The sequence below is a fragment of the Vibrio sp. T20 genome (assembly GCF_007858795.1).
In the GTDB taxonomy this organism is placed as follows: domain Bacteria; phylum Pseudomonadota; class Gammaproteobacteria; order Enterobacterales; family Vibrionaceae; genus Vibrio; species Vibrio satsumensis.
In genome coordinates, this window is sequence record NZ_VFEB01000176.1 from 173,015 (window position 1) to 230,685 (window position 57,671).

Consider the following 57,671-nt stretch of genomic DNA (forward strand, 5'->3'; position numbering starts at 1 on the left):
CCATAACTTACACGTCCACCCTTACAGTATTGAGCTAGAAAAAAGCAAGCTCAAAGAGATCGCTCAATGGGCGTATTTGGTCACTTCTGACATGGCTTTACTACCACCGAATGGTTTGTTGATTAAAGCTTCTAATATGCTGTCACTTTACGATGGGCTAGATAACTACTGGCATGAGCTCAAAAGTCATTTAGAAACGCTCAATATCCAGTTCAGCTTCGCGACGGGTTACTCGCCACTTTCTGCGATCCTTTTGGGCAAGCAATCCATCAACCAAGTCACTAATAATGTTGAGCAAATGAAAGCATGGGTTAATCAACAAGCATTAAGTTCCAGCGAGCTGCCAACTAAGCAAGTGGAGCGTCTGAACCGCGTCGGCATTAACTTAGTGGATGACCTATTGAAACTGCCTTTGCAAGATGTCGCACGTCGCTTTGATATCGATTTGGTGAATTATGTTGGTCGCCTTAACGGACAGTTCAAGCACCCGATTGATTTCTATCATCCACCGGAGAATTTTCAGCAATATCTCGAGCTATTGTTTGATATTGAAAACATCCTATTTATCGAAAAGCCGCTGCTGAAATTGTTGAATCAACTGGAATGCTTTTTGAAGCTACGTGACCGAGTAGCGTTTGAATTAACGCTGATTCTGCATCTTAGGGATAAAGACGATCATCCTGTCTCTTTCTATTCGGCACAAGGTGATTACCTTGCTGAAAAATGGGCAAGCCTTACCCATCTAACTTTAGAGTCACTAAAGCTCACAGCACCGGTTCAAGGGCTGACTCTCTCTTTGATTCGTCATGGAGAACCGCAAGTCGCCTACCATGATCTTTTCGATGGCAATACAGGAACACTTGCCGCGTTAGATTTGATCTCATTACTGCAAGCTAAATTAGGGCAAGCCTGCATTCAAACACCGAAAATACAGCACGACCCAAGACCAGAGAAGGCCAACCAATATTTACTACCGACACTGGGGAATACGGTAAAAAAGGGACAAATTTCCCAAGATATCGCGCAACAAACTATGACAGCTTCCAACATCAACCAACAGCGACTCAGGCCCAGTATTTTACTACCAGAGCCCGAAGCCTTAACCGAAAGCGTCACCTTATCTCAGGGCCCTGAGCGTATTGTTTCTGGGTGGTGGGATGGCGAAAAAATCATTCGTGACTACTTTATTGCTCACAGTGAAAACGGTCGATGGCTATGGGTCTTTAGAACGCCAGATAAACAGTGGTTTTTGCACGGCTTATTTAGCTAGTCAGCAAGACAATTTAGTTAAGTCGCCCGTTCCACGTACTCTATTTCAACATCCCTTTTCAATCATGTTTACTCGCAATGATTAAGTGAGATTACGTTATGTCTCAGCAATACTCAGAGCTTTTCTGCCAAAGTAATTACTCCTTTCTTGAGGGAGCTTCACACGCGGAAGAGCTGGTTTTACAGGCCGACTTTTTACGTTACAAAGCACTCGCTGTTACTGATGAGTGCTCGGTCGCGGGCATCGTGAAAGTCCACTCTGCAATCAAGCAACATAAACTGTCGCTCAAGCAAATTGTCGGGAGCATGTTTTGGTTAAATGAAGAATGCCAAGTGGTTTTACTATGCCCAAATAGACAAGCCTATGCCGAGCTGTGCCGCATTATTACCAATGCGAGACGTCGTAGCAGCAAAGGGCATTATCAGCTCTCTGAGTGGGATATTATGTCGGCTAAGCACTGCTTCATCCTGTGGCTACCTCAGCAAAAAAATGAAGACGCGCATTGGGGACAATGGCTTTCTCAACATCATTCCGGTCGGTTGTGGATTGGCTTACAACGACACCTCAAACAGACCGACCAACAATACACGGATTACTGCATTGAGCTGTCACAGCATCACCACCTGCCGATTACAGCTTGTGGTGGCGTGTTAATGCACAATGCTAATCGCTTGCCCTTACAGCACTCACTCACCGCGATTAAATATCAAAAACCAGTGACCGAAGTTGGCAGTCACTTACTGGCGAATGCCGAGCGCTGTTTGCGAAGCATCAATAAGCTCTCTCATATCTTCAAAGCGGAGTGGCTAGAAGAGAGCAACCGAATTTCTGAACTGTGCGAATTTGACTTAGGTAGTCTACGTTACGAATACCCAAGTGAGTTGATTCCTCAGGGTGAGACGCCCATGAGCTATCTACGTATGTTGGTTGAAAAAGGAAAACAGGCTCGCTTTCCACAAGGTGTCCCTAATGACATTCAACAAATCATCGATAAAGAGCTGGGGCTGATTGGTGAGCTCGACTACCCTTTCTTTTTTCTCACCATCCACGACATCGTGATGTTTGCCAAAAGCCAAGGTATTCTTTACCAAGGTCGAGGTTCAGCGGCCAATTCCGTGGTCTGTTATTGCTTAGAAATCACCTCTGTCGACCCAAGACAAATCTCGGTACTGTTTGAGCGTTTTATCAGTAAAGAGCGCGATGAGCCGCCTGATATTGATGTCGATTTTGAGCATGAACGCCGAGAAGAGGTTATTCAATATATCTACCAAAAGTACGGTAGAGAACGTGCTGCACTGGCTGCAACGGTCATTTCTTATCGCTTTAAAAGTGCAGTAAGAGATGTCGGTAAAGCATTAGGGCTACAAGAAACTCAGCTCGATTACTTCATCAAAAACACCAATCGCAGAGACAAAAGCTTAGGTTGGCAGGCTCAGTTAACTCAATTAGGACTACAACCTGATTCTTTGAAGGGGCAACAATTTATCCATTTGGTCAATGAGATCATCGGCTTTCCACGCCACCTATCTCAACACGTCGGTGGCTTTGTCATATCCTCAGGACCTCTGTATGAACTGGTTCCCGTCGAGAATGCCGCGATGCACGACCGAACCATTATTCAATGGGATAAGGATGATCTAGAAACCTTAGGCTTGCTGAAAGTTGATGTGCTCGCGCTTGGTATGCTCTCTGCAATTCGTAAATGTTTCGACCTGATCAAACGTATTCATGGGCGATCACTGACAATTGCGGAGATCACTCGCCTTAAGGACGATCCTCAGGTTTATGGCATGATTCAGCGAGCAGACACGGTCGGGATATTCCAAATTGAGTCACGTGCACAAATGAGCATGCTACCAAGGCTTAGGCCAAAGGCTTATTACGACTTGGTGATTCAAATCGCTATCGTACGCCCTGGTCCTATTCAGGGCGATATGGTTCATCCGTTTCTCAAGCGTCGAGATGGCATTGAGCCAATCAGTTATCCATCTAAAGATGTGGAGTCGGTACTGTCGCGCACCTTAGGTGTTCCTATCTTCCAAGAGCAAGTGATCAAACTCGCGATGGTAGCTGCAGGATTTACTGGTGGTGAAGCAGATCAACTCAGACGAGCGATGGCCGCTTGGAAGAAAAATGGCAACGTATTTAAATTTAAGAACAAGCTTATCGAGGGAATGCAAAAGCGCGGTTATGAGACAGAGTTTGCTGAGCAGATCTTTAAACAGATATGCGGCTTTGGCGAGTACGGTTTTCCTGAAAGCCACTCGGCTTCATTTGCGGTATTAGCTTATTGCTCTGCTTGGTTGAAATGTTACCACCCAGAGTGTTTCTACGCTTCTTTGCTCAATAGCCAACCCATGGGCTTTTATAGCCCATCACAATTGGTACAAGACGCACAACGACATAATGTGGTGATACTTCCAGTCTGTGTGAACGCCTCACAAGACAATCATATAGTCGTTGAACATCAGAATGGTTTAGCGATTCGCTTAGGGCTGCGACAAATCAAAGGATTCAGCGAGCATGGAATTCAAAGCGTGCTCGCCAATCGCCCACAATCCGGTTATCGCCACCCTAGTCAGGTAAAACAGTTATCGATGAATAAGAAAGATATCGAGCTACTGGCATCGGCCAATGCGCTACATAACGTCTCGGGAGACCGTTTCCAGACGCGCTGGGCGATAATGGATTCCGCTTCTGACCTACCTCTGTTTAGCCAAGTCTATGACGAGACTAAGGATGGTCATGGCGAACACACACTGCACAAACCCAATGAGATGCAGGATTTACTTGAGGACTTTACCAGTGTCGGTATCTCATTAAATAAGCACCCTATAACCTTACTAGAAGAAGCGGGGCGATTAGGTCGATTCACACATATGAAAGATTTAATACAACAAAGACACAAATCTATGGTCACCGTTGTCGGATTAGTCACAGGCAAACAATCTCCCGGAACCGCGGCAGGTGTCACCTTTGTCACGCTGGAGGATAGTACTGGCAATATTAATGTCGTGGTATGGGGAGCAACCGCGCGCGCTCAACAGCAAGCTTATCTGACAGCCAAAGCGTTAAAGGTACAAGGGATATTAGAAAAAGAAGGAGAAGTCGTGCATGTTATTGCGGGGAAACTTATCGATATTACCGGTGAAATTGTTGGCTTGAAAACCAAATCTCGGGATTTTCATTAGCGAAGTACCAACTGTTCTCAATAGGTCACGGGCTAAGGAGGAACGAGAGAAAGAGCAACGAAAAAGGGAAGCATCCGCTTCCCTTCGATTCCAATTGTTGAGTTATGACTCAACTTCAGCTTCCGTACGTCTTTTCTTAAATTCCCTATACAGTAATAAGCTCAAAGTCATGACAACTTTAGACGTTAACCATATCATTAAGAGGAACTACCTTAGATTGTGTGTGAAAAGTTACGCTAGTAGTTGAGCATATTTCGTTAAGAAAAATATGCTGCGTGAATATTAGCAAACGTTTTCTATAAGGTCACTCAAAACAAACCGTACAACAGCATTAATTATAAAATCTGACGCATTCGCTCTTGAGTCACTTCAACCAAGAGATCCGGCTGGAACTTGGAAATAAAGCGGTTACACCCTACTTTCTCAACCATAGCTTCATTAAAACTTCCACTTAATGAAGTATTTAGCGTAATAAACAGGTCATGCATTCTAGGGTCAGTACGTACTTCGTGTGTCAGCTTATAGCCGTCCATTTCAGGCATTTCAGCATCGGTGATCATCAACAATATTTCTTGATTGATGTCTTTGCCTTCATCACACCAGCCCTTAAGTAAGGTCAGTGCTTCTAAGCCATCACAACACTCAATAATGTTCAAACCCAACTGCGACAAGGTACCTTTGATTTGGTTACGCGCTGTTGAAGAGTCATCAACGATAAGCACATTACGTCCTATCATCTCCTGAGCTAATTGTTCGTCTAAAACGCCTTCAGAGATCGAGACATCGTAATCAATGATCTCAGCCAACACTTTCTCAACATCGATGATCTCAACAATCTTGTGCTGCTCTTCTTCTTGAATATGCGTGATAGCGGTTAGGTAGTTTGCACGGCCTGTTGTCTTTGGCGGCGGTTGAATTTCTGTCCATGTCGTGTTCACGATATTACGAACTTGTCCAACCAAGAAACCTTGTACGGTTCGGTTGTATTCCGTAATAATTAGGTTGCTCTCTTGAGATTCCGCACGAGATGGCGGAAAGCCAATGGCACTTCGCAAATCAATAACAGGCACCGATTCACCACGTAAAGAAGCCACGCCCGTAATATGATGGTGAGAGCCAGGTAAGCGAGTGAGCACTGGCACTTTTAGGACTTCTTTCACTTTAAATACGTTAATCGCAAATAGTTGACGACTGTTTAAGCTGAATAATAAGAGTTCCAGACGATTTTCACCGACCAGTTTGGTTCTCTGATCAACCGAATTTAAAACGCCAGACATACAACACCTTAGTGACAAATAATAACTGTGGCTACAATAGCCTACTTCAATAGGTTAAAGCAAAGCGCCAATGCACAGAATGCTTAAACTAAGTACAACAAATGATGTTATACAAAGCTTAAGTACATGGAAAGGTTCAGGGTAAGGCTACAAGACGAGAAAAGGGGTTAACCTTCAATAACTTTCATTAACAGTTGGCCATCGTATAAGGCCTGCTTGATGAGCGCAGCACCTGGCATGGTTGCCTGCTTATAAAAACGAGATTCCACCAGCTCTAAGTCTTTATGGTAAACCGATAGACTCTGCTCTTCGATGCACTTTTGAATCGCCGGGTATAACACGCTCTTCGCCTGATTGATAACACCACCCACCAAGATTTTCTCTGGGTTGAATAGGTTAATCACAATCGCAATCGCAGAGCCTAGATAACGACCTAACTGTTCAATCACTTCGACAGCTAGCGGATCCCCATCAGCAGCGGCAGCGCAGATCTGTTCAATAGTGACGTCTTCAAACACCGTTAGCGTTGATTCTTCACCATTTGCCAGTCGCTCTTTGACTTGCTCTCGGATTGCCTGAGAACTCGCCACCGTTTCTAAACAGCCTCGATTACCACAATGACAAAGCTTGCCTTCTTTATCGATCTGAATATGACCCAACTCACCGATGTTACCGTGACGCCCTTGCAGAACGCGACCATCAAGAATGATCCCGGCACCTAAACCGTGGTGAATCGAGATAAGAACAGAGTTGTCGTTATCTTGTGAGTTACCAAACAGCTTCTCTGCTAATGCCCATGCTCGGGTATCATTGGCAATAAAAACTGGTAGGCCGGTTTCTTTGTAGATCTCCGGCCCCAACGCCAAGTTTTCAACGTTGTAGTGCGGCATCTGCAGCACAATACCTTGCTCTGAATTCACCAGACCTGGCAGCGTGATAGCGATACTCGTCACCCTGTCGAGTTGCTCAGCATAGGTTTGGAAGAACTCATCGATTTCATGGAGAAGACGCGCAAGCACATCATCTTGATCGCGTTCATGGATATCAATTTTGGTATCGATAAGCACGTCACCGCCCAATTCATGGAGCGCGATCGTCAAGTATCCGCGACCAAGACGCATCGACAGAAACTGCCAACCTTCGTTATTGGTTTGCAGACCGACAGCAGGACGCCCACGAGTCGTGGCTTCTTGAACCGTCGTTTCGTGAATCAGGTGAGCTTCAATGAGTTCACGGGTAATTTTAGTAATACTCGCCGGAGCCAACTCACTTTGCTTGGACAAATCGATACGAGAAATAGGACCTTTAAGGTCAATTAGTTTATATACACGACCAGCATTGACCTGTTTGATATGATCAATATGGCCCGGTTGAGCCATGTACATTTTACGCTCCAGAAATCATCAACGAGGTAATTTTTTTACTTTGCGAAGTAATTGTGAAGTCACTTGGTATATCGCCGTGACCAGTATCACGTATATACATGAATCTTTGTGTATCGAGTCAAATAGTTCGAGGAAAATTAACACCCACATCGATAATTTACGACTTAATTTTCAGAATAAAACATCGCGTTTGAGCCCTGAATTCAATAATTAGAGGCAAATCAAGAAATATCCCCCTAGCTCCCAATAAATTATCAATTAATGCATATACTTAATTCAGTCTTTTAAAAGATTACTTGGCCTCACTCTAGGAGTATTCATGACAGCCGAATTAAGAAAAACGAAAATCGTCACAACGCTAGGCCCTTCTACTGATAAAGGTAACGTGCTTGAAGAGATCATCAAAGCCGGTGCCAATATCGTCCGTATGAACTTCTCTCATGGCACCAGCGAAGACCATATCCAACGTGCAGAAAATGTCCGAGCGATAGCCAAAAGACTCGGCACTCAAATCGCCATTCTCGGGGACTTACAGGGTCCCAAGATTCGAGTGTCGACATTCAAAGAAGGTAAGATCCAACTTGCTGTCGGTGATCTATTTACTCTCGACAGTAGCTTAGGTTTAGGTGAAGGCAACCAACAAGCGGTTGGCCTTGATTATAAAGAGCTGCCTAACGACGTATCCTCCGGCGATATCCTGTTGCTTGACGATGGTCGTGTTCAACTGAAAGTAACCAAAGTGGAAGGCTGCCGTGTTCACACCGAAGTTATCATTGGTGGCCCACTCTCAAATAACAAAGGCATCAATAAAAAAGGCGGTGGCCTTTCAGCAGAAGCGCTAACAGAAAAAGACAAGCGCGACATCGTCACCGCAGCACAAATCAAAGTGGATTACCTCGCCGTATCTTTCCCTCGCAATGGCGAAGACATGCACTACGCTCGTCAGCTTGCACGAGAAGCTGGCTTAGAAGCTCACCTCGTCGCAAAAGTGGAACGAGCAGAGACAGTCGCCACTGTTGAGAATATGGATGACATCATAATGGCCTCAGATGTGGTCATGGTGGCTCGTGGTGACCTCGGAGTAGAAATTGGAGACCCAGAGTTGGTCGGTGTACAAAAACAGCTTATACGCCGTGCTAGAGCGCTTAACCGAACGGTGATCACCGCGACTCAAATGATGGAATCAATGATTTCTGCGCCAATGCCAACCCGTGCCGAAGTCATGGACGTTGCCAATGCGGTACTCGATGGCACCGACGCAGTGATGCTTTCAGGTGAAACCGCTGCGGGTGATTACCCAGTCGAAACCGTAAAATCAATGGCAGAAGTCTGTATTGGTGCTGAGAAGATGGCGGGGGTTAACCAATCTAATTACCGTATTGACCGCACCTTCGTTACCGCAGAAGAAACTGTTTCTATGGCGACCATCTACTCAGCAAACCATATGGAAGGCATTAAAGGAGTAGTCACTCTAACTGAATCAGGCCGTACTGCACTGATGATGTCTCGTCTAAGTGCTGACATGCCTATATACGCGCTGTCTCGTAACGAAGGAACACTTAATCGCTGCACCTTGTACCGAGGTGTGACACCTATCTACTTCGAGACAGAAGCCAAAGACAGTTTTGACATTGCCCTATCTACGCTCACCTGCCTAAAAGAGCAAGAGCATCTTAAGTTTGGCGATCTCGTTATCGTCACTCAAGGCGACATTATGGATGTGGCGGGATCAACCAACTGTATGAGAATCTTGCCTGTCACCTAATGTTTGCCCGTAAGGCAAAACGATTTGCCTAATCTCAAGGCAAAAAAGGGTTATTGAACCAAGTTCAATAACCCTTTTTCATTTCAGAACACTGAATCATTAACGATATAAGAGCTAACAGCATGCTAACTCATCAACTTCAAGAATTACTTGCCAGCAGCAATGGTTGCTAACTGTGGAATGTGTGAATTGCGAGCGTTTTCCGTTGATGTGTAGGTTTCTACAAATCGGTAACCGGCTTCTAAGCCCAATTCGTAATCGTGTAACAGATCCTCTTTATCACTCATTAGTGAACTCGATTTCAGCGGCTGACTTGGTGCTATCTGCACTACAAACGCATCATCCGGTGGAGAATTCAAAAAGTCTTGTGTCAGTGAGTAGGTTTGGTAATGCACCATCAGCATGTCAGCCAAGCCTGAATCAAACTTATCACCGATTAAATGACTTAAGCGATAGATATCATCCGCACCAAATAACCATCGGCCACCATTAAGCAGATCCAAATGCCCGCGGTCACGCTTTTGCTCTTTTGAGCGCATAATTTGTTGTTGGAAGAAAGAGGTCCAGTCGGTTTTCCACTGCTCCACTTTCTGTTGCCAGTGGCCTTGAACACTGTCGAAAGATTCACGAAACCATTCCAGCTCTTCGGCGGATATCGGTTTAGGTGCTTTTATTGAAGGTTTATTCACCTGAGAGCCCGCTAAATGTCCATCCCCTTCCTCTACCACGGGCTCAGTACGAATCACGACAATAGAACGAGCTTGTCTGCGCCATGCTTCTTGAACCGGTATACATGCTGATACACCACCGTCCACATAAGCACTGTCACCAATGAAAATTTCGTCATTGTACAAACGAGGAATGGCGCAGGTCGCAATCATCACTTTGTACCAGTCGTCGCCCAATAATGGGAAGTAGTGATCTCGTAAATCTTTAGAGTCCGTCACTGCCGCATAAAAATGGCGATCGCCTAACGTTTGTCGTCCCAAATCCAGATCGAGCTTATAGGGATAAGCCATAATTTGCTCTAAAGCCCATTCGAGGCCTAGATTCTTTCGGTGTCGTATATAAGAAAAAAGATTGAAGAATTCTGGTGAGGTAGTGAGGTCGAGAACAAAAGAACGCCCAAGGCCTTTATCACGGCACAGATAAGCGCATAAGTTGAGGGCACCTGCTGAGGTACCAAAAAATTCGTCGAAGGGGTCAAAATTAGAAAGAAGAAAGGCATCCAGCACTCCCGAAGTAAAAATACTTCTCTGTCCGCCACCTTGAGCGACCAGTGCTGTTTTTCCAGCAATAAACTTAGCGTAATAGTCCAAGTCTATTGCTGTATCAATATTGGTTATAATCCCACTATTCATTATTCCCTGAGCACAAAAACTCAGCCTCGCAATAAATGGTATTAGCTACCAATCGCAATAAAGCCAAATGAAAGAATGATTGTGTAGATAAACGCTGTTATTTGTAGAGCATTTTTCAGATTATGGTCCATAGACACCTCTGGCTTATTATTAATTTGTCGAGTCTCTATTTAAGTACTATCAGGTGTGTGAAGTATCTTCAAGAATCGTTGAAATTAGTCGCACAATATTGATGTAACCATCACAATTAGTAAGTGTATGGACAAGGATATACTCATGAATAACAAAGCAAATATAATGGCACTGGTTACGCTTCTTTCCATTTCAAGCGCGAATGCTTCGCCGGAGATCATCATTACTCCGATGGTGGGTTATACCGGCGGTGGCAGTGTCGAAGACCAGGATGGAAAAACTTATGACATGAAAGGCTCTGAAAACTACACTTTTGCAATTGAAACGCCACTTGAAAAAGGACGCATCGGCTTTTTCTATTCCAATCAGAGCTCTGAGTTAGAAACACTCAACTTAAGTTCCTCCATCCAATACCTGCACTTTCAAAGCAGTATCTACTACCCTGCTTCTCCTGTATTGTCCGGCTATCTAGGGCTAGGTCTTGGGGCGTCTTACGTTGATGTTGACTGGGCGAAAGACAAGTATGGATTCTCCACCTCTATCTTTGGTGGTTTAGAATACAAATTTAGTGACCGCTTAGCTTTAAATACTCAAATACGCTGGCTAGGTACGGTTGTCGATAACGACACATCCGGTGTTTGTAGCGTGCCAAGCACTGGGCAAGACTGCATTATCCGCTTTGATACCGATTGGATGAACCAATTCCAGGCCAATATCGGACTCAGTTTTACTTTCTAAGTCAACGCCTGTTCTCAAGCGAAATGAGTTAGAAGAAAATCTGGATGTCTGATTTAACGACAAAGCCAGCTAAATGCTGGCTTTGTCATTATAAAAACGTTTTTTGGTTCGAGTTAGAACTTGTATGTAATACCCAGAGCACCGCCTACTTGCAACTCAACCCCTTTGTACATGTCGAGCTCAGGGTGAACTTGCGCGTAAGCATTCCAACCTTCATAGAAGTTCACCTTCACACCTAACGGCAAGCGTAAACCAAAGTCATCATTCCATTCAGCCCAAGCACCAGCGCCGACGTACCAGCTCAACGGAGCTTCAGTCTCGAACTGACCGCGCTTCCAGATGTAGTCAAATGCAGCACCATCATTGCCAATCGTAGCACGGTATTTCTGATCAAATTCCACAACGACACTCAGGTCTTGGTCAATGGCGAGTCCAACTTCCAAAGCTGGAGCTTCAGAAGCGTGGGCAAAAGAGGCTCCACTGCAGCACATAAGGCCGATCAAGTAACGATGTTTCATAATATTCTCAGACTGTGTTTAAAAAACGGTAGTTTACTGGAATAACAGCTAAAGGTGTCATCGCTAGGTAAAAGATAAAAGATATGAAAAATTTGAGAACGAACATCAGCGCATCGAGCCGAACGGTAACTCTCTGAGTTAAAAAAGATTAAAGACAGGAAAGTCTTTCATAAAGCAGAAAACAAAAAAGGAGGCCTTTCGGCCTCCTTTCAATTTATTGAATCAGAGAATTAACCGTTGTTACGGATCCACTCATCCATGTCTGTCTTAAGGTTGTCAGACTTAGTACCGAAGATAGCTTGTACGCCACCAGCAACAACAACAACACCTGCAGCGCCTAGTTTCTTCAGTTTGTCTTGGTCAACAAGAGCTGTATCAGCTACAGCAACACGTAGACGAGTAATACAAGCGTCAAGACCAGTGATGTTCGCTTTGCCGCCGAATGCAGCAACTAGCTCACCAGCAAGTTCAGAACCAGTCGCAACTGACTCTTCTTCAGTCTCGTCTTCACGGCCTGGAGTTTTAAGGTCTAGAGCTTTAATCACAGTGCGGAATACGATGTAGTAAATTGCAGCGTAAGCAATACCACATACAACCATTAGGCCCATCTTAGACGCATTGCCAGATAGAACTAGGAAGTCGATTAGACCGTGTGAGAAAGATGTACCGTGTACAAAACCTAGAGTGTTCGCAAGAACGTATGCAGAACCAGCTAGTAGAGCGTGGATTGCGTACAGTACTGGAGCAACGAATAGGAAAGAGAATTCGATTGGTTCAGTGATACCCGTTAGGAATGAAGTCAACGCAGCAGAAGCCATGATGCCCATTACTTTAGCGCGGTTTTCAGGCTTAGCTGAGTGTGCAATCGCGATTGCAGCAGCAGGTAGGCCGAACATCTTGAACATGTAACCACCAGCTAGCTGACCGAAGCCATTGCCCGCTGCACGAGATGCGTCATCAGCAACTAGGTAACAAGTAAGAACACCATTTTGAGTTTCACCAGCAGCGTTTACACAAGTACCAGCTTCAAAGAAGAAAGGTACGTTCCAAACGTGGTGAAGACCAAATGGAATTAGAGAACGCTCAACGATACCGTAGATACCAAACGCCACTTGTGGGTTTTGGTGAGCAGCCCAATCAGAGAACGCAGAGATAGCGCCGCCAACTGGTGGCCATACTACAGATAGTAGGATTGCTAGACCAATCGCAGAGAAACCTGTGATAATTGGCACTGCACGCTTACCAGCGAAGAAGCCAAGGTACTCTGGTAGTTGAATACGGAAGAAACGGTTGAATGCCCAAGCAGCAACACCACCGACTAGGATACCACCTAGTACACCAGTATCGATTTTATCAACGCCCATTACACCAGCCATTACGCCAAGTGTAGCAGTCATGATGCCGTAACCAACGATAGCAGCTAGACCAGCCACACCATCGTTGTTAGTAAAGCCAAGTGCAACACCTACTGCGAACAGTAGTGCCATTTGACCGAATACTGAACCACCAGCTTGTTCCATTAGGTTTGAAACGATTTCTGGAATGAAAGGAAGATCTGCTGCACCGACACCTAGCAAAATACCCGCAACTGGTAAAACTGATACTGGAAGCATCAGAGACTTACCAACTTTCTGCAGGCTAGCAAAAAGGTTCTTAAACATGTTTATGCTCCTGATAAAGATAAAATAATTATATGGGTTCTAACGGCACACCCCCGTAGCCTATATGTTAGCACCCAGTGAAAATGTAACCATGTATTGCATTATATTTTCTGCCGCTAAATATATATTGATGGGGAACTAACTTTCTAGTCACTTACGAAATTTAGTTTCAAAACACGTCTTGGATCACATGTCAAATCTAGAAATGCAATGCTTTACAATTATTTAATTCATTGAAAATAAAGGGCATTTTCAATGAGACCTATTATTTTACTGGGTAAATAAAATAGGAGCTAATGTTATTTTTAGTAACAAAATTACAAATGTTATAAATAGCCATCTCAAGTTCAACATAATTAGTAAACATTAAAAAAAAAAGCATTTTTGGTGATCAAAAACACAAAAAGGGAGCTTTCGCTCCCTTTTATTTGTTTACTTCGTTTTTTATCGCAAAAAAAGTTTTTGATAATTTTTGGTTGTTTGTTCAGCAACCTCTTTCATTGACAAGCCTTTCAATTGTGCAATATAGGCTGCAACTTCTACAACATATGCAGGCTGATTCTGCTTACCACGATATGGAATTGGCGCCAAATATGGAGAATCTGTCTCGATCAATAGCCTATCGAGAGGAAGCTTCCTAACAACTTCTTTGAGTTCTGTTGCTTGTTTGAAGGTCACGATACCTGAAATTGAGATATAAAAACCTAGCTCCATTGCCGCTTCAGCGAACGCTTGATCTTCAGTAAAGCAGTGAATCACGCCACCACACTTCTCAGCTCCGCCATCACGTAAAATAGCCAATGTGTCTTCACGTGCGTTACGAGTATGGATGATCAAAGGTTTATTAAGCTCAACGGCCAATTCAACATGCTGCTTAAATCGTAGCTGTTGTAGCTCTGCAGTCTCTGGTTGGTAGTGATAATCTAAACCTGTCTCACCAATCGCTACAACCTTGGGATTGCTCGCGTACTCACGCATTGTCTCTAGGCAGAAATCACTTTCAACATCGAGAGGATGAACGCCACAGGAGGCTTTGACGTTATCAAACGGCGAGATCATCTCGAGCATGTTTTCAAACGAATCTAGTGTCACACCGACAGAAAGCAATTGGTCTACATTGGCAGCCTTCGCCTTGTTAACCACATCTTCTACGCTGGTGTGTAAATCTTGGTAATCCAGTTTGTCTAAGTGACAGTGGGAATCTACGAACATGTTTCCTCGCAAGTGGCTATTAGCCAATTCATTATGAGTAGCTCCGTATTGAGCCCAGGGTGTTGCTTTAACTGCTCAATCAATATCAGCAGTTTATTCGATGCTGCATAAGCACTTTGGTAAGACATCACCTCACACAGTGCTTTTGCACTCGGAGTGATAGCCTGATTCGCCAAACCAAAATGCAGCTTCTGTACATCCGACAATAAATGCCAAAGCCAGCCAAGTTGAATTAAAGGGTCTTTGCTAAGCTCTGTAGAGAACTTTAGCATGTCAGGTTGAGTGCCTTTTATCACATTCACAAAGCCATCGAGCGCTTTTGTTGATGCTTCAACGCCACCTTGCTCAAACATCGCTTTTGCTTTTAAAGGCGCGTTGTCATTGAGTGCTAAAATATACTGCGGTACCGCTTTGCCCACTTCCCCATCTAACCACGCCGAACCTGCCTCTAACTGCGGGCTAACCACGTTGAATTGCTGACAACGGCTGATAATAGTCGGCATTAAGCGATTACTGTTGCGAGTAGACAGAATGAAAATACACTTGCTTGATGGCTCTTCCAGAGTTTTCAGTAGTGCATTGGAAGCCGATTCGTTCATTGCTTCAGCAGGGTTAAGCAAGATAACGCGCAAACCACCTAACTGAGAAGACTCTTGAGCCCAGCGGTTGCTGGCACGCACTTGATCAACTGTGATCGACTTACCTTCTTTCTCTGGTGAGATCACATGAAAATCAGGATGACTGCCCGACTTCATTAATTCACAGCTGTGGCAAAACCCGCACGACTCGCTTTCATAATTCGTACACATCAATGCGTCGGTAAGTTGGTTAATCAACGCATCAACGCCGAGCCCTTGCGGCGCATTAACAATCACAGAGTTAGGAAAACGCTCCGCATCGAGACTTTTTTTCCACTCACTCCATACCGGTGTGAGCCAAGAATACACTTCAGCCATGACTACCTACTGTTTGTCGAGCCAAGCAGTTAGCGCAACTTTAATATCAGTGGCTACTTGCTCAATTTCTTGCTGCGCATTAATCACAAGTACAGAATCATCTTGTTCTGCAATTTCTAAATAGCGCTCACGCGTGCGGTCGAAAAATGAGATGTCCATTTTTTCAATTCTATCAAGCTCACCACGGCCTCTAGCACGCTCTAGCCCTACTCTAGGGTCTAGGTCCAAATATAGCGTTAGATCGGGCTTAAAGCCGCCTAGCGTGGTTGCTTTCAGTGATTCCATTGTCGTGCGTGCAATCTGACGACCACCACCTTGGTAAGCCTGTGAAGACATATCATGACGATCACCCAAGACCCATTTACCACTGTCGAGTGCGGGCTTGATGACGTTCTCTACTAATTGAACACGTGCTGCGTACATCAGCAGCAATTCAGTCATGTCTTGAAGCTTCTCGCCTTCGTGCTCTTCTTTAACCAATGAGCGCATCTTTTCAGCTAAGACTGTACCACCCGGCTCGCGAGTATTAACAATATCCTCGACACCCGACGCTTTTAATGTCTCAACGATGGCATTGATTGCTGTGCTTTTGCCAGCGCCTTCAAGGCCTTCAACCACGATAAATTTCGACTGATTCATAATTATTTCTTTATCTGTTTTTTCTTAATTGCTTTAAGTAAGCTCGCACTGCACGGTTATGCTCAGTCAAACTCTTTGAAAATACGTGACCACCTGTTCCACTCGCAACGAAATACAAGTAGTTGCTCTTCTCTGGATTCAACGCCGCGTTGATAGAAGCTTTGCCTGCCATAGCGATAGGTGTCGGTGGCAAGCCACTCATTGTATAGGTGTTGTATGGCGTTGGCGTACGTAAGTCTTTCTTACGGATATTGCCATCGTAGCTCTCACCCATTCCATAGATAACCGTAGGATCAGTTTGCAAACGCATACGCTTGTTCAGACGGTTAACGAACACAGAAGAGACACGCTCACGTTCTGACGCAACAGCGGTCTCTTTCTCAATGATAGATGCAAGAATTAACGCTTCGTATGGCGATTTAAGAGGCAGTTTATCCGCTCGATTTTCCCACTCTTCATTCACCACGTTCATTAGGTCTCGATGCGCCCGCTTCAACAAATCTAAATCAGTGGTGCCGTAGGTATAGTGATACGTTTCTGCTAAGAAAAGGCCTTCTAACTTTTCGTTTTCAATACCCAACTTTTCAGCAATCTCTTTTTCAGAAACACCATCCAACGTTTGTTGAATGAATTCGTTGTCCTTTAGCTGCACAAGCCATTCATCAAAGCGGCTGCCTTCAACAAAGGTAATAGTGAATTGATGCTCTTTGCCCTCAACAAGCACTTGTAATGCCTGCTCTAAGGTCAAACCCGGCTCTAGCAGAAATGTACCCGCCTTTACGTCAACAAGCTCAGGATGTAACTTACGGATTAATTTCTCGTAAGGAGAAGCCTCAAATAGCCCCTCATTTATCAACTGTGCCAGAACACGATTAAAACTGCTGCCTGAAGCAACGGTTACGACCTGTGGTTTTTCTAATTGGATGACTTGTTTCAGGTTATCTTGCGCTTGGTTGTAAACATAGAACCCAGCAGCACCAGCTGCGATTAGACACAAGATAAGAAAAATAAATAACTTTTTGATCACGAGTTTAGTTGTCCTTGAAGGCTACGAGTAACGGTTCCAATGTTAAATTGGGTTTCACTAATACGGGTAACTGGGGCAACCCCTAAAATGGAGTTGGTCATGAAAACCTCATCAGCTTGCATGAGTTGAGATAGGCAGTAGTCGCTAATTGTAACGGAAAGTTCAGCTTGATTCAGCGCGATTAACACTTGCTTACGCATAACCCCTGCGACGCCACTTTGCGTCAGTTGAGGTGTATAAATGATCTGCCCTTTTCGCCAAAACAAATTAGCCATGGTGGTTTCGATGACATTGCCTGAGATATCAAGCACCACACCATCGACTTCATTGACCTGATCCATTTCGTCTTTCATCAAGATTTGTTCAAGGCGATTATTGTGCTTATGCCCGGCAAGTAGTGGGATCAAACCTAAAGCTTGTTGGCAGACACCGAGTTCAACACCAGAATCTTGCCACGCTGAATAATGGCTTGGAAAATCAAACGTACTGATGGTGACCGTAGGTTTAGCGATATTCTTGGTGCTATAACCTCTGCCACCAGCACCGCGGCTAACGTGCAGCTTTATCCCTGCTTTTTCATCATGAGGCTTGTTTGTCTCATGGCGGTTCTCTGTTTCATGAAGCGCATTGTTTTGGATGTGTTGAAGTACGCTATCGAGCCAAACATTGACCACATCCCAATCAAGTTCAGAAATGCGTAACGCTTTCAGGCATTCATCGACACGACGCTGATGATCGTGAAAATGTTGAATCTGGCCACCTTGAACAAGCATGGTGGTAAAACAGCCGTCTCCGTATTGAAACGAACGGTCCAAGATATCGACAGTTTGCTGGCTTTCTCCATCAACCCAAAACATGTTTTTCCCCATAAAAAGAAACGGCTCAATGCTAAAGCATCAAGCCGTTTAAAAACAAGTCTAATTGTGACTATCTACGAGTGTTTACGTCTTTAATAAGATGATTAAATCTTTTTGAAGATCAAACAGCCGTTTGTACCACCGAAACCGAATGAGTTACATGCAGCATATTCCATGTTGCTAACTTCACGCGCAGTGTGAGGTACTAAGTCAATATCTAAGCCTTCTTCAGGATCATCTAGGTTGATTGTTGGTGGAACAATTTGGTCAACCAGAGACATTGCCGTGATGATAGCTTCAGCAGAACCTGCAGCACCTAGAAGGTGGCCTGTCATTGATTTCGTAGAAGAAACCAACACTTGCTTGCTGCCTGCTTCGCCAAGAGCACGCTTGATGCCCTTAACTTCCGCTACGTCACCAGCTGGAGTCGAAGTACCGTGTGCGTTCACATAACCGATTTGTTCACCAGTAATGCCAGCATCACGCATAGCCGCTTCCATCGCTAGTGCGCCACCTGAGCCATCTTCACTTGGAGATGTCATGTGGTAAGCGTCACCCGACATACCGAAGCCAACTAGCTCACAGTAAATCTTAGCGCCACGAGCTTTCGCATGTTCGTACTCTTCAAGAACCATCATGCCTGCACCGTCACCAAGAACGAAGCCATCACGGCCTTTGTCCCATGGACGAGAAGCTTTTTGAGGCTCATCGTTACGAGTAGATAGTGCTTTAGCCGCACCAAAACCGCCCATACCTAGTGGAGTTGATGCTTTTTCAGCACCGCCCGCTAGCATTGCGTCAGCATCGCCGTATGCAATCATACGAGCTGCGTGGCCAATGTTATGTAGACCAGTCGTACATGCAGTAGAAATCGCGATGTTTGGACCGCGTAGGCCGCGCATGATAGACATGTGACCAGCAATCATATTCACGATCGTCGACGGTACGAAGAACGGGCTGATCTTACGAGGGCCTTTTTCAGTTAGAGCTTGGTGACCTGCTTCGATCAAACCAAGACCACCAATACCAGAACCGATAGCAACACCCACACGTGGAGCGTTTTCTTCGGTAATAGTTAGGGCTGAGTCATCTAAAGCTTGAATACCTGCTGCGACGCCGTACTGGATGAACAAGTCCATCTTACGAGCATCTTTTTTAGTCATATACTCTTCGCAGTTAAAGTCTTTAACTAGACCTGCAAAACGAGTTGAGAAATTGGTTGCATCAAAATGATCGATATTAACGATACCACTTTGACCAGCTAGCAGGGCTTTCCAAGAAGATTCTACAGTGTTGCCTACCGGTGACAACATACCCATGCCAGTGACAACTACACGACGCTTGGACACGATTTTACACTCCGGGGATTGAGGTGATTTAAGATGAGGATAGATGAGTTAGATAAAACACAGGCGGTCGAGGTGACCGCCTGGGAGAGATTATTACTGAGCGCTAGTTACGTAATCGATAGCTGCTTGAACAGTAGTAATTTTCTCAGCTTCTTCATCTGGGATTTCAGTGTCGAATTCTTCTTCTAGAGCCATTACTAGCTCAACTGTGTCTAGAGAATCTGCACCTAGGTCATCAACGAAAGAAGCTTCGTTTTTAACTTCAGCTTCGTCTACACCTAGCTGTTCAACAATGATTTTCTTTACGCGTTCTTCGAGGTTGCTCATTTTTTCTTTTCCTTTACAGAGTTCGCTTTATGCGATGTTTTCCGTAGTTTATTCAATCTATTGAAAGTTGCAAGGTCAACTTTTCTGGTCAAACCACAATTTTCACGATTTTAACCGAAATTACGTATGATCTTGACTTAAATCATGCACAAATGTTGCACATAATTTACACCATGTACATACCGCCATTGACGTGAAGTGTTTCACCTGTGATATAAGCTGCCGCAGGTGACGCCAAAAATACCACAGCTTCAGCGATTTCGCGAGGGTCACCTAGTCGACCTGCTGGTACATTCGCCAAAGTTGCTGCACGTTGGTCATCATTTAGCGCTTTAGTCATGTCAGTTTCGATGAAACCAGGAGCTACAGTGTTCACTGTAACGCCACGAGATGCAACCTCACGAGCCATTGATTTAGTAAAACCAATTACGCCTGCTTTAGCCGCTGCGTAGTTAGCTTGACCAGCGTTACCCATAGTACCTACTACAGAACCAACGTTTACGATACGACCCTGACGCTTCTTCATCATGCCACGCAGTACAGCTTTAGACATGCGGAAAATCGGCGTTAGGTTAGTGTCGATGATGTCATTCCATTCGTCGTCTTTCATACGCATAAGAAGGTTATCACGAGTGATACCTGCGTTGTTAACTAGAATGTCAATCGCACCGAATTCATCGTTGATGGTTTTCAGTGTAGCAGCAATTGAGTCAGTATCAGTTACATTAAGAGCAAGACCTTTACCGTTCTCACCAAGGTACTCGCTGATTGCAGCAGCGCCGCCTTCAGATGTAGCAGTACCGATAACTTTAGCACCACGCTCAACTAAAAGTTCAGCGATTGCACGACCGATACCACGGCTTGCGCCTGTAACTAGTGCAACTTTGCCTTCTAAATTCATCATAACTTCTCTATTAAGTGGTTATTACTTAGCAGCTTCTAGTGATGCAGTGTCATTAACTGCAGCAGCTGTCATAGTTTTTACGATTCGTTTTGTTAGACCAGTAAGAACCTTACCAGGGCCTAATTCAAGTAGCTTCTCAACGCCTTGCTCATTCATCGCTTGTACACCTTCAGTCCAACGAACTGGGCTGTATAGCTGACGAACAAGTGCATCTTTGATTTTTGCAGGGTCTGTTTCAGCAATAACATCAACGTTATTGATAACAGGCAATGCTGGCGTGTTGAACTCTAGAGCTTCTAGAGCCACCGCTAGCTTGTCTGCTGCTGGCTTCATCAGTGCACAGTGAGACGGCACAGAAACAGGTAACGGAAGTGCACGCTTAGCGCCCGCTTCTTTACAAAGTGCACCAGCACGCTCTACTGCCGCTTTGTTACCCGCGATAACAACTTGGCCAGGAGAGTTAAAGTTAACTGGAGACACAACTTCGTCTTGCGCAGCTTCTTCACACGCCTTAGCAATCGCTTCATCGTCTAGACCGATGATTGCGTACATTGCACCAACACCTGCAGGAACCGCTTCTTGCATCAGTTGACCACGTAGTTCAACCAACTTGATCGCTTCTTTAAAGTCGATAACGCCTGCACATACTAGTGCAGAGTATTCGCCTAGGCTGTGACCTGCTAGATTTACAGGTTGCTCTAGGCCAAGTTCTTGCCATACACGCCAAATAGCAACAGACGCTGTTAATAGAGCCGGTTGAGTGCGGAAAGTTTCATTTAGATTTTCTACTGGACCATCTTGAACCAATGCCCATAGATCGTAACCAAGTGCTTCTGAAGCTTCAGCAAATGTCTGTTTAACAACATCATACTGTTCGCCTAGGTCAGCAAGCATACCGATAGCTTGAGAGCCTTGGCCTGGGAATACGATAGCAAACTTGCTCATTGTAATTATCCTTTAAGCAAAGCAAAAAATTGAATAAGGCACATAAGTTATGTGCCTTGTTTGTTGATTATCGCTTGAGGTTAGAATTTAACTAACGCAGAACCCCAAGTGAAGCCGCCACCAAAGGCTTCAAGAAGAAGCGTTTGACCACGTTTAATTCGCCCGTCGCGAACAGCCTCATCGAGTGCTGTTGGCACGGTAGCTGCTGACGTATTACCGTGCTTATCAAGAGTAATAACTACTTGATCAAGCGACATTGTCAGCTTTTTAGCCGTTGCCGAGATAATACGGTAGTTCGCTTGGTGTGGAACTAACCAATCAAGCTCTGACTTATCCATATTATTCGCAGCTAATGTGTCTTTAACTAGCTTAGAAAGCTGAGTTACCGCCACTTTGAATACTTCGTTGCCTGCCATGTGCAGCCATTTATCAGCATCACCGCCGCGCTCTGGTACTTCTAGGCTTAGAAGCTCACCGTATTTACCATCAGAGTAAATATGAGTAGACAAAATACCTGGCTCTTCGCTTGCGCCTACAACCACCGCGCCTGCTGCATCACCAAATAAGATGATAGTAGAGCGGTCAGTCGGATCACAGGTTTTTGACAGTGCATCAGCACCAATTACCAAAACGTTCTTACACATGCCAGTCTTGATGTGTTGATCAGCAACAGACAGTGCGTAAACAAAACCAGAACACGCTGCAGCCAAATCAAACGCAGGGCAGCCTTTAATTCCAAGCTTACCTTGTACCTGACATGCCGAAGACGGGAATGTGTGGCTACTGCTGGTTGTCGCAACGATGATTAAATCAATATCTTCTTTGTCGATACCTGCCATTTCAATGGCATTCTCAGCAGCGTAAAACGCCATATCAGCAACGGTTTCGTTTTCCGCTGAAATACGACGCTCTTTAATACCTGTTCTAGCAACAATCCACTCATCGCTAGTCTCTACCATTTTCTCTAAGTCTGCGTTTGTACGCACCTGAGATGGCAAGTAGCTGCCAGTACCTAAAATTTTGCTATACATGAAGACTAATAATGCCTCTCGAGTAAAACCGCTTCCAAACGATCGCTAATGCGGCTGGGGACTTGTCGTTTGACCTCGTGTACTGCCTCACCAATCGCGTTGACGACTGCAGACACATCAGCACTTCCATGACTTTTAATGACAATGCCGCGCAATCCTAACAAACTTGCGCCGTTATACTGGTCGGGGTTCAAGGTTTTTAATTCAGTAAATAGCTCAGAAAACAACATTCTGGCTATCCAACCCTTTATTGTTGAAGCCATCATGCGCGTTTTTAGCTTATCAATAAAGAGCTGAGCCGTACCTTCGCACGTTTTTAAGCAGACATTGCCCACAAAACCATCACATACGACGACATCAGCAGCATCTTGAAGTAATTGATTACCTTCAATATAGCCTATGAAATTCACAGACTGAGTATTCGACAACATTTCAGCGCATCGTTTTACAAGGTCATTGCCTTTAATTTCTTCTGCGCCGATATTCAAGATAGCGACACGTGGCGCGCGACCTAAATGTTGTTCGGCTAATGCACTGCCCATTACGGCAAACTGAAACAGTGAATCTGCGTCACTAGAAACGTTCGCCCCTAAATCAAGCATCCATGTACGGTTGCCAGAAGCAGTAGGCAAAGCGGAAACCAATGCAGGCCTATCAATGCCGGGAAGAAGTTTGAGTCTGAAACGAGATAGCGCCATCAGTGCGCCGGTGTTACCACCACTCACACAAGCATCAGCCTGTGATTCAGCAACCAAATCAATAGCAGCACGCATAGAGCTACCCTGACTGTTACGTAAGGCTAGTGACGGTTTTTCAGAATTGGATATAACTCGATCACAATGCTGGATACTCAAACGAGAATCAGGCATTCGACCTAATGAAGATAATTGAGATGTGATCGCGGCTCGATCACCTATGAGAATGACTTTTAGCTCTGGGAAATACGACAGTGCCTGCACGGCGGCAGGCACTGTTACACGAGGACCGAAGTCCCCGCCCATTGCATCAAGCGCAACGGTTAGATTTTGCAAAGGTCAACCTTACTTGTTGATAACCTTTTTGCCGCGGTAGAAACCTTCGGCAGTCACGTTGTGACGTAGGTGAGTTTCACCTGAAGTTGCGTCTACAGAAAGTGCAGCTGTAGTTAGTGCATCGTGTGAACGACGCATGCCACGCATTGAACGTGATTTCTTGCTCTTTTGTACGGCCATTGACCCTACTCCTATGTAAATTCTTAAAGAAGCAGTTACTTCTTTAAGCTTTTTAAAACATCAAATGGATTCGGCTTTTTATCTTCCTCAATTTCTTCAGGAAGTTCACCAAATACCAAATTATTTGAGTTAACGCTACAGTCCGCATCGTCGTGCATTGCTATTTGTGGCAATCCAAGGATGAACTCGTCTTCAACTAATTGAATCAGGTCTAACTCACCGTACTCGTTCAGATCTACCAAATCGTACTCTTCCGGTGCTTCCTCTTCACTTTTCTCACTGTAAACAGGAGTATAAGTAAATTGGACATCGCACTCATGTGCGAAAACCTCATTACAACGTTGACACTCTAAATCGACTTCGACGTTAGCTTTACCAGAGATAACGACTAATCGTTGTTCATCAAGCCCAAATGACATTGAGACTTGCGCGTCACGTTTTACGCCTTCAGTTGCTTCGGTTAAACGCTTTAAAAGACTGACCTGAATGATACCATTCACATCAAGTCGTTTTTGAGCCGTTCTTGCCGGATCAACTGTACGCGGTATTTTTTCCTTTTGCATAGGGCGCGAATCTTATCTTCCAAATCATGTTTAGTCAAAGGAAATGGCAAAAAAAATGTACTTTCCTACCTTTCCTGTTCAGAGCATTATGAATAGCAGGATAAGTTACGTTATCCTGAACTAAATGCTTACTCGAATTGTAAATTAAAATGAGAAATTACCAACTAGTTTTAGCTTCTACGTCTCCATTTAGGCAAGAGATCCTCAAAAAACTACAGTTAAACTTTGTCACAGCTAAGCCTGACTGCGATGAAACGCCGCTTCCCGAAGAGACACCTCAACAGTTGGTGATGCGCCTTGCTGAGACCAAAGCTAAGTCTTGTGCTGTGGAGCTGCCTAGCTTAGTCATTGGCTCTGATCAGGTTTGTGTGATTGACGGAGAGATCATAGGTAAGCCTCATACTCGAGAAAAAGCGATCGAGCAATTATCTCGCCAAAGCGGCAAGAGTATTACTTTTTATACCGGGCTTTCGGTTTGGAACAGTGAGGCTAACAAAGCTGACACGCGTCTCGACACCTTCGTAGTGCATTTCCGCGATTTAACAGAGCAACAGATCATTAGTTATGTTGAGAAAGAACAGCCTTATTACTGCGCCGGTAGTTTTATGTGTGAAGGGTTAGGCATCGCGTTGTTTAAACAGATGGAAGGCAAAGACCCAAATACTTTGATCGGTTTACCGCTGATCGATCTAGTCGATATGTTAGAAGCGCAAGGAATGAATGTGCTATAATGGATACTCTCTCTTTTGTTAGAGATTCCCTACTCTCTCCTTCGTCAGTCTAGGGAATCACTCAAATCGCTACATTATCCAATCAGCTAATTGATTAACTCGATAGCAACACGGACTGACTTTACTCAGGAAAAATCGTCATCCTCAAGAGCGAGGAGCGAGCGAGTTGAAGGAACTTCTCCAGCAGAAAACAAAAAAGGTTGACGATATTCGCCAACCTTTATGATTCTATGTACACACTCGATTTAAAAAGAATATCTTCTTTTCGTATCTCGTATCTCGTATCTCGTATCTCGTATCTTCTTAGATCTTACGTAATCCAGTGAGGGCTTTCTCTAACCTTCTTTCCATTGGCGCCGAGATATCCATCTTCTCTTCACTACCTGGGTGCGTAAACTTGATGTTCGCGGCATGTAAGAACAGACGATCAAGACCAACCTTGCCCGTGTAAGCGTCAAAACGACGATCACCGTAGCGATCATCCCAAGCAATTGGGTGACCAGTATACTGAGCGTGCACACGGATTTGGTGTGTACGGCCTGTAATTGGACTAGCTTGAATCAACGTCGCCTCTTGGAATTTCTCTAAAACCTTAAAGCGGGTTTCAGAAGCTTTGCCGTTTGGGTTCACGCGAACAATGCTGTTTACTTCATTTTTTAGCAATGGAGCATTTACAACCTTACAGCTGTTCTTCCACTCACCCATCACTAAAGCAAAGTAATACTTCTGTACGGTTTTTTCACGGAACTGTGCTTGAAGGTGTCTTAGCGCCGAGCGCTTCTTAGCAACAAGCAAAATGCCAGACGTATCTCTATCGATACGGTGCACTAATTCAAGAAAGCGAGCATCGGGACGAAGTGCTCTTAACGCTTCAATTGCGCCGAACTTAAGTCCACTACCACCATGAACCGCAGTACCTGATGGTTTATTCAAAATCAGCATGTGATCATCTTCATAGATGATGCACTGTTCCAATTCTGAAACCTTGTTGAGTTTCGTGCTTGGCACGTTCTCTTCAACTTTCTCTTCAATGGTAACTGGCGGAATACGAACTAAATCACCAGCTTTTAGTTTGTACTCAGCCTTGATGCGTTTTTTGTTTACGCGGACTTCGCCTTTACGCACGATTCGGTAAATCATGCTTTTCGGGATGTTTTTTAATTGGTTGCGTAAGAAGTTATCAATACGCTGACCAGCCATATCTTCGTCAATGTCGACGAATTGGACTTGGGTTCTAATTTCGCTCATTGGGCTATTGTATCACTGTCACTTTTGATAATTGAGATTTTCTTAGCTCTATTCCGAACTTATTTATCCTTAATCCCTGCCGATCTATCCTCAAATGCTCGTTGAAGTTCTATATTTCTTTGATTCTTCGAACAAAAAAGCACCAAGATTCCTGCAAATTAAAATATCAATTGATAAATTATTTATAGACAGTGAGTTAGAGCTATCAAAACCCAAACAAAAACTGTTTTTTTTACAGCATTCCGACAAAGCAGATTGCTGTGTTTACCGACCGCTGCTATAGTTCACAGCTGCTATCAGTGGTTTGACTATTATTTAAACAGCTAACCATTCATAAGCAAGTAAATGAGTAGATAACTCAGATTAGACAGTGCTGCAATCGGCGTAAGACACGGTCAACTGGGTTCCTTATCGCTCTACTCACGTACGCTCATGTTGAGTATTCACCGCCACATCGCGGATCATAGGCTAACTCCCTATGATGACTGACGTGCCCCAGAGCATCCCTCTCCAGCCGGGAGGCTGCACCGATAAAGCCATGGGATCTGGCACCATGAGAAACGAAATAAAGCGATAAGAACAATGATGAAAATAAGAAAAGACAATGAGAATTTCTAAATGAAAAGAATGTTAATTAACGCAACTCAAAAAGAAGAGTTGCGTGTCGCTTTGGTTGATGGCCAGCGACTGTTCGATCTAGATATCGAAAGTCCAGGTCACGAGTCAAAGAAAGCGAATATCTACAAAGGACGTATTACCCGTATTGAACCAAGCCTAGAAGCGGCATTCGTTGATTACGGCGCAGAACGTCACGGTTTCCTCCCTCTTAAAGAAATTGCCCGCGAATACTTCCCTGAAGGTTATACATACCAAGGCCGTCCTAGCATTAAAGAAGTGCTAAAAGAAGGCCAAGAAGTAATCGTACAAGTAGAGAAAGAAGAACGTGGTAGCAAAGGTGCTGCACTGACAACTTTCATCTCTTTGGCTGGTAGTTACTTAGTTCTTATGCCTAATAACCCTCGTGCAGGCGGTATTTCTCGTCGTATCGAAGGTGATGAACGCACTCAACTGAAAGCAGCATTAAGCACTCTTGAGCTTCCTCAAGGTATGGGCCTAATCGTGCGTACAGCGGGTGTTGGTAAAAGTGCAGAAGAGCTAGAGTGGGACCTAAACGTACTACTGAATCACTGGGGCGCTATCAAGCAAGCTTCTGATTCAAATGCAGCTCCTTTCTTAATTCACCAAGAGAGTAACGTTATCGTTCGTGCGATTCGTGACTACCTACGTCGTGATATTGGCGAGATTCTAATCGACAGCAATACTATTTTTGAACGTGCACAAGCGCACATTCAATTAATACGCCCAGATTTCATGAATCGCGTTAAGAAATACGATGGTGAAGTGCCACTATTCAGCCATTACCAGATTGAAAGCCAGATTGAATCTGCTTTCCAACGTGAAGTTCGTCTTCCATCTGGTGGTTCTATCGTAATCGACCCAACAGAAGCACTGACTTCTATCGATATCAACTCTGCTCGTGCAACAAAGGGCGGCGATATTGAAGAAACAGCACTTAACACTAACCTAGAAGCAGCTGATGAAATTGCCCGTCAATTACGTCTGCGTGACCTAGGTGGCCTTGTTGTAATCGACTTTATCGATATGACTCCGGTTCGTCACCAACGCGAAGTAGAAAGCCGTCTACGTGATGCCGTTCGTTTAGATCGCGCACGTGTTCAGATTGGTCGTATTTCTCGCTTTGGTCTTCTAGAGATGTCTCGTCAACGTTTGAGCCCATCACTAGCAGAAGCAAGCCACCACATTTGTCCTCGTTGTACAGGTACTGGTGTTGTTCGTGATAACGAATCTCTAGCACTTTCTGTTCTACGTTTGATTGAAGAAGAAGCTCTAAAAGACAACACAGCACAAGTACTTGCTGTTGTACCTGTTCCAATCGCTTCTTACCTTCTGAACGAAAAACGTCGCTCAGTAAACCACATCGAGAAGAACCAAGAAGTTAAGATCACTGTTGTTCCTAACTCAGACATGGAAACGCCGCACTTTGAGGTTATCCGTGTTCGTGAAGGTGAAGAGTTCGATCTACTCTCTTACTTGCTGCCTAACAAGCTAGAAGCTCTAAAAGAAGCGGAAAGCAAAGAGCCAGCTGAACAGACTATTCGTCCTAAGAAGATCGAAGAACCTGCTCTGAAAGGCTTTGCAGCTCCGGCTCAATCGGCACCAACTCCCGCTCCAGCACCTAAAGCTGTAGAAGAGAAAAAAGCTGAGCCATCAGCAACTCAAGAATCAGGTCTAATTGGTCGTTTCTTCAAAGCTATCGGTAGCTTCTTATTTGGCTCTTCAACTCAAGAAGAGAAGAAAGAAGAAGAGAAGCAAGAAGAAAAACCTAAAAACAATCGCAACAACGGCAACCGTCAACGCCGTGATCGTAACGATAACCGTCGTCGTAACCAACGTGGTGAGCGTGGTGACAATCGTAACGAAAACCGTGACAACAAACGTCGTCGTAAGCCTGCACGTGATGAGAAACCTGAAGAGCAGAAAGAGGCAGCTCCACAGCAAAATCGTCAGCCTCGTAAGCCTAAGCAAGACCGTCGCAATAAGCCACGTGATGAGCAGAAGCAACGCGAAGAGCAAGCACCATCTAAATTAGCAGAAGAAGGTCTACAGCTAGCGGCAGAAGCACAAGCTGGAAAACCGGAAGCGCCTAAGGCTAAGCCTGAAGCGAAAGCAGCTAAGATTAAAGAGCGTCGTCAGCGTCGTAAACTGAACAAGCAAGTTCGTGTTAAAGACCAGCAAGCTCAAGCTGAAGATAATGCTTCAAAAGAGCAAGTTGCTGCTAAAGAACTATCTGTTTCAAAAGAACAATCAGTAGCTCAAGAGCAAAAAGTTGCGGAACAAGTAGAAGCAACTCAAGCGAATGCAGAGCAAACTGAACAGGAAGAGCCGAAACAACGTCGTAACCGTCGTTCTCCACGTCACCTACGTGCAAGTGGTCAACGTCGTCGTCGCGGTCGTGATCGTCGCCCTAACCCATTCCGCCTACGTAAAGGTGGTGTAGCTTCTCCAGAGATGGCTATGGGTAAAGTGATGCCTCGCTTCATTCCAAAACCTCACCACAAGCAGACAAAACCTGAAGTGGCTGAAGTTCAAGTAGTAGCTGAAGCTCAAACATCTGTTCAAGAGCAGAGTGTTGCTCTAGAGACGGCACCACAAAGCAACGTAGCAATGGCTGGCGGCTTCGCATGTCCTGAACTAGCTATGGGCAAAGTGATTATCCGTCGCGAAGAAGCTGCTGTTGAAGCTCAAGTAGCTGAGACTCCTGCTGTAGTTGAAGCTCCTGCAGTCGTTGAAGAAGCACCAGTGGTCGTTGAAACTGCGAAAGTTGAAGCTCCAGTGATTGCAGAAGCGACGAAAGTTGAAGCGCCTGTTGTAGCAGAAGCAGCACCAGTTGTTGAAGCTGAAGCTGAAGCGCCTAAAGCTGAAAGTGCAAAAGTTGAAGAAGCACCTGTTGTAAAAACAGAAGCTCCTAAAGCGGCACCAAAGGCAGCAGTTGCTAAGAAACAAGCCGGTTCACCAATGACTAAAGCTCCTGGTCCTCAAGAGATCAAAGAGATTGAAGTGATTGCAGCTCCGTTCCGCACTGAACGTTTTGTATCGAAAGGTGCAGGCAGTCAGGCAGCGTCGAACAAAGCTGGCGCGGCGATGACAAAGCCAAACTACTAGTGATTACTGATAGATAATCGCAAGTAAATAGAATCAAAGGCTGCTTATTAAAGCAGCCTTTTTCATATCTACTAATCGAATAAAAATTAACAGATATATTACTCAAAGTTAGGTTCAACCTTGAACTTAATCACATTTTTGGGTAGCATTCGCGCACTTATCTTTTCGACACTTCGCTATTGCCGCTCTTTTCCATCACTGTTTGGCTACGCAATACACCCGTGTCGGTAAATCCATCTTAAGCATAGCTGAGCAAACATGTTCGAATTCCCACAATTTTCAAAGCACTCTGTAAAGAATGATGTGCTTTCAGGTCTTACAGTAGCCCTAGCTCTGGTACCTGAAGCCGTAGCATTCGCCTTTGTTGCAGGCGTTGACCCAATGGTTGGTCTATACGCAGCATTCATCGTAGGTTTAATTACTTCTGTCTTCGGCGGTCGTCCAGGTATGATTTCTGGTGCAACTGGCGCAATGGCTGTTGTAATGGTGAGCCTAGTGGCAACCCATGGCGTTCAATACCTATTTGCGGCAGTTATGCTAGCCGGCCTTCTGCAAATTGCAGCGGGTGTATTTAAGCTAGGTAAATTTATCCGTATCGTTCCACACCCAGTAATGATTGGTTTCGTGAACGGTTTGGCAATTGTTATCTTCCTAGCTCAGCTTGGTCAATTTAAAGCACCAGACGTAACAGGTGCACTAACTTGGTTACCAAGCGGTCAAATGACACTAATGCTGGGTCTAGTAGCCCTTACAATGGCTATCATCCACTTCCTACCTAAGCTAACAACAGCGGTACCATCTTCATTGGTTGCTATTGTTACAGTAACAGCTTTGGTTGTAGGTCTTGACCTTGAAACTCGAACTGTTGTCGACTTCCTACGTACGATGTCTGGTGACGAAGCTGCAACGCTAGCGGGTTCTCTACCAACGTTCTCTATTCCTGCTGTTCCGTTTTCTTTTGAGACACTACAGATCATCCTGCCTTACGCAATTATTCTTGCGGCTATCGGCCTGATCGAGTCTCTACTGACACTGACAGTACTAGATGAAATGACAAACACTCGTGGTCAATCTAACCGTGAATGTGTTGGTCAAGGTATGGCTAACGTAACGTGTTCAGTATTTGGCGCGATGGGTGGTTGTGCGATGATCGGTCAATCGATGATCAACGTAAACTCAGGCGGTCGTGGTCGCCTTTCAGGTATTGTAGCGGCAGTTGCACTACTCATGTTCATCCTGTTCGGTTCTGCACTGATTGAAATGATTCCTCTAGCAGCACTTGTGGGCGTAATGTTCATGGTTGTTATCGGTACATTTGAGTGGGCAACCTTCAAGCTTGCACGTCGCGTTCCTAAGCAAGACTTCTTCGTTATCGTTCTTGTTACCGTAGTAACAGTACTGACCGACCTTGCTGTCGCAGTAGGTGTGGGTGTTGTAGCTTCAGCGCTGATGTTTGCTTGGCAACATGCTAAACACATCTACGCAGACACGTCTGTAAACGCTGAAGGCTCTAAAGAGTACAAAGTTAACGGTCCAATCTTCTTTGGTTCAACGGCTAACTTCCTAGAGTTGTTTGACGCATATAACGATCCACAAGATGTAGTCGTTGATTTCGCAAACTCACGCGTTACTGACCACTCTGCAATTGAAGCGATCGATACGATTGCTGAACGTTACGCGGCATTAGGTAAAACACTTCACCTTCGCCACCTAAGCCAAGACTGTGTTGCTATGCTGCACAAAGCAGGTAGCTTAGTTGAGGCGAACGTTGCAGAAGACCCAATCTACAAAGTAATGTCTAAGTAATCTTAGCAGTAGCTTTAAGTTAGATTTAGAAAGGCCGGCATTCAATGTCGGCTTTTTTTTATATCTATGTCCCGTCCTAAAATGTGTTTACACATTGAGGACGAATTATGACTACTTCAAATACTACCTACGTTAAGCGTACTCAGCGTGATTACACACTACAATGAACGCAATATCGCTTCGCTAGACTCTTCGATTAAATCCAACACCAATTCAAAGCCATTTCCCTCACCATAATAGGGATCGGGGACCTCTTGATATTGTGACTCTCCAAAGCTTAAAAATAACGCAAGCTTGTATTGGAAGTGAGCTGGACACTGGCTCATTAAGTCGTCTAAATTGGCTCTATCTGCCGCGAGTATCAGGTCAAATTCTTCGAAGTCATTATCAACCACTTTACGAGAAATAATCCCCTTAAAGCTGTAGCCTCGCTTCTCTCCTGCAGATTTCGAACGCGAGTCTGGCGGGTTGCCTTGATGAAAACCAATCGTCCCTGCAGAGTCAACCACAACGTCAATATCCAGTTGTTGCGCTTTCTTCCTTAGTACCGCTTCACCTGTTGGCGAACGGCAAATATTCCCCATACAAACCACAAGTATCTTTTTCATCCCTAATCACCTGTTCTTCCGATGGTTTTTGCTATCGTTAAGTTAGGCTATGATAGGCGCAATCACAACTTAAAAGGATTTGTTATGTCGACTGAAGACAACAAAGAACAACGCCACAAAGCAAGACAACAGAAAGTAAAAGAACAAGTCGATGCTCGTGTCGCTGCAGCACAAGAAGTAAAAGGCCTATTGTTGGTTATTACTGGTAACGGTAAAGGTAAATCAACATCCGGTTTTGGTACGATTACACGTGCAGTCGGCCATGGTAAGAAGTGTGCCGTCGCTCAGTTTGTAAAAGGAACTTGGGATAACGGCGAAAAGAATGTCCTGCAAAAGCTCGATGTAGAGTTTCAAGTGATGGGTACTGGCTTTACTTGGGAAACTCAAAACAAGGCTCAAGATATCGAAGCCGCACAGCGCGTGTGGAAAGAGTGTAAACGCATGCTAGCCGATGAGTCGATTGATGTGATTCTGTTTGATGAACTGACTTACATGGTGAGTTACGGCTACATTGAACTGGATGAAGTGGTAGAAGCACTGAATAACCGTCCGAAAATGCAATCCGTGATCATTACTGGCCGTGGAGCACATCGCACTTTAACGGACATGGCCGATACCGTGTCTGAAGTTCGTAACGTAAAGCACGCTTTCGAGTCTGGAGTTAAAGCTCTGCAAGGCGTTGACTGGTAATCACATTAAACCAGAGATCCCCTTCTCGCTCATTCTTCCCTCTCGAGGATGACGCCCACTAGACTGTCACGCTCTTAACCACCTATCGTCATTCCCTAGAGCGAGTGACGCGTGTCATAGAGAATCTTTCGAAAGTATTATAAGCACCCAAACAAAAGCGCCATTCCTACCGTAGGAATGGCGCTTCTTTTATATACGAGTTAAAAACGTTTAGTTAAAGAAACCTTTCAATAAACCATCAACTGCTTCTTTAGTTTTCTCGTCTTTGATCTTGTCCGTTAGCTTGTTCACACCACGGTCAATTTCTTTCTGTGCTTTCTGCTTCAACACATCATCAAAAACAAGTGCGAATTTCGGGTCAGCCCACTGGCCAGTTACCTTAATTGGGATTGTCACATCTTTCAGATCGTCAATACTCTTACCGCCCTGACCTTCAAGTGAACCCACAATTGATGTACGCACCAGGAAATCGACCGTTTCATTGATGAAGTTTGCTTTACCTTGACCTGTCACGCGTAACAATGGCGACTGTGCTGATAAGTCGGTAGTTGAAACCCAACCTTTATCCACTTTCAGCGTCGCTTTCATTGCACTGAAGTCCGTTTTTTGAGCTTCATTTGTGCTTTCAACTTTCTCGCCCTTGATCTTAGCGTAGTTTTCTCGAATCAGTTGAGCTACGTTGATGCCGTTAACTGCACCATCTTCAAAGTTAATCGCGATAGTACCAACTAGGTTCTTCTTAATACCCGTCGGAGTCAGGCTCTTACCTTTCACATTAACATCGATATTGCCCGTACCTTCCAGCATATCGTTATCCGCAACATCAATCAGTAACGGTTGTACTTTCACGCCTTTGATTTTCTTCTTAGCCGTGTAAGTCGCCGGTGTTTTACGAGCGTCTAGCTTAGCCGTAGCTGAAATAGAACCTTGGTAAAGATTCGATGTGAATGAAGTCAATTCAGCCACACCGCGGTTAACTGAAAATGCCGTTTTAACATTCTGCATTTTCGCGTTGTTCGCCTTGAACTTATCAATCGTGATGTCACCTTTCACGTCTAACGTTTTCAGAGCCGACAGATCAGGTTCCACTTCTTTAGCTGGAGCTGAACTACCAGAGTTTGACGTTGAGCCACCAGCAGAACCAGAAGGAGCAGTGCTCGCTGTTTCTGTTGTATTGCCTAAGCCTAGGAACTCGTCCAAATCAATATTCGGGCTATGAAGAGAGAAACGAACCTTTGGTATTTCAGATAGGGTTACGTCTGCTTTACCATCTAATGCAATAGCGTTAGCTTGTAGCTTCTCTAACACAAAGCTCAGGTGGCTCTTGTTAAGATCGAAGCTTAAGTCAGACAGCATGTCGACTTTCATTGGAGACTGAGGAAGCGTGTCGCCTTTGAATGTTGAGTCTAACGTTAATTTGTTCAGCGTTACTTTTGAAATCGCGCTATCAACAGTAAGTTCACCGCCACCTTTAAGATCAAGGTCAAGGCCAGCCGCGTTACCGATTACAGCGTAAGTCAGTTGGTTTACCTTATCGAACTCAAACGTATTCAAGCCAATTTTTGCTGACTCAATCGACGTCGATGGATCATTGAACTTAGCGTTTAAGTCAATATTACGAAGTGCGTAACTTGCGAAGCCTTCAGCTAACTTGAATTCTGCACTGCCTTGTGCAGAGAATTTCTGTTGATTGTTTTCACCAGAAGCGGCGAAGGTTGCCGTTGTCCATGTATCCACAGCGAACTCAGATAAGTTCAAAGACACATCGTATAACTTAGTGAATGAACCCGCTTGCTTGTCGTCCATTTCAAACAGTGCGTTTGATACAGTGACACCTGCTAGGTTAATCGTCCAACCAGATGCTTCCGTTGCGCTTTGTTCTTGAGGTGCTGGAGCTGATTCAGTATTGGTATCTGCAGCTGGTTCAGACTCTTGAGGCGCTGACGCTTGTGTTAACGCATCAATGTTCTTGCGACCATCTTTAAGCGTTTCTAAATAAAATTCTGCACCGTCTAGAGTGATGTTGCCGATCTCTAGTTGGTTGCTAAATAGCGGAGTAACCGAAACATCAACGCCAACGGTATCAACCTTGAATAGATTTGGTTGAGTGAACCCTTCTGGGTTACGTAATTCAGTTTGACCAAGTTCAAAGCCAATAGATGGGAAGAATTGCCAGCTGATATCGCCCTCGATCACGAGCTCTAGGCCAGTGTGTTTTTGGGCTTGTTCGACAATTAATGGCTTAAATTGGTTGGGATTCACTAACAGCACTAGTGCCAGAATTGCTGCAATGACAACAGACACTGGTACAGCTATGAAAATGAGTAGTTTCTTCATCCGCATATTCCTTGCTTAGATTCCAAAAGAAAGTGGCACTATAAAAGTGCCACTGATTCGGTAAAAAATAAAGCTAAGTGAGTCACTTAGGCAAAATTTTATTCGATTAAGACTTCAACAACTTCGCAATGTGCGCTTTTAGCACATCAATCGCAATACGGTTTTTACCACCACGAGGAACGATGATGTCTGCATGTTGTTTTGAAGGCTCGATAAACTGCATGAACATTGGACGTACTGTTTGTTGGTATTGCTTAAGTACAGTGTCCATTGTACGACCACGCTCTTCTACATCACGCTTAACACGGCGTAGTAGACAGATGTCTAATGGTGTATCCATAAACACACTTGCGTGCATTAGTTTACGAAGACGCGGGTCTGTTAGAAGCAGAATACCCTCTAAAATGATCACTTTCTTAGGAGTAAGTGTAGTCGTTTCAGAAGTACGTGTGTGCTCTGTGTAGCTGTATTCAGGAACTTCTACGGAGTTGCCACTCATTAGCTGCTGTAGATGTTCACATAAAAGATCATGATCTAGTGCATTTGGGTGATCGTAGTTAGTTTTAACACGCTCTTCCATACTCAAGTGGCTTTGGTCGCTGTAATAGCAATCTTCCGTGATAACACCAATTTGATGGTCGCCTACTTTTTCGCGCAATTCATTATAAATTGTACTAGCAATCAGACTTTTTCCTGAAGCTGAAGCGCCAGCGATACCTACGATGACACATTGATTATTATCAGACATTAATTTTGCACCCGATATGGTTTGGTGGTGGGAAGAGATAAACCGCCTGATTATAGGGGCTAAAGCACATAGATTCTAGTCGCGATTTTAGCTAATTGCAGTCGAATTGATGATCTTAATACATTTACTTAAGACAATCGTTTGCTTTCAAATAACTTGCCTACAACTATTTGCACAACCCCAATGGCTATCAGCCTAAATCCAACCGCTGTTTATCTAATCCAACACGATTTACACGACATTAAGAGTGGCTAACTTTATTCAACCATCGAGAAGTTAATCGCTTCTGGTCTCGCCTTGCCGGTCCAGAACATCTTCGCAGCCACATTCTCAGCAAGCTCTAAGTAATGACGTGTATGTTCACTATCTGGACGACGAATCACCGTCGGACAACCTGCATCGATGTCTTCTCGCACATCAATATGAAGAGGGATCTGTGCCAAAATATCGAGGTAAAACTCTTCTGACATGGCTTCAGCACCACCAGCACCAAAGATATGCTCTTTCTCACCACAGTGACTACAAATATGATAGCTCATGTTTTCAACTAAGCCTGCGACTGGCACACTCACCTTATCAAACATCGCTACGCCTTTACGCGCATCCGCTAATGCCAAATCTTGAGGTGTAGTCACCACTACCGCGCCTGTCACTGGGATCTGTTGTGACAATGTCAGTTGAATATCACCCGTACCAGGTGGCATGTCGATAACAAGGTAATCCAACTCTGGCCATACGGTTTCATTAACAAGCTGCCCCAAAGCCTTAGCTGCCATTGGGCCTCGCCAGATTGCCGCATCGTCTTTCGACACAAGATAGCCAATAGAGTGAGTGAAAATGCCATGTGCTTCGATTGGCATCATCCATTTGTTGTTCTGTACTTCTGGTTTTGCGTCTAGCTGGCCGAGCATCATAGGCACTGATGGGCCGTAGATATCCGCATCCAACAAACCCACTTTTGAACCAGACTTAGATAACGCAAGCGCAAGGTTAACTGACGTCGTCGATTTACCCACCCCACCCTTTGCCGACGTCACGGCGATTATATTCTTAACCCCCTTCAATGGCGTCGCGACAGTGGTTTCCAGCGCAGACGGCTTCACTTTTACTTCAAACTGAAAAGCGCTAACAAGTTGTTGTTCAATCTGAGAGTGGATCCACTGTTCCAATTCAACCGCGAGCTGATTAGCAGCAAAAGGTAAGGTGATAACAAATGATCCACGCGGATCAACCGAGACAATATTTTGGTGTAGCGCCCACTCTGGGATGAGGATTGGTGACTCGAACTCATTCAACCATGAACAGAAATCTTGCTTAGAAGTAAAGTTACGCATTGGGGCTCCTTTTTTTATTTATGCTATCACCCACGAGATGAAGACTGAACCCCTAAAAAACTAAGGGAATCCTTTGTCTGATACCTTGGCGTATCACACGTTATAAAGTAGTATTACCTCTCAAATTTATACCTATCAAAAAAGCGAATTATTAAGTATGGCAACTGATCCAAGACAACTTTTGGTAACTTGTGCGCTTCCGTACGCTAACGGCTCTATTCACCTTGGCCATATGCTTGAGCATATCCAAGCTGATATCTGGGTTCGATACCAGCGTCTGCGTGGCAACACTGTAAACTTCATCTGTGCTGACGATGCTCACGGCACGCCAATTATGCTTAAAGCTCAACAGATGGGTATCACGCCAGAAGAGATGATCGCTGCTGTTAGTGAAGAGCACCAAAAAGACTTCGCTGGCTTTGATATCAGCTTTGATAACTACCACAGCACACACAGCGAAGAGAACCGTGAACTGGCTTCACACATCTACCTAGAACTTAAAAAGAACGGCTTCATTTCTAGCCGTACTATTTCTCAGCTTTTCGATCCTGAGAAAGAGATGTTCCTACCAGATCGCTTCGTAAAAGGTACTTGCCCTAAGTGTAAGTCAGAAGACCAGTATGGTGATAACTGTGATAACTGTGGTGAGACATACAGCCCAACTGAACTGATTAACCCTAAATCAGCGGTTTCTGGCGCAACTCCAGTAATGAAAGACTCTGAGCACTTCTTCTTCGACCTACCTCAATTCGAAAGCATGCTTAAAGAGTGGACTCGTTCTGGCTCTCTACAGAATGAAACTGCAAACAAAATGCAGGAATGGTTTGAGTCTGGTCTGCAACAATGGGATATCTCACGTGATGCACCTTACTTTGGCTTTGAAATCCCAGGCGAAAAAGACAAGTTCTTCTACGTATGGCTAGACGCACCTGTTGGCTACATGGCTTCTTTCAAGAACCTATGTGACAAGCGTGACGATCTAAACTTCGATGAATACTGGAAGAAAGACAGCACAACTGAGCTTTACCACTTCATCGGTAAAGACATCGTTTACTTCCACAGCCTATTCTGGCCAGCAATGCTAGACGGCGCAGGTTTCCGTAAACCAAACAACGTATTCGTACACGGCTACGTAACAGTAAACGGCGCGAAGATGTCTAAGTCGAAAGGCACATTCATCAAAGCGAGCACGTACCTAAACCACCTAGACCCTGAGTGTCTGCGTTACTACTACGCTGCGAAACTAAACAGCCGTATCGATGATTTAGACCTTAACCTTGAAGACTTCACTCAACGTGTAAACGCTGACGTAGTAAACAAGATTGTTAACCTAGCTTCTCGTAACGCAGGTTTCATCACTAAGCGCTTCGAAGGCAAGCTAGCTGCTGAATTTGCAGAACCAGAGCTTTACAACGAATTCGTTGCTGCCGCTGAGCGTATCGGTGAGCTATACGAATCTCGTGAATTCAGCCGTGCTATTCGTGAAATCACCGCACTAGCGGATAAAGCTAACCAGTACATCGATGAAAAAGCACCTTGGGTTCTTGCAAAAGAAGAAGGCAAAGAAGCTGAGCTTCAACAAGTGTCTTCTGTAGGTATTAACCTATTCCGCGTACTGATGGCTTACCTGAAACCAGTGATGCCAGAGCTTGCAGCTCGCACTGAAGCTTTCCTAAACGAAGAGCTCACGTGGGAAGCGATTGCGACTCCACTAACTGATCACGAGATCACTAAGTTCAAAGCACTATTCAACCGTATTGATCCTAAGAAAGTGGAAGCAATGGTTGAGTCTTCTAAAGAAGATGCAGCCGCTGAAGCAGCAGCGAAAGAAAAAGCAGAAGCTGAAAAAGAACAAGCAAGTCAAACTGAGCTAGACAAAGAACCAATCGCAGACGAGATTGAGTTCGATGCCTTTGCAGCAGTAGACATGCGTATCGCTCGTATCATCTCTTGTGAAGAAGTACCAAAAGCGAACAAACTACTGAAGTTCCAGCTGGACATCGGTGGTGAGACTCGCCAAGTATTCTCTGGCATCAAGTCAGCATACAAACCTGAAGAGCTAGAAGGCAAGCTAACCGTAATGGTAGCAAACCTAAAACCTCGTAAGATGAAGTTTGGTATGTCGGAAGGCATGATCCTAGCAGCGGGCCCTGGCGGCAGCGACCTATGGATCCTTGAGCCACACGAAGGTGCTCAACCTGGTATGCGTGTAATGTAATTCTGATTTCAGTCAGATAACTAGCACTCATAACTAAATCCCTAATGCACTTTTAACTTGAAAGAGTTAATAAGCATTGGGGATTTTTTATATCTACCGAAAATAAGCGTTCTCTGTTAGAGTCGCCGTCAACTATGCTATGTAGAGTAGAAATTGGTTTGTCGACGATAATGGACTAACCAACACCTCTTTACTCTAAAACCCTTTTTAGGAATCCCCAGTGACTAACAACGAAATCTTGCGTCGTATTCAACACGCACTAAACCTTAAAAATGCACAAATCATCAAAGCAATTGAACAAGCTGATGTAACCGTTGCTCATGACCAAGTGATTAACTGGCTAAAAGACGACAACGACAAGTCATGCTCTAAGATGAAAGATAAAGAGTTAGCAGTATTCCTAAATGGTTTCATCAACCTTAAGCGTGGTAAAAAAGAAGGCGAACAACCTAAACCTGAAGTTGCACTGACTAACAACATGATTTTCATGAAGCTTCGAATTGCATTAAACATGAAAGCGGAAGATGTTTTGGACGTACTAGAAGTGGTTGGCATTAGCTTGAGCAAGTACGAAATCGGTGCTTACTTCCGCAAACCAGAAAACAAAAACTACAAAGTGTGTGAAGACCAACTACTTTGCGATTTTCTAAACGGTGTGCAATTTACCAACCGCCCAGACTCAGAAGAGTTTGCGGGGTAAGTTGCTACTCATAGATAAGTTACTATTTATAGGTAAGTATCTGCCCCACTGGTAAGTTCTAGCAACTATCAATAAAAAGCGGCGAGATAATTGAATTATCTCGCCGCTTTTTCGTTTTCTTTACGCCACCGACTAAACAGGGACTACAATAGTAAACCTGTGACTTAGCTGTCGTCTTCTGTAAAATTCGTTGGCAATGTCGTTTTCATTTCATTCCAAATTTGCGCACTTGCGATACCGTAGTTACGAATCACTAATGGCAAAGTTTCGCGCTCGCCACTTTCGCAGATAATGAACAACTCTTTATAAAAGTCCATCGCTAAACGTCGTGCTTCTGGGTTAGAGAAGTAGTAGCTACCGATACGGTCATACAGTTTACGCACACCGTTAAAGATCAGGCCGTAAATCTGGTTGCCTGAGTGAAATGCCAAACGCTGGAAAAGCATGTAGTCATAGAAGTTGAAAGTCTTCGCGATTAAAATCGTCTGACGTTTCGCTTCATCTTTTTCCGAATCTTCTTTTACCGCTTGTTTGATCTTGTCAGCGTATGGCGATGATTCTAAGAACTCATCCCAAGTCGGTGCCGCAAGTAGCGCTTCACAAGATTCAATCACGTTACTGATCGTACGTTCTGAAGCTTCTTTATTTGCTTTAAATGCATAACGCATAAAGATCGGGCTGATATTCGTGCGCGCAGCAAGCAAGTCTTCTACCATTTTGCTTGCGTTATCAACGTCTAACGTCATTAACGTATCTAGGATATGAAGACCTGAGGTTTCCATAAACTGATTAACTTTAGTTGGCTTGCCGTGTTGGATTGTCAACCAACCGTCGCGAGCAAGACGTTGTAGTACTTCACGAAGCGTAGTACGTGTAACACCAATCAGCTCAGAAAGCTCACGCTCTGCGGGCAAGATAGAACCTGGAGGGAAACGGCCATTCCAAATACTTTCAATGATATACTTTTCTGCAAATCCTGCCGGGCTCTTCGCCTTAATGACCATCTACACTTCAATCCAATTTAATTATTCTGTTCTAATTTACTCATCATACCACTAGTTCACACCTAGCGGAAACACCCACAAAAATTTTACTCACTCAAAATAGCAGTAGAGTTAAAACTCTAAAGTTCAGCACACCTTTGCACCCTAGATTTAGAAAGCAAGCGACTACAAACTACCATTTCAACAAATCATTAACACAACAAATTTTCTTTTAAATCAACGAGATTGGTCATATTTTCAAAGTTATTAATTTGCAATATTAAGTTGTAATAATCATATATAAACCGTCGTTATTCTGTAAATTTCAATCATTTCGCTGAAATATTGATTCTAGTCGGTTTTTATCACATTTTAAGTGGTATGCTTGCGCTACTTTGATCGCGTTTCTCAACAAAAAAGAGGTATTTTTAGGGCTACAGGGCTTTTCCTGTTGACTAAATGTTATCTAAGAGTAGAGTTGCGCTCAAAAATAAGCAGTGCTTGAGTTTCTAAGGGAGTGACTTGGCAAGACCACAGAACATTACATGGAATGTAGTTTTTCTAAGTCACTGTTAGTTATAGTTTTTAACAATTTCTATAGCTCGATTCTCAAAATGTTGTATTGCTTGTCTATTCATAATCAACATAAAAGAGTATTAACATGCCGATGTCTCTCGGAAACGCTTTTATCAAGAACTTCCTTGGTAAAGCTCCTGATTGGTATAAACTTGCCATCATTTCCTTTTTAATCATCAACCCGTTTGTTTTCTTCCTAGTTGACCCATTTGTTGCGGGCTGGCTGTTGGTGGTTGAGTTTATTTTCACTCTAGCTATGGCTCTAAAGTGCTACCCTCTTCAGCCGGGTGGCTTATTGGCAATTCAAGCCGTCGCCATTGGCATGACCAAACCAGAAATGGTTTATCACGAGCTACAAGCAAACCTTCCAGTATTACTCTTACTTGTATTCATGGTTGCTGGTATCTACTTCATGAAAGAACTACTTCTGTTCATTTTCACGAAGATCCTGCTCGGCATCCAATCAAAAATCTTACTCTCTGTCGCTTTCTGTGTCGCTGCAGCGTTTTTGTCTGCCTTCCTAGATGCGCTGACAGTAATCGCTGTAGTTATTAGCGTTGCGGTAGGCTTCTACTCTATCTACCACAAAGTTGCATCGGGCAAAGGCACAACATCTGCGCACGATCATACTCATGATGAAGAGATCTCTGAGCTAACTCGTGAAGACCTAGAAAACTACCGTGCTTTCCTACGCTCACTACTTATGCACGCCGGTGTTGGTACTGCACTGGGTGGCGTAATGACCATGGTAGGTGAACCACAAAACTTAGTAATTGCTAAGCAAGCGGGTTGGGAGTTCGGTGAATTTATCATCCGTATGCTGCCAGTAACACTGCCTGTTTTCTTCTGCGGTATTCTAACTTGTGCACTTGTCGAGAAATTCAAAGTGTTTGGCTACGGTGCAGAACTGCCAAATAACGTTCGCCAAATCTTAGTTGAGTTTGACAACAAAGAACGTGCAAACCGTACAAAGCAAGACGTAGCAAAACTATGGGTTCAGAGTGCAATCGCAGTTTGGCTGATTGTTGGCCTTGCGCTTCACGTCGCTGAAGTAGGTTTGATTGGCCTTTCAGTGATCATCTTGGCAACGGCATTTACTGGCGTTATCGAAGAGCACTCAATGGGTAAAGCCTTTGAAGAAGCACTGCCATTTACCGCACTTCTTGCCGTCTTTTTCGCGGTTGTTGCTGTAATCATCGACCAAGCTCTATTTAAGCCAGTAATCGATGCTGTACTTCACGTTGAAGATAAAGGCGCACAGCTCGCACTCTTCTATGTTGCCAACGGTATCTTGTCGATGGTTTCAGATAACGTATTCGTAGGTACGGTTTACATCAACGAAGTGAAAACTGCACTGGTTGAAGGCATTATCACTCGTGACCAGTTTGACCTACTTGCTGTTGCTATCAACACTGGTACTAACCTACCTTCTGTTGCTACACCAAATGGCCAAGCTGCATTCCTATTCCTATTAACATCAGCACTTGCTCCGTTAATTCGATTGTCTTACGGTCGCATGGTTATCATGGCGCTGCCATACACCATCGTATTGGCACTGGTTGGCCTAGCAGGCATTGTGTTCTTCGTAGAGCCAATGACAGCATGGTTCTACGATGCTGGTTGGATCATTCAACGCACTGGTGAAGTCGTCGCTCCAGTTATCTCTGGTGGTCACTAAGCTAAACACTGTGTCGCAAACCACAATAACTATAACTAACTAATCAAAAATATTAGTTGATTAGGAAACTTATCCAAGATAAAAAGCTCTGAGTAATCAGGGCTTTTTTATTTTATAGACGGGATTAAATTCGTGAACTTTTTTGCAATGCTTAAAGACTTCTCTAAGGGACGTTTATCTTGGCTTTTACTGCTGGCTTTTATTGTCTTTTTTGAGGCATGCGCTCTCTTCTTCCAACACGTGATGATGCTTGGCCCTTGCGTAATGTGCATCTATGAGCGCGTTGCGATGCTTGCTATCGGTGTTGCTGCAATCATTGGTGCTATCGCCCCTCATAACCCAATATCACGTTGGTTAGGCCTTGCTGGCTGGGGGTTTGGCGCATACAAAGGTTTGACGCTGGCTTTAGAACATGTTGACTACCAGTTTAATCCGTCTCCTTTTGCGACTTGTGATCTGTTCGTGACTTTCCCAAGCTGGGCACCTTTAAACCAATGGGCTCCGTGGATGTTTGAGGCTTACGGCGACTGCAGCAAGGTTGTGTGGCAGTTCTTAGAACTTTCGATGCCACAATGGCTTGTGATTATCTTCGCGGGTAACTTAGTTGCTTTCGGTTTTGTAGTGATTTCTCAATTCGTTAAATCAAAGAATGACTAACAATTAGCTCATCATCTTCAAAAACAAAAAAGTCGACCCAAAGGTCGACTTTTTTATTACTTAAATTTTGGGCACTTAAAGAAAGTCTGTTATTCACTCAAGCTAAGTTACTCAACAATCCGAGGTTAGCTGTTTTTACCGCAGCATTGTTTAAACTTCTTACCACTCTCACAAGGGCACAGGTCGTTTCGACCAATATCTTTAAACGGGTTCACGCTCTGGGATTTATTGCCCAGCATCGCTTCATCCGCTGCCATAGCCACTTCTGAAATCATCAGATCGACTTGACCCACTAAATCGGCAAGCGATGGTGGGTTAGTAAGCCCTGCAGCGATCATTTGTTGTTGAGTTTGTTCTTCATCAATCGCCAACATCAACGTTGTTAGGAGCGCTTGCAACATTCGCAAAGTGCCATCCGCAACGGTCACGCTCTGCCACTGCTCTTCCACTGTTGGCCAAACCATCATGAAGCCTTCAGAAAAATCGGCGAACTGCTCGTTAAAGTCACCTTCAGCCAAGACGTCTGTCAGTAAATATTCATTACGCTGAATCAGGTTGTGCTGACGGTTAATCTGTTCTGTAACCGTTGTTACCAGCTCTTTACCCGCTTCGGGCGCTACGATAGCAATCCATTCTTCAGGATCGAGTGGCTTTGTCGCTAAGTTAGACGCAAGGATTGCACCTTCCATAAACTGCGGAGTAATATCTGTGATTGATTCTGGTAGGCTTAATAATTGATATGTCATGAAAGCTCTGGATATTGGGCATTTTCGATATTATAACGCCATACTCACCAAGATGTCGCCAACCACTTTCCTCTGTTTTCTCGCAAACAAACTTACGCAAACCATTGCTATTCAAATATCATCGACATTTTACTTATTTCGCTTTGATAATCAGAATATTGGGTGTAAAACGCCCACTGAAACATTCAGTTACATACAGGCGTATTCATCATGAAATCAAAGTCCCAAGGTTTTACATTACTCGAACTTATTGTGGTGGTCGTTATTTTGGGTGTATTAGCGATAACCGCTGCGCCTCGTTTTCTTGGTGTTCAGCGGGATGCTCATGAAGCATTGGCACAAGGTGCGTTTTCAGCATTTAGAAATAGTATCGATATGTATCACTCGCAATGGCTTGTCGATGGTGAGCCTACTTTTGATCAAGTGGTGAATTATGGTGAAGGTGATGTATATCCGTCAGCAACTGGGTTTCCAATCTCAGTTCTTGATACTCCGCCAGTTGAGACTCCACAAGTTAGCGGTGACCAATGTGTGGCACTTTGGAACTCTTTGATTGATTCTGATTTGGTCGCTCGTTCTCAATACGATACTGGCTTTATTTTGCCTTCTGATGAAGCCATTGTTAGTTGGTATACTGGAACACCCGAATGCTATTACTACTACACTCCAAGCTTTACAAGCTCTGAACGTTTACCCATTCTCTATTATTCACCAATTACCGGAGAAGTAAGAGTAACTCGAGAAATGGCGAACACCGCTCCTTAGTGACAATCTAACTAACACGCCGTACAATCACGCCTCGAATTTTTCGGTTCACTCAGTTTCCGGCCACTCATTTTAGGTAAAGCAACATGCGCGTAATACTTGGCCCTATGGAGGGCGTTCTAGACCATCTAATGCGTGAAATTCTCACAGAGATTAATGATTACGATCTCTGTGTAACAGAATTTGTGCGCGTCGTTGATCAACTTCTTCCTCCACATGTGTTCCACCGTATTTGCCCTGAGCTGCATCAAGGCTCTCAGACCATGGCAGGTGTACCAATCCACCTCCAGCTTCTAGGGCAACACCCAAACTGGATGGCCGAAAATGCCTTTCAAGCAGCCAATTTAGGTGCTAAAGGCATTGATCTTAATTTTGGTTGCCCAGCAAAGGCGGTCAACAAAAGTAATGGTGGAGCTTCACTGCTCAAAGAGCCAGAGCTTATCTATCAAGTGATCAAATCCTGCCGAGAAGCGGTACCCGCGCACATTCCTGTGTCCGCAAAGATTCGATTGGGTTGGGAGCATCCGGAAGAGTGCTTTGAAATTGTCGATGCCATCGAACAAGCTAAAGCTGACGAACTCACCGTGCACGCAAGAACCAAAGTTGGCGGCTATAAAGCCAGCGAAATTAAATGGGATTACATCAATCAAATAAGAAAGAAAACTTCTCTACCGCTGATTGCTAACGGGGAAATCTGGAACTATCAAGATGGTCAAGATTGCATAGAAGCTACAGGCGTCGATTCATTGATGGTCTGCCGTGGTGCTTTCAATATTCCAAACCTTGGTAACGTCGTTAAGCACAACCACCAGAAAATGCCGTGGGATAAAGTCATTGAACTTTTGCTGCGCTATTCAGAGTTTCAAATTAAAGGGGACAAAGGTATGTACTACCCCAATAGAGTGAAGCAGTGGTTTGTTTATTTAAGTAAAGGCTACCCTGAAGCGAACGAACTGTTTAAAGAAATTCGTACTTTCAAGAAAGCGCCACCGATTGTAGAGCGTCTTCAACGTTATCAAGAAGAACGCCGCCAACCTGTTTAAGATGAGGCGCTTAACGATTCAACAGTGTGGCTAAAATTCGAGACGGTCTTTACCCGCCGTCTTAGCCACGTACAGCTTTTCATCAGCGTACTTAAATATCTCATCGAAATTAAGTTTACTCTGCTTTGTTTCCACAATGCAGACGCCTCCAGAAATCGTAAAGCCATTTGGGACGATATCTGATGATTTATTGCAAACTGCAGCTTTCACGCGCTGTAACGTTCTAATCATCGTATCACGGTCATCACCTTTCAGGTAAACAACGAACTCTTCTCCGCCAAACCGTGCTGCAACATCACTGCTTCGTACACTGTTACTTATCTGACGTGACATATAACGAATCACATCATCACCCTTGTCGTGGCCGTAGGTGTCGTTAATTAACTTAAAATCATCGATATCAAATACAGTTAAGGCAAACAGTTGATCGTGCTCTACATTACGCCAGAATGCTTCTAACCCGCGGCGATTCAATAAACCTGTCATAGGGTCTTTGGCTGCGAGATCTTTGAAGTAACCACGTTCTATATTGGAATTGACGTAAAAGAAAATGGTTACAGAGAATAGATACACTATGATGGCAACAATAAGGCTGTCTTTCTCGTAGAGAAAAAAGTGCTCCACTTCTTTGGCAAAATCCAATTCGTAATACATGGCATGATGGGATGCGACACCTTCTAGGTTAATCTCATGGTAGAAAGCCGCACTATCAATCGGCGCAGAGCGAGTAGTATCGATAATATCTATCCGACCAGCCAGATGCCCATTAGAATTCTCAAGCAACCTGCCAGCATTAATATCTACCGACAGCATCCCTTGGTGAACCCCTTTATGGAATACAGGGATGGTCATACTGATCATGCGGTCAAGGGAATCAAAGCGATAACCAGGGCCAGAGAGCGTGAGCTGGTCAGGGTTGTTGGCAGTTTTCTGCCAGTAAGGACGACTCTTTATAGTCGAGAGCAGCTCTTTACTGAGTCCTTTGGCAAAATCTTCCGGCGAAGAGATCACATAGCCACTCGTATCAATAAAGTGCACGCCGTCGTGGTATTCATCAAGCTGAGATAAAAATGAAAGAATAGGAGCTAGAGCTATCTTTTCTGAGGCGCTCTTGTAGCTATCACTGGTTTCGGAACAAAGGGATTCTTGGCCGACCAGCATATAGTCGATATCGACAGAAGGAATGTCTGAAGTTTTACCGTCCGCGAGGAGTAGCACATCAATAGGCCAGATTTGGCAAAGCCCATCCACAACTTGTTTGTTGTGATCGAGAAAGAGAGGGTTTCCGGATTTATAGTAGTTGGAGAAGCTGTAATCTAGAGCAGTCACCACTTTTGTGGTTCTTTTGAACACCTCTTCGATACGATGGAACTCGCTGTCGATGTCTTTTTTAACCAAATCAAAATGGTTCTTTCCGATTAAGCCAAGCAGCATCGTCGCGATCACCGCGGGAAACCCGAAGATAAAGGTAAGGCTAAAGTGCCTATTTACTTTCATATAATTTGCTCTTAGCGCTCAGCTATTTTCATTTACCCCATTAATATTATTACATTAATTGTCATTTCCCACGAGGTAAAAGAGTGTAAATTGATATGAATCGATCTTTCCCATTCACTCAAAACTTTAAAAAACTAGCCCAGACTAAGCAGGACTAGTCTTGAGTGATTTAATCCAGTTTATTGACGACGTCAAAAATCATCGACTGCATCGCTGGAATAACAATATCTGCGGTACCGTTACAGATCAAAACACGCTCTATTCGACCAAGCAAAGCGACCAGCTCACCTCGCTCTTGCCCAAGCATCCACACAGGCAAAGACAACAGCTTTTCATCTTGGGATAAGTTCAGCACAACCAGTGTCTTTTCGCCCTTAAGACAGCGCGTAAACACTAAAGTCTCAGTATCACAATATAACTCTAAGTAGGAGCCACTTTGTAAGCTGTGACGTTCTGTTCTTAGTTTTATCAACGCTTGATGGAATGGAAACCAAGCCGAAGAGTGTTCCTTTCCCCAAGGGAAGCATCTTCGGTTATCCGGGTCTTGCCCGCCTTCCACTCCCACTTCTGTCCCGTAGTATAGACACGGGGTTCCGACATAGGTAAACAGTAAAGTCAGCGCCAACTTTTGTTTAGCCTGGTCGCCACCCAGTAGCGTCAGTAGTCGAGCCGTATCATGACTGTCCAGTTGATTTAACTGTGATAGCTGATTCAGCCATGGAACCTTCGCCCTCGCTTCAGCTAACCAATCAGAGAAATCTAACATATCAATTTCAATCGACTCGTACGCGATGTCTTGCTTAGCCAATAGCGCACGTACTGGGTGAGCAAAACCATAATAGTTCATCGATCCGTCTTCTTGTGCCCCCTGTAACCACGATGTAGCCTCGAAGAAGTGCTCTCCTAATATGTAGGCTTCCGAATTCTCTGCTTTTGCTGAATTTCGAAATGCTTCCACATAATGCGCATTGTTATAAGCGCCCTCACCCTCGCCTAACATGTGAATCACATCGAAGCGCCACCCATCGACATTATAAGGTGCTTTCAACCAGTGCTTTATCACAGAGTCTTGTGACTGGTATATGTAATCTCGCACGGAAGCGTTGGAAAAGTTTAAGACAGGAAGAGAACTAATCCCTTTCCAACCGACATATTGTTGAGGGTTGTCAGGGGCGAAAAAATAGTAGTCGTGAAATGCCGAGCCTGGGTGGTCATAGGCACCCGATCCTGTCACTTTCAGCTTATCGAACCAAGGGTGCTCGACAGAGGTGTGATTAAACACAGCATCCAGAACGATTCTCATATCACGTTTGTGGATGTCATTTGAAAGTGCAGCGAACTCGTCATTGGTTCCGAAATGCGAGTCGATGTTGTAGTAATCCGTCGTATCATATTTATGATTACTAGGGGACTGAAAAATTGGATTGAGATACAGAGCGGTGATACCTAGGTCTTGTAGATAATCTAACTTGCTATGAATGCCTGCGAGATCGCCACCGAAGAACTCCGCAGCACCCGTTCCATTATGTCCTTCAACAGAGTCACCCCACTCTTTCACCACGACATCTAAGGTGTTTTCTTTTAAGCGATATTCCCCAGCTTTAACACTGATACTCGGGTTACCGTTACAAAAACGTTCTGGGAAGATTTGGTAGAAGACCTGCTCCGACACCCATGATGGTGGTCGGTGATGGGCATTAAACTTGAAATGAAACTCACGGCTAGGAACGCGACTATGTATACCCCTAGCATCAAGCCAGTGCTGTCCGTTTGAGTCGACTAACTTGAATACATAATGAGTAATGTCTCTGTCTGAATTAACTGGAAAAGAGACTTGCCACACCGTCAAGCGACCTTCAGTACCGACTTTGATCATATCAAGCAGATACTCTTCGTTATCCGGCTCATGCCTCAAGAGAACTCTATTCCAGTCATCACGTTCAGACATTATTGTTACGGTTAATACGCCATCTTTTTCATGGAAGTAATCAGAAGTTTGGGCATGAAAGATAAATGGTTTCATAGCGTTTCTCGAGCAATGTTCAATTTGCTTAAGATATGAAAAATTTCATTGACCACAATGAGAAAAATAACATCCGTTAAAGTAGATCACGTTTTGTAGATCCACTTTGTTTTCAGTAAGTCGATATCTCTCAAAATGAACAAATGAATTGCTCGTTTTTTATAGGGAGATCTAATTTAGAATTGTTATATCAACGACTAACTATCGCACGATCGATCACAGACTGAGGTACAGTCACGCCAAGCTTACGAGCAGCATCTAGGTTCACCACCAGCTGAGAACTCTGCGCAGTTTTGACACTCAACTTCCCTGGCTTCTGTCCGTTAAGAATTGCAGCCACATAATCCGCAGTTTGAATCCCAACATCATAATAATCTAGGCCTAAACCAGCAATCGCCCCCTTGCCCACATAAGACGTCGCTCCTGCAACCACAGGTGTGCCAGCTTGGTTTGCAGCGTCTATCAGCCCCTCCATACCGCTAGCAACCGTATTGTCGGTCAACGCATAGATAACATCAGATTTCTTCGCGACAGATTCGGCTTTTGCTTCTACATCATCGATAGTCAGCACTTTTTCAGTATGAAGTGTATACCCGAAGTCTCGGGTCGCCTTTCTCAATAACCCAACTAACGCAACGGCATTCGCTTCGGCAGGGTTATAAACGACACCGATTGAACTAGCCTCAGGAAGAAGCTCTTTGATCAAAGATACATGTTGGACGATTGGCGAGAGATCAGAAAGACCCGTGACATTTCGGCCCGGCTTATCTAACTGTTTGACAAGCCTTGCACCGACGGGGTCAGTTACTGCGGTAAACACAATTGGTATCGAGCGAGTTGCTGAAACCAAAGCTTGAGAAGTCGGTGTTGCGATACCAACGAGTACATGTGGGTTTTCACTGACCAACTCTCTGGCAATCTTTGCTGCCTGAGCCGGGTTGCCATCAGCCATTTCATAGGAAAATTCTAAGTTCTTACCGGGTTCAAAGCCTTTAGCTCTTAATCCTTCAAGAAGCCCTAAGCGCGTTGCATTCAAATCTGGATGATCGACAACTTGTGAAACCGATACCTTGGCAATATTTGCTGCCACGCTACTAGCCCACATCAACAGACAACCACTCAACGCAGCCGTTAATACTCTTCTTACAGAACCCATAATACTCCCTTCATCAAGCGCTCGTTGTTATTGCTCGATCTAGAGAGAACACAACATTAAATTCACTATTGATATTATTACCAGTAAGTTTTGATGACTTGAAGTGATATTTAACAAAAACACAACAAAGCTCGAATTATACGTCAAAAGGCTGGTTGGGTTGAATCCGTAGGTAAGAAATGAAGTGAATAACAAGAGGCAAATGAAACGAACAGCAAAGAGTAAGATAAACAAAAAGTGTGATGGGAACGAATCTGAGAACATGCCATCAACTAAATATAGCTGTTCTCAGACGATAGGGCGCCGTGAGGTTTTCTTAGAACCAACGTTCCATTGAAGATTTGTCTAACTGACGGAATGCGCGATTCAAGATAATCGCCAATTCCTTATAACGAGGGCGCGACTTCATCGGTTCTAACGCAAAACCCGTTTCAGTGATCTTTTCATGCAATTCACGGTACCAAGTTACTAGCGCCGGCGGAAGTTGTGTATTTGAGCGATTGCCCAACCACCACATGCCTTGAAGCGGCAAGCTGATTGCAAACAAAGCCATAACCACAGCCTGTGGCATCGCTTGGTAATTATTAAAGACCATTTGTGTAAGAACACTAATAGCGGCAATCGCAGGCATCACTTTCACGCCAAAACGCGTCGCTTTAATAATGCGCTGTTCTGGGAAGATCGCGTTTAACTCTTTTCGGACGGGCCAGAGATCCATGTACTTTTGGCCATCTTTTAAACTACTAGCTAAACCAACTCTATTGCTCATATGAGTCTCCCATTAAAAAAAAGTTGAAACCATCAACTAAAAACACAAAAATTTGACGAAAAATAATATTCTTTCAAATTTTTTTGTTATATTTGCACAATATCGCTATTATTTGCAGACCTCAATCTCATTGTTGCCCTTATTTACAATTTAAGCAACTTTGGGAAGACTTCTGCAAGGAATGCACAAGCCTCTTTTTGATAAAGAGCGCTTTCACTTTATACGGAAATTAACGTTTTTTTGACCAAGGTTAGTACGCAAGCCTATGTGCTTCGACTATTCTTGAGATTAATTTTCATCCTTAACTGATTTCGATCAGAAAAATAAACAGGTAGTCATTAATGTCTAAGCTAGTTTTAGTTTTAAACTGTGGTAGTTCTTCTCTTAAATTCGCTGTTGTTGATGCAGAAACAGGTGCAGAGCACCTAACTGGTCTTGCTGAGTGTCTAGGTCTTCCAGAAGCTCGTATGAAGTGGAAACTTGATGGCAAGCATGAAGCACAACTAGGCGCGGGCGCAGCTCACGTAGAAGCACTATCTTTCATGGTAGAAACTATTCTTGCTTCTAAGCCTGAGCTTAAAGCTAACCTTGGCGCTATCGGTCACCGTATCGTACACGGTGGCGAGCAGTTCACTTCTTCTGCACTTATCACTGATGAAGTTCTTAAGGGTATTCAAGATGCTGCGACTTTCGCACCTCTTCACAACCCAGCTCACCTTATCGGTATCGAAGCAGCTCAACAGAACTTCCCTGGTCTACAAAACGTTGCTGTATTTGACACTGCGTTCCACCAAACTATGCCTTCTGAGTCTTACCTATACGCTCTACCGTACAACCTGTACAAAGAGCACGGCATCCGTCGTTACGGCATGCACGGTACTTCTCACCTATTCATCACTCGTGAAGTTGCAGGCCTACTAAACAAGCCAGTTGAAGAAGTTAACATCATCAACTGTCACCTAGGTAACGGCGCTTCTGTATGTGCTATCAAGAACGGTCAATCTGTAGATACTTCTATGGGTCTTACTCCTCTTGAAGGTCTAGTAATGGGTACTCGTTGTGGTGACCTAGATCCTGCGATCATCTTCCACCTACACGACGCTCTTGGTTACTCTGTTGAAGAAATCAACAACATGCTAACTAAAGAGTCTGGCCTAGCGGGTCTAACTGAAGTGACTTCTGACTGTCGTTTCGTTGAAGACAACTACGGTGAGAAAGAAGAAGCAACTCGTGCAATGGACGTGTTCTGTCACCGTCTAGCTAAGTACGTTGCTGGCTACACTGCAACTCTAGAAGGTCGTCTAGACGCAATCACTTTCACTGGCGGCATCGGCGAGAACTCTGGCCCAATCCGTGAAATGGTTCTTAACCGCCTAGGCATCTTCGGCATCGAAGTTGACGGTGAAGCTAACCTTAAAGCTCGTTTCGGCGGCGAAGGTACTATCACTACAGCTAACAGCCGTATCCCTGCAATGGTTATCTCTACTAACGAAGAGCTAGTAATTGCTGAAGACACTGCGAAACTAGCAGGTCTTTAATTGATTTTCCTGACTAGCTTCACTAGAAGCTAGTCAGTTTTTCATATTAAGAAAATGGGGCTCAACTTCTATTCCTACCCCAATTTAAATATCGGTGGGAATAGCAGTTGAGCTTTTTTTATTTCCAATAGTCAAAGGTGTTCGTCAATGTCACGTACTATTATGCTTATCCCTACAAGCGCTGGTGTTGGTCTTACTAGTGTTAGCATGGGTGTTCTTCGCGCTATGGAGCGTAAAGGCGTAAGTGTTTCTTTCTATAAGCCAATCGCTCAACCTCGTAGCGGTGGTAACCAACCAGATCTAACGTCTACTATCATCAGCGCAAACAGCGACATTAAGATTGGTGAGCCAATCGCAATGACTAAAGCTGAAGCTTTGATCGGTAGCGAGAAAATGGACGTACTTCTTGAGTCTGTTGTTGAGCAATACAACAAAATCAACAAAGACGCAGAAGTAACGCTAATCGAAGGCTTAGTACCTACTCGTAAGCACCCATTTGCAAACCAAGTAAATGCGGAAATCGCAAAAACACTTGGTGCGGAGATCGTATTCGTTGCGACTCCTGGTACTGACAACCCTACGCAACTTAAAGAGCGTATCGAAGTAGCATGTTCTAACTTCGGCGGTACTAAGAACAAGAATATCAAAGGTGTAATCATCAACAAGCTTAACGCTCCTGTTGATGAAGCTGGTCGTACTCGCCCTGACCTATCTGAAATCTTTGACGATGCAGACACAGCTCAGCAAGCGAACCTTGAAGTAATGCAAATCTTCAACTCAAGTCCTATCCGTGTTCTTGGTTGTGTGCCATGGAGCATCGACCTAATCGCAACTCGTGCGATTGATATGGCTAAGCACCTTAATGCTGAAATCGTTAACGAAGGTGAGATTGCTACTCGTCGTATAAAGAGCATCACTTTCTGTGCACGTTCCCTACCGCACATGATTGAGCACTTCAAACCAGGTTCACTGCTAGTAACTTCTGCAGACCGTCCTGACGTTATCGTTGCTGCGGCTCTTGCTGCGAAAAACGGTGTTGAGATTGGCGCAATCCTACTTACTGGCGGTTACGACATTCCAGAAAGCATTGCTAACCTTTGTGCACCAGCATTCGCTTCAGGTCTACCGATCTTCAAGGCTCAAGGTAACACTTGGCAGACGTCTCTTAACCTACAGAGCTTCAACCTAGAAGTTCCTGCAGACGATAAAGAGCGTATCGAGTTCGTTAACGATCACGTTGCAAGCCACATTGACGGTCCTTGGATTGATTCTCTATCTGAAGGTACTCAAGGTATCCGTCGTCTAAGCCCACCAGCATTCCGTTACCAGCTAACTGAATTTGCTCGTAAAGCAGCTAAGCGCATCGTACTTCCTGAAGGTGATGAGCCACGTACAGTTAAAGCTGCGGCTATCTGTGCTGAGCGCGGTATCGCAACGTGTGTACTTCTAGGTAACCCAGAAGAAATCCGTCGTGTTGCTGCACAGCAAGGTGTTGAGCTTGGTGCTGGCGTTGAGATCATCGACTCTGCATCAGTTCGCGAAAACTACGTAGCTCGTCTAGTAGAACTTCGTGGCGCTAAAGGTATGACTGAAGTTGTAGCTCGTGAGAAGCTAGAAGATTCTGTATTCCTCGGTACTATGATGCTTGAAGCTGGCGAAGTTGACGGCCTAGTTTCTGGTGCTGTTCACACTACGGCGAACACTATCGTTCCTCCGTTCCAGATCATCAAGACTGCTCCTGATGCTTCTATCGTATCTTCAATCTTCTTCATGCTTCTGCCTGATCAAGTTCTTGTATACGGTGACTGTGCGATCAACCCAGATCCAACAGCTGAACAGCTTGCTGAAATCGCTATCCAATCTGCAGATTCTGCTGCGGCATTCGGTATCGACCCACGCGTTGCTATGATCTCTTACTCTACAGGTGAATCTGGTAAGGGTGCAGACGTAGATAAAGTACGTGAAGCAACGAAGCTTGCTCAAGAGAAACGTCCTGATCTAGTGATCGACGGTCCTCTACAGTACGATGCTGCTATCATGGAAAACGTTGCTGCTTCTAAAGCACCAAACTCTCCAGTAGCTGGTAAAGCGACTGTATTCGTATTCCCAGACCTAAACACGGGTAACACGACTTACAAAGCTGTACAGCGTTCAGCAGATCTAGTATCTATCGGTCCAATGCTTCAAGGTATGCGCAAGCCAGTAAATGACTTGTCTCGTGGCGCTCTAGTAGACGACATCGTTTACACAGTAGCTCTAACGGCTATCCAAGCAGACCAAGCCGCTCAAGCTGAAGAAAAAGTAATTAACTAATTGCTGTTTCTACTATGCAAAACCCTCGCCACTCGCGAGGGTTTTTTATTTGTACTTATCTATTTTTTCAAATTAGACCTATACCACTTAACTAATATCATCTACTAAAAATACGTATATTAGAGATTTCTTTAAATTTAGTTGCTAGTATTTAGCGACTAATGACTCATCATGTAAATTATGCTGCCATCTATCAGTGCCCAAAAAAATCAAGTTCTTACCGTTGCGTGCGTGACACTCGGTGTTATCTCTCTTGGCTTAGCAGGCCTTAATTACCTTTATATAGGTGCGCATACTTTCGCAGCTATTGAATTGATTTTCTCACTGTTCTGCTTTTATGTACTTGTTGAAAGTAAGAAAAATATAATTAGAAGTTGGCACTACCCAAGCATCGCTGCATTTTTTACATTTATCATCATGTATGGATTGACCGTTACAAAGGTGTCCTCTGCTCTTATTTTGTGGACATTCTGTTTACCACTTTTGTATCACCTTTTTTTCAATCGCTATGTTGGCTCCCTTTTAACCTTGGCAGTTCTGGTTACATGCTTAACTGTCGTGAATCAAAACCACGTCCAAACAAATCCTTTTGCGTTTCTTAATTTTTCTCTGCCTTATATAACGGTATGGATCATTTCATTTGCTTATGAAGAAGTAAGAGAACGGGTTCAACATAACCTCCAAACTCTAGCACTCACGGACTCCCTAACCGAGGCCAAAAATCGGCTGTGCCTATTACACGACGCGAGCCATGAGTTAGCCCACCTACATAACCTCTATTTGTTCCATTTCGACTTAGATCACTTTAAAAAAATAAACGATAGTTACGGACATAGTTGTGGAGATACGGTTCTCAAGTCTACATGTGAGGTGATTCAAGAAACAGCAGGCTCGGATAAACTGTATCGTGTTGGTGGTGAGGAGTTTTGTATTGTATTTGAAGCATCAGATGCAGACAGTGCTTTTCACTTCAGTGAGATGATTCGTAAATCTATTGAAAAGAACATAATTTACGACAACGAACACTCACTAAACGTGACGATTAGTGGAGGGTTAGTTCCTTTATCTCTTTCTGAACATAGCGTTGATACAGCGCTTCAACAAACTGATAAAGCACTATATCAAGCGAAATCAAATGGAAGAAATCAAGTGATATTAGCTTAACTCATCACGTCTATGCGGGGAATCTAAATCCAAGTTAGGCCCAACAGGGACAACTTGAGTTGGATTAATACCTGCGTGGCTGTAATAGTAGTGACGCTTAATATGATAAAAGTCGGTCGTTTCTTTGATGCCTTCGATCTGATACAGCTCTTTTAGGTAGCCCTGGATATTTTCATAGTCCGCAATTCGCTGCTTGTTACACTTGAAGTGACCCACATACACTGCATCGAATCGGACCAAAGTGGTAAACAACCGCCAATCCGCCTCTGTAATCTCATTA

Annotated in this window: 48 protein-coding genes (2 of these 48 running past the window's edge); 17 read left to right on the forward strand and 31 right to left on the reverse strand. The window is 44.2% G+C overall.

All coding sequences use genetic code 11. The features are described 5' to 3' along the window. Positions 1-1,270 carry the 3' portion of a Y-family DNA polymerase gene (locus FTW16_RS19605; protein ID WP_146492211.1) on the forward strand. It extends 218 nt beyond the left edge of the window, so the window shows 1,270 of its 1,488 coding nt (coding positions 219-1,488); its start codon lies off the left edge, out of view; its stop codon occupies positions 1,268-1,270. A gap of 98 nt (positions 1,271-1,368) precedes the next feature. Then, entirely contained in the window at positions 1,369-4,461 is a 3,093-nt protein-coding gene (locus tag FTW16_RS19610) for an error-prone DNA polymerase (RefSeq protein WP_146492212.1), read from the forward strand. Between the two features lie 335 nt (positions 4,462-4,796). Here FTW16_RS19610 and FTW16_RS19615 read toward each other — a convergent pair whose 3' ends face one another. Both FTW16_RS19615 and FTW16_RS19620 read right to left on the reverse strand, forming a co-directional pair. Continuing rightward, positions 4,797-5,738 (reverse strand): chemotaxis protein CheV, encoded by a 942-nt coding sequence (locus FTW16_RS19615; RefSeq protein WP_017062139.1) that lies wholly within the window; start codon positions 5,736-5,738, stop codon positions 4,797-4,799. A gap of 167 nt (positions 5,739-5,905) precedes the next feature. After that, a complete protein-coding gene (locus tag FTW16_RS19620; protein ID WP_048607464.1) occupies positions 5,906-7,123 on the reverse strand; it encodes an ROK family protein in 1,218 nt (405 codons plus the stop codon). Positions 7,124-7,442: 319 nt separating this feature from the next. Here FTW16_RS19620 and pyk point away from each other — a divergent pair, with 319 nt between their 5' ends. Further along, positions 7,443-8,888, forward strand: a complete 1,446-nt coding sequence (pyk, locus tag FTW16_RS19625; RefSeq protein WP_146492213.1) for a pyruvate kinase — start codon at positions 7,443-7,445, stop codon at positions 8,886-8,888. A 146-nt stretch (positions 8,889-9,034) separates the two neighbouring features. On the opposite strand, the gene FTW16_RS19630 is transcribed toward pyk, so the two are convergent. Together FTW16_RS19630 and FTW16_RS19635 are read right to left on the reverse strand one after the other, a co-directional pair. Beyond that, positions 9,035-10,249: a patatin family protein gene (locus tag FTW16_RS19630; RefSeq protein WP_146492214.1), complete on the reverse strand. Its 1,215-nt coding sequence runs from the start codon at positions 10,247-10,249 to the stop codon at positions 9,035-9,037. Between the two features lie 41 nt (positions 10,250-10,290). Then, on the reverse strand, positions 10,291-10,380 hold the full coding sequence (locus FTW16_RS19635; RefSeq protein WP_122053551.1) for a YnhF family membrane protein: 90 nt from the start codon (positions 10,378-10,380) through the stop codon (positions 10,291-10,293). A 145-nt stretch (positions 10,381-10,525) separates the two neighbouring features. On the opposite strand from FTW16_RS19635, the gene FTW16_RS19640 reads away from it, so the two are divergent. Next, positions 10,526-11,119, forward strand: a complete 594-nt coding sequence (locus tag FTW16_RS19640) for a porin family protein (protein WP_146492215.1) — start codon at positions 10,526-10,528, stop codon at positions 11,117-11,119. Between the two features lie 113 nt (positions 11,120-11,232). On the opposite strand, the gene FTW16_RS19645 is transcribed toward FTW16_RS19640, so the two are convergent. The 15 genes from FTW16_RS19645 to yceD all read right to left on the reverse strand — a co-directional run bounded on the left by FTW16_RS19645 (position 11,233) and on the right by yceD (position 24,319). Then, positions 11,233-11,637 carry a hypothetical protein gene (locus tag FTW16_RS19645; RefSeq protein WP_146492216.1) on the reverse strand — a complete coding sequence of 135 codons (405 nt, stop codon included), beginning with the start codon at positions 11,635-11,637 and terminating at the stop codon, positions 11,233-11,235. A 230-nt stretch (positions 11,638-11,867) separates the two neighbouring features. Further along, positions 11,868-13,298 carry a PTS glucose transporter subunit IIBC gene (ptsG, locus tag FTW16_RS19650; protein WP_017062145.1) on the reverse strand — a complete coding sequence of 477 codons (1,431 nt, stop codon included), beginning with the start codon at positions 13,296-13,298 and terminating at the stop codon, positions 11,868-11,870. 444 nt (positions 13,299-13,742) lie between these two features. Then, positions 13,743-14,510, reverse strand: coding sequence for a TatD family hydrolase (locus tag FTW16_RS19655; RefSeq protein ID WP_076656971.1), 768 nt, complete (start codon positions 14,508-14,510; stop codon positions 13,743-13,745). Then, on the reverse strand, positions 14,501-15,466 hold the full coding sequence (locus tag FTW16_RS19660; protein WP_146492217.1) for a DNA polymerase III subunit delta': 966 nt from the start codon (positions 15,464-15,466) through the stop codon (positions 14,501-14,503). Before FTW16_RS19660 ends, FTW16_RS19655 begins: the two co-directional genes overlap by 10 nt. A 6-nt stretch (positions 15,467-15,472) precedes the next feature. Continuing rightward, a complete protein-coding gene (gene tmk / locus FTW16_RS19665; RefSeq protein ID WP_146492218.1) occupies positions 15,473-16,105 on the reverse strand; it encodes a dTMP kinase in 633 nt (210 codons plus the stop codon). Positions 16,106-16,115: 10 nt separating this feature from the next. Then, on the reverse strand, positions 16,116-17,132 hold the full coding sequence (gene mltG / locus FTW16_RS19670; RefSeq protein ID WP_146492219.1) for an endolytic transglycosylase MltG: 1,017 nt from the start codon (positions 17,130-17,132) through the stop codon (positions 16,116-16,118). After that, a complete protein-coding gene (pabC, locus tag FTW16_RS19675) occupies positions 17,129-17,989 on the reverse strand; it encodes an aminodeoxychorismate lyase (protein ID WP_146492220.1) in 861 nt (286 codons plus the stop codon). Before pabC ends, mltG begins: the two co-directional genes overlap by 4 nt. A gap of 104 nt (positions 17,990-18,093) precedes the next feature. After that, complete coding sequence (gene fabF, locus FTW16_RS19680; protein WP_010437291.1) at positions 18,094-19,338, reverse strand: beta-ketoacyl-ACP synthase II; 1,245 nt, start codon at positions 19,336-19,338, stop codon at positions 18,094-18,096. 93 nt (positions 19,339-19,431) lie between these two features. Beyond that, entirely contained in the window at positions 19,432-19,665 is a 234-nt protein-coding gene (gene acpP, locus FTW16_RS19685; RefSeq protein ID WP_004737381.1) for an acyl carrier protein, read from the reverse strand. A gap of 166 nt (positions 19,666-19,831) precedes the next feature. Continuing rightward, on the reverse strand, positions 19,832-20,566 hold the full coding sequence (fabG, locus tag FTW16_RS19690) for a 3-oxoacyl-ACP reductase FabG (RefSeq protein ID WP_029235138.1): 735 nt from the start codon (positions 20,564-20,566) through the stop codon (positions 19,832-19,834). Between the two features lie 24 nt (positions 20,567-20,590). Continuing rightward, the gene (gene fabD, locus FTW16_RS19695) at positions 20,591-21,514 is read right to left on the reverse strand and encodes an ACP S-malonyltransferase (protein WP_017630537.1); all 924 of its coding nucleotides are present in this window, start codon (positions 21,512-21,514) and stop codon (positions 20,591-20,593) included. A gap of 80 nt (positions 21,515-21,594) precedes the next feature. Then, entirely contained in the window at positions 21,595-22,545 is a 951-nt protein-coding gene (locus FTW16_RS19700; protein ID WP_010437276.1) for a beta-ketoacyl-ACP synthase III, read from the reverse strand. A 5-nt stretch (positions 22,546-22,550) separates the two neighbouring features. Next, entirely contained in the window at positions 22,551-23,576 is a 1,026-nt protein-coding gene (gene plsX / locus FTW16_RS19705; protein WP_146492221.1) for a phosphate acyltransferase PlsX, read from the reverse strand. Between the two features lie 9 nt (positions 23,577-23,585). After that, the gene (rpmF, locus tag FTW16_RS19710; RefSeq protein ID WP_004737376.1) at positions 23,586-23,756 is read right to left on the reverse strand and encodes a 50S ribosomal protein L32; all 171 of its coding nucleotides are present in this window, start codon (positions 23,754-23,756) and stop codon (positions 23,586-23,588) included. A gap of 35 nt (positions 23,757-23,791) precedes the next feature. Continuing rightward, complete coding sequence (yceD, locus tag FTW16_RS19715; RefSeq protein WP_046222705.1) at positions 23,792-24,319, reverse strand: 23S rRNA accumulation protein YceD; 528 nt, start codon at positions 24,317-24,319, stop codon at positions 23,792-23,794. Positions 24,320-24,468: 149 nt separating this feature from the next. Between yceD and FTW16_RS19720 the strand changes: the two genes are divergently transcribed. After that, on the forward strand, positions 24,469-25,050 hold the full coding sequence (locus tag FTW16_RS19720; RefSeq protein ID WP_146492222.1) for a Maf family protein: 582 nt from the start codon (positions 24,469-24,471) through the stop codon (positions 25,048-25,050). 303 nt (positions 25,051-25,353) lie between these two features. Here the strand turns inward: FTW16_RS19720 and rluC are convergent, their stop codons facing one another. Beyond that, positions 25,354-26,298 (reverse strand): 23S rRNA pseudouridine(955/2504/2580) synthase RluC, encoded by a 945-nt coding sequence (gene rluC / locus FTW16_RS19725; protein WP_146492223.1) that lies wholly within the window; start codon positions 26,296-26,298, stop codon positions 25,354-25,356. A 618-nt stretch (positions 26,299-26,916) separates the two neighbouring features. Here rluC and rne point away from each other — a divergent pair. Further along, positions 26,917-30,042, forward strand: coding sequence for a ribonuclease E (rne, locus tag FTW16_RS19730; protein WP_146492224.1), 3,126 nt, complete (start codon positions 26,917-26,919; stop codon positions 30,040-30,042). Positions 30,043-30,300: 258 nt separating this feature from the next. Next, the gene (locus tag FTW16_RS19735) at positions 30,301-31,848 is read left to right on the forward strand and encodes a SulP family inorganic anion transporter (RefSeq protein ID WP_060982310.1); all 1,548 of its coding nucleotides are present in this window, start codon (positions 30,301-30,303) and stop codon (positions 31,846-31,848) included. 158 nt (positions 31,849-32,006) lie between these two features. Here the strand turns inward: FTW16_RS19735 and FTW16_RS19740 are convergent, their stop codons facing one another. Next, positions 32,007-32,456 (reverse strand): low molecular weight protein-tyrosine-phosphatase, encoded by a 450-nt coding sequence (locus FTW16_RS19740; RefSeq protein ID WP_146492225.1) that lies wholly within the window; start codon positions 32,454-32,456, stop codon positions 32,007-32,009. A gap of 84 nt (positions 32,457-32,540) precedes the next feature. On the opposite strand from FTW16_RS19740, the gene cobO reads away from it, so the two are divergent. Continuing rightward, positions 32,541-33,146 (forward strand): cob(I)yrinic acid a,c-diamide adenosyltransferase, encoded by a 606-nt coding sequence (gene cobO, locus FTW16_RS19745; RefSeq protein ID WP_146492226.1) that lies wholly within the window; start codon positions 32,541-32,543, stop codon positions 33,144-33,146. A gap of 210 nt (positions 33,147-33,356) precedes the next feature. Here cobO and FTW16_RS19750 read toward each other — a convergent pair whose 3' ends face one another. From FTW16_RS19750 to apbC, 3 genes are all read right to left on the reverse strand, one after another. Then, on the reverse strand, positions 33,357-35,483 hold the full coding sequence (locus tag FTW16_RS19750) for an AsmA family protein (protein ID WP_146492227.1): 2,127 nt from the start codon (positions 35,481-35,483) through the stop codon (positions 33,357-33,359). A gap of 106 nt (positions 35,484-35,589) precedes the next feature. Further along, a complete protein-coding gene (gene udk / locus FTW16_RS19755; RefSeq protein ID WP_086712923.1) occupies positions 35,590-36,231 on the reverse strand; it encodes a uridine kinase in 642 nt (213 codons plus the stop codon). Positions 36,232-36,488: 257 nt separating this feature from the next. Continuing rightward, on the reverse strand, positions 36,489-37,565 hold the full coding sequence (gene apbC, locus FTW16_RS19760) for an iron-sulfur cluster carrier protein ApbC (protein WP_009848619.1): 1,077 nt from the start codon (positions 37,563-37,565) through the stop codon (positions 36,489-36,491). 157 nt (positions 37,566-37,722) lie between these two features. Here apbC and metG point away from each other — a divergent pair, with 157 nt between their 5' ends. Next, on the forward strand, positions 37,723-39,783 hold the full coding sequence (metG, locus tag FTW16_RS19765) for a methionine--tRNA ligase (protein WP_146492228.1): 2,061 nt from the start codon (positions 37,723-37,725) through the stop codon (positions 39,781-39,783). Positions 39,784-40,003: 220 nt separating this feature from the next. Continuing rightward, positions 40,004-40,483, forward strand: a complete 480-nt coding sequence (locus FTW16_RS19770) for a DUF1456 family protein (protein WP_010437231.1) — start codon at positions 40,004-40,006, stop codon at positions 40,481-40,483. A 164-nt stretch (positions 40,484-40,647) separates the two neighbouring features. On the opposite strand, the gene fadR is transcribed toward FTW16_RS19770, so the two are convergent. Continuing rightward, positions 40,648-41,487, reverse strand: a complete 840-nt coding sequence (gene fadR / locus FTW16_RS19775) for a fatty acid metabolism transcriptional regulator FadR (protein WP_060982306.1) — start codon at positions 41,485-41,487, stop codon at positions 40,648-40,650. A gap of 640 nt (positions 41,488-42,127) precedes the next feature. Between fadR and nhaB the strand changes: the two genes are divergently transcribed. Together nhaB and dsbB are read left to right on the forward strand one after the other, a co-directional pair. Then, positions 42,128-43,720, forward strand: a complete 1,593-nt coding sequence (nhaB, locus tag FTW16_RS19780) for a Na(+)/H(+) antiporter NhaB (protein ID WP_146492229.1) — start codon at positions 42,128-42,130, stop codon at positions 43,718-43,720. A 147-nt stretch (positions 43,721-43,867) separates the two neighbouring features. Then, the gene (dsbB, locus tag FTW16_RS19785; protein WP_048617897.1) at positions 43,868-44,377 is read left to right on the forward strand and encodes a disulfide bond formation protein DsbB; all 510 of its coding nucleotides are present in this window, start codon (positions 43,868-43,870) and stop codon (positions 44,375-44,377) included. Positions 44,378-44,502: 125 nt separating this feature from the next. Here the strand turns inward: dsbB and FTW16_RS19790 are convergent, their stop codons facing one another. Next, positions 44,503-45,123, reverse strand: coding sequence for an SEC-C metal-binding domain-containing protein (locus FTW16_RS19790; RefSeq protein WP_061018518.1), 621 nt, complete (start codon positions 45,121-45,123; stop codon positions 44,503-44,505). A gap of 210 nt (positions 45,124-45,333) precedes the next feature. Here FTW16_RS19790 and FTW16_RS19795 point away from each other — a divergent pair, with 210 nt between their 5' ends. Together FTW16_RS19795 and dusC are read left to right on the forward strand one after the other, a co-directional pair. Continuing rightward, positions 45,334-45,888: a prepilin-type N-terminal cleavage/methylation domain-containing protein gene (locus FTW16_RS19795; protein WP_146492230.1), complete on the forward strand. Its 555-nt coding sequence runs from the start codon at positions 45,334-45,336 to the stop codon at positions 45,886-45,888. An 86-nt stretch (positions 45,889-45,974) separates the two neighbouring features. Then, positions 45,975-46,931: a tRNA dihydrouridine(16) synthase DusC gene (dusC, locus tag FTW16_RS19800; RefSeq protein ID WP_146492231.1), complete on the forward strand. Its 957-nt coding sequence runs from the start codon at positions 45,975-45,977 to the stop codon at positions 46,929-46,931. 30 nt (positions 46,932-46,961) lie between these two features. Here dusC and FTW16_RS19805 read toward each other — a convergent pair whose 3' ends face one another. From FTW16_RS19805 to yfbV, 4 genes are all read right to left on the reverse strand, one after another. Further along, complete coding sequence (locus FTW16_RS19805) at positions 46,962-48,428, reverse strand: GGDEF domain-containing protein (protein ID WP_146492232.1); 1,467 nt, start codon at positions 48,426-48,428, stop codon at positions 46,962-46,964. Positions 48,429-48,597: 169 nt separating this feature from the next. Next, positions 48,598-50,451, reverse strand: coding sequence for a maltodextrin glucosidase (malZ, locus tag FTW16_RS19810; protein WP_146492233.1), 1,854 nt, complete (start codon positions 50,449-50,451; stop codon positions 48,598-48,600). A gap of 190 nt (positions 50,452-50,641) precedes the next feature. Next, positions 50,642-51,607, reverse strand: coding sequence for an ABC transporter substrate-binding protein (locus FTW16_RS19815; protein WP_146492234.1), 966 nt, complete (start codon positions 51,605-51,607; stop codon positions 50,642-50,644). Positions 51,608-51,923: 316 nt separating this feature from the next. Beyond that, complete coding sequence (gene yfbV, locus FTW16_RS19820) at positions 51,924-52,376, reverse strand: terminus macrodomain insulation protein YfbV (RefSeq protein ID WP_146492235.1); 453 nt, start codon at positions 52,374-52,376, stop codon at positions 51,924-51,926. Positions 52,377-52,717: 341 nt separating this feature from the next. On the opposite strand from yfbV, the gene FTW16_RS19825 reads away from it, so the two are divergent. From FTW16_RS19825 to FTW16_RS19835, 3 genes are all read left to right on the forward strand, one after another. Next, a complete protein-coding gene (locus tag FTW16_RS19825; RefSeq protein ID WP_017107306.1) occupies positions 52,718-53,914 on the forward strand; it encodes an acetate kinase in 1,197 nt (398 codons plus the stop codon). Between the two features lie 147 nt (positions 53,915-54,061). Then, positions 54,062-56,227: a phosphate acetyltransferase gene (gene pta, locus FTW16_RS19830; RefSeq protein ID WP_060982298.1), complete on the forward strand. Its 2,166-nt coding sequence runs from the start codon at positions 54,062-54,064 to the stop codon at positions 56,225-56,227. A 180-nt stretch (positions 56,228-56,407) separates the two neighbouring features. Beyond that, on the forward strand, positions 56,408-57,391 hold the full coding sequence (locus tag FTW16_RS19835) for a GGDEF domain-containing protein (protein ID WP_146492236.1): 984 nt from the start codon (positions 56,408-56,410) through the stop codon (positions 57,389-57,391). Here FTW16_RS19835 and FTW16_RS19840 read toward each other — a convergent pair. After that, on the reverse strand, positions 57,383-57,671 hold the 3' portion of the coding sequence (locus FTW16_RS19840; RefSeq protein ID WP_146492237.1) for a glutathione S-transferase family protein. It continues 659 nt past the right edge of the window; the window shows 289 of its 948 coding nt (coding positions 660-948); the start codon falls outside the window, past its right edge; it ends in the stop codon at positions 57,383-57,385. The two genes, FTW16_RS19835 and FTW16_RS19840, sit on opposite strands and share 9 nt — an antisense overlap.

Bases quoted from the DNA above. Each gene is read 5' to 3' on its own strand.
- FTW16_RS19610 (WP_146492212.1), top strand. From the start codon at position 1,369: ATGTCTCAGCAATACTCAGAGCTTTTCTGCCAAAGTAATTACTCCTTT.
- FTW16_RS19660 (WP_146492217.1), bottom strand. From the start codon at position 15,466: ATGGCTGAAGTGTATTCTTGGCTCACACCGGTATGGAGTGAGTGGAAA.
- fabG (WP_029235138.1), bottom strand. From the start codon at position 20,566: ATGAATTTAGAAGGCAAAGTTGCACTAGTTACAGGCGCAAGCCGTGGT.
- nhaB (WP_146492229.1), top strand. From the start codon at position 42,128: ATGCCGATGTCTCTCGGAAACGCTTTTATCAAGAACTTCCTTGGTAAA.
- FTW16_RS19735 (WP_060982310.1), top strand. From the start codon at position 30,301: ATGTTCGAATTCCCACAATTTTCAAAGCACTCTGTAAAGAATGATGTG.
- FTW16_RS19630 (WP_146492214.1), bottom strand. From the start codon at position 10,249: ATGAATAGTGGGATTATAACCAATATTGATACAGCAATAGACTTGGAC.
- metG (WP_146492228.1), top strand. From the start codon at position 37,723: ATGGCAACTGATCCAAGACAACTTTTGGTAACTTGTGCGCTTCCGTAC.
- FTW16_RS19720 (WP_146492222.1), top strand. From the start codon at position 24,469: ATGAGAAATTACCAACTAGTTTTAGCTTCTACGTCTCCATTTAGGCAA.
- FTW16_RS19655 (WP_076656971.1), bottom strand. From the start codon at position 14,510: ATGTTCGTAGATTCCCACTGTCACTTAGACAAACTGGATTACCAAGAT.
- rpmF (WP_004737376.1), bottom strand. From the start codon at position 23,756: ATGGCCGTACAAAAGAGCAAGAAATCACGTTCAATGCGTGGCATGCGT.
- fadR (WP_060982306.1), bottom strand. From the start codon at position 41,487: ATGGTCATTAAGGCGAAGAGCCCGGCAGGATTTGCAGAAAAGTATATC.
- ptsG (WP_017062145.1), bottom strand. From the start codon at position 13,298: ATGTTTAAGAACCTTTTTGCTAGCCTGCAGAAAGTTGGTAAGTCTCTG.
- FTW16_RS19640 (WP_146492215.1), top strand. From the start codon at position 10,526: ATGAATAACAAAGCAAATATAATGGCACTGGTTACGCTTCTTTCCATT.
- dusC (WP_146492231.1), top strand. From the start codon at position 45,975: ATGCGCGTAATACTTGGCCCTATGGAGGGCGTTCTAGACCATCTAATG.
- pta (WP_060982298.1), top strand. From the start codon at position 54,062: ATGTCACGTACTATTATGCTTATCCCTACAAGCGCTGGTGTTGGTCTT.
- FTW16_RS19615 (WP_017062139.1), bottom strand. From the start codon at position 5,738: ATGTCTGGCGTTTTAAATTCGGTTGATCAGAGAACCAAACTGGTCGGT.
- FTW16_RS19790 (WP_061018518.1), bottom strand. From the start codon at position 45,123: ATGACATATCAATTATTAAGCCTACCAGAATCAATCACAGATATTACT.
- FTW16_RS19700 (WP_010437276.1), bottom strand. From the start codon at position 22,545: ATGTATAGCAAAATTTTAGGTACTGGCAGCTACTTGCCATCTCAGGTG.
- FTW16_RS19795 (WP_146492230.1), top strand. From the start codon at position 45,334: ATGAAATCAAAGTCCCAAGGTTTTACATTACTCGAACTTATTGTGGTG.
- pabC (WP_146492220.1), bottom strand. From the start codon at position 17,989: ATGTTTTGGGTTGATGGAGAAAGCCAGCAAACTGTCGATATCTTGGAC.
- FTW16_RS19620 (WP_048607464.1), bottom strand. From the start codon at position 7,123: ATGTACATGGCTCAACCGGGCCATATTGATCATATCAAACAGGTCAAT.
- fabD (WP_017630537.1), bottom strand. From the start codon at position 21,514: ATGAGCAAGTTTGCTATCGTATTCCCAGGCCAAGGCTCTCAAGCTATC.
- malZ (WP_146492233.1), bottom strand. From the start codon at position 50,451: ATGAAACCATTTATCTTTCATGCCCAAACTTCTGATTACTTCCATGAA.
- FTW16_RS19740 (WP_146492225.1), bottom strand. From the start codon at position 32,456: ATGAAAAAGATACTTGTGGTTTGTATGGGGAATATTTGCCGTTCGCCA.
- FTW16_RS19815 (WP_146492234.1), bottom strand. From the start codon at position 51,607: ATGGGTTCTGTAAGAAGAGTATTAACGGCTGCGTTGAGTGGTTGTCTG.
- FTW16_RS19750 (WP_146492227.1), bottom strand. From the start codon at position 35,483: ATGAAGAAACTACTCATTTTCATAGCTGTACCAGTGTCTGTTGTCATT.
- pyk (WP_146492213.1), top strand. From the start codon at position 7,443: ATGACAGCCGAATTAAGAAAAACGAAAATCGTCACAACGCTAGGCCCT.
- rluC (WP_146492223.1), bottom strand. From the start codon at position 26,298: ATGAGCGAAATTAGAACCCAAGTCCAATTCGTCGACATTGACGAAGAT.
- acpP (WP_004737381.1), bottom strand. From the start codon at position 19,665: ATGAGCAACCTCGAAGAACGCGTAAAGAAAATCATTGTTGAACAGCTA.
- udk (WP_086712923.1), bottom strand. From the start codon at position 36,231: ATGTCTGATAATAATCAATGTGTCATCGTAGGTATCGCTGGCGCTTCA.
- FTW16_RS19635 (WP_122053551.1), bottom strand. From the start codon at position 10,380: ATGGACCATAATCTGAAAAATGCTCTACAAATAACAGCGTTTATCTAC.
- yfbV (WP_146492235.1), bottom strand. From the start codon at position 52,376: ATGAGCAATAGAGTTGGTTTAGCTAGTAGTTTAAAAGATGGCCAAAAG.
- FTW16_RS19835 (WP_146492236.1), top strand. From the start codon at position 56,408: ATGCTGCCATCTATCAGTGCCCAAAAAAATCAAGTTCTTACCGTTGCG.
- FTW16_RS19805 (WP_146492232.1), bottom strand. From the start codon at position 48,428: ATGAAAGTAAATAGGCACTTTAGCCTTACCTTTATCTTCGGGTTTCCC.
- tmk (WP_146492218.1), bottom strand. From the start codon at position 16,105: ATGAATCAGTCGAAATTTATCGTGGTTGAAGGCCTTGAAGGCGCTGGC.
- cobO (WP_146492226.1), top strand. From the start codon at position 32,541: ATGTCGACTGAAGACAACAAAGAACAACGCCACAAAGCAAGACAACAG.
- yceD (WP_046222705.1), bottom strand. From the start codon at position 24,319: ATGCAAAAGGAAAAAATACCGCGTACAGTTGATCCGGCAAGAACGGCT.
- dsbB (WP_048617897.1), top strand. From the start codon at position 43,868: ATGCTTAAAGACTTCTCTAAGGGACGTTTATCTTGGCTTTTACTGCTG.
- apbC (WP_009848619.1), bottom strand. From the start codon at position 37,565: ATGCGTAACTTTACTTCTAAGCAAGATTTCTGTTCATGGTTGAATGAG.
- rne (WP_146492224.1), top strand. From the start codon at position 26,917: ATGAAAAGAATGTTAATTAACGCAACTCAAAAAGAAGAGTTGCGTGTC.
- FTW16_RS19825 (WP_017107306.1), top strand. From the start codon at position 52,718: ATGTCTAAGCTAGTTTTAGTTTTAAACTGTGGTAGTTCTTCTCTTAAA.
- FTW16_RS19645 (WP_146492216.1), bottom strand. From the start codon at position 11,637: ATGAAACATCGTTACTTGATCGGCCTTATGTGCTGCAGTGGAGCCTCT.